We start from the raw sequence: 47,139 nt of genomic DNA on the forward strand, positions 1-47,139 counted from the left end.
ACTTCCAACTACTGCGCGACTATCCCAGGCGCGAGCAGATCATGCAGTACGACGAAAGTGACCTGGCCTTCATTTCGCGGCTGCTGGCCGACGTTGGCATCTGGTATCGCTTCGTTCGCGATGAGCGATTGAATTTTGATGTCGTGGAGTTTCACGATCACCAGCGTTACTACCAGTTCGACGTCGAGTTGCCCTATCGTCCGCCCTCCGGGCTGAGCAGCGATCAGGACTGCGTGTGGAAACTGCAAACCCACCATCAGGTTGTAGAGCAACACGTCAACGTTCGCGCCTATCAATACCGGGATGCCAATGCCTGGCTCGACGGCGACATCGACCAGACCCGTGGTGCCACCACCACTTATGGCGAGGCTTACCACTACGCCGAACCCTACAGCGTGCTCGGGAACCGGCTGGACACTGACGAGGACCTGCCCACCGAAAGCGGCTACAGCTACGCGCGCCTGCGCCATGAACGCTACCTCAATAACCAGACCCGGCTCAGCGGGCTCAGCACCAGCGCAACGCTGGCGCCAGGCCAGGTCCTGACCATTACCGACGGCGCGCCCCAGGCGTTTATGCCGAGGGTGGTGATCATCGAGCTGAATGCCCGGGCTGCCCGTGATCGCAGCCTCGAGGTCAGCTTTGGCGCCATCCCCTATTCGGAGACCGTGTGTTTCCGACCACCGTTGCTACCCAAGCCAAGCATCGCCGGTACCGTCCCGGCCCGTGTGTCCAACCCGGGGGTGAACGACCCTTACGCGCACATCGATCTGGAGGGGCGCTACAAGGTCAATTTCCTGTTTGATCGCGACACTTGGAAGCGCGGCGAGGAAAGCCTGTGGCTGCGTCTGGCCCGGCCTTACGCGGGGGATACTCACGGCTTGCACCTGCCACTGATTGCGGGCACCGAAGTGGCTGTGGCGTTCGAACAGGGTGACCCGGACCGCCCCTACATCGCCCACGCCCTGCACGACAGCGAACACCCTGATCACGTCACCTTGCGCAACTACAAGCGCAATGTGCTGCGCTCGCCGGCCAACAACAAATTGCGCATGGATGACACCCGGGGTGAGGAGCACATCAAGCTCAGCACTGAATACAGCGGCAAGAGCCAGCTAAACCTCGGTCATATCGTCGATGCCGGAAAGAAAAAGCGCGGCGAGGGGTTTGAACTGCGCACTGACGGCTGGGGCGCGGTGCGGGCCGCGAAGGGCCTGCTGATCAGCGCGGATCAACAGAGCAAAGCCTCTGGCGCGGTCTTGGTGATGGACCCGGCCACGCAGCTGATTCAGGGTGCTGCGCAGCAAATTGCCGACTGGCAGGCAATCGCCCAGGCCCACCGAAGCCCTCAACCGTCCCTCAACGGTTTGCAGCAGTTGCAGGCCGACGCAAAAGACCTGGCAGCCCCCGTCATCCTGCTCAGCGCTCCCCAGGGAATTGGTGCGGTTACGCCGTCCAGCCTGCTGCTCAAAAGCGGCGACGCGCTGTACCTGCAAAGCCACGACGACATCCATCTAGCCGCCGCCGAGCAACTCTCGGCCCACGCCAACAGAGGCATTTCCCTGCTCGCTCAGCAGCAAGGCATGCGCCTGGTCTCGGGCAAGGGGCCGCTGGAAATCGAGTCCCACGCCGATTTGCTCAACTTGATCGCACAGCAGGACATCAGCGTGCAGTCGGTGCAGGGGCAAGTGCACCTGACCGCCAGGAACGGCATCACCCTGGGGTGTGGCGGCGGTTACCTGCGCATCCACCCGAGTGGCGCAATCGACATCCACAGCCCCGGCAAGTTGCTCCTCAAGGGGCAGCATGTGTGGGAGGGGCCTGCGGGCCAGAGCTTTGCGTTGCGGGAGTTGCCGCAGTCGGTGTGTGAGGCGTGCCTTAAGAGAGCCCGCGCAAAGGCCATCACCCTTTTGATGCGTGAAGGTTAATCAGGAGAGAGTGAAATGGCAGCACCTATCCCATGGCAAGACCAGATCGAGCACGTATGTGCCACCGCTGGTGTGCACTACGTAGATCTGTTGTTTGATCAGGCCGCCTGGCACACCGACCTAATCGGGGCGCTGGAGCAAATAAAGCCAGCGATCCCTTGGTTTTCACTGTTCACGGGAACCCCCGAGGAACACATGCTGGACCAGGCCCCCCTATTGATGCGCCTGGACTTGACCCATTGGCGGCACAAAGCCTGGCTGGAGGAACTGCTGACTCACGGCGCAGCCGACGCACGCGTGTTGGTGGTGATCTCGCCACTGGCCTTTGAAACCCTGAGTCACGCGCTGCGATCACTTTCGCAAATCCGCTGGGGTGGTAAGGCTGGCCTGTTGCGTTACTACGACCCGCGCAGCTTTCCCTCATTGATGTCTTCGATTTTTACCGACGAACAACGCGCCGAGTTTCGGCAACTGGCTTTTTTTTGGGGCTGGTTTGATCGAGATGAGCAAGTGCAGTGGCTCAAGGGAAATGCGTTGGATGGAAAGAGCACCGTTGACGTTTCGTCTTATCTGGAATTGAGCGATGAACAGTTCGAGTTGATGGGGTGTATCAGCGATGCGCAGGAATTAATGAACAGCGGAGAGTTTCATCAAGCACTTGGAGGCCGGGAGCAGCGTTTTTCTTCGTTCTACTCATTAGCCTTGGAGGCCAGTCGGGAAAATTATTTTGGCGATTTTAGTGAGTATGTAAGGAGCAGGTTATGAGATTGAAGAGTTGCTTGCTTTGTTTTGGTTTTGTGGGGTGCGGCCTGGCGACTTTAATGTTGTTGGGGTGTGTGTTTGCCGAAAATAAAATGGTGGCCGGGAATATAGCGGCAATTAATCATGTTGAAGGGACTGCGATTAATTGGTTTTCGGTGAATGGCTATAGAGCGCACGGCGGAGGGGGGAGTTCGTGTTGCATTATTATGCCGGTTAAGTGGCGGCCGGGGTTGGAAGTGGATATTGAATGGGAGGTTGATCCGAATAGCGATGCTACTACGCCTCCGTTAGGAACGGATGAGTTCAAAGCCTTTATGGTCAAGCATAAATCCAATTACCGACGTTACAGCGTAGCCGTTGATGTTCCGGAGTGGCCAGAAAGAAAATTATGTAGTCTGAATGTTCATTTCTTGACTTGTAAGCGAGTGGAGGTGACGACCTCGTGTTCGACATATGGTCAGCCTGATTATCCTGTTAAAGAGCCTAGACATGCAAAGGAGCCGGCTGTATGTGCGAAGTGACGCGTTTCATGACTGATTCTTTTGAGAGGGCGAGGTTGTTTTTCTCGTTGCGGGGATCAGTAGTGTGTTTTATTAGAAAGGCTAGATTGGTGGTGAAATGCCTGTGTGGGTTGTTGGGACTTACATTGTTGGGGTGTACGCTCGCTGAAAATAAAATGGTGGCCGGGAATATAGCGGCGATTAATCATGTTGAAGGGACTGCGATTAATTGGTTTTCGGTGAATGGCTATAGAGCGCACGGCGGAGGGGGGAGTTCGTGTTGCATTATTATGCCGGTTAGGTGGCGGCCGGGGTTGGAGGTGGATGTTGAGTGGGAGGTTGATCCTAATTCATCCGCAGAGATGCCATCTGTTACGTCGAATAAATTTTACGAGGTCTACGCGAAGCACGCTGAGAACTATAGGGTTTATAAAACTGTAGTTGCCATTCCGGAGTGGCCGAAAAAAAAATCTTGCAGTCTGAATGTTCATTTCTTGACTTGTAAGCGAGTGGAGGTGACGACCTCGTGCTCGACATATGGTCAGCCTGATTATCCTGTCAAAGAGCCTAGGCATGCAAAGGAGCCAGCCGTATGTCCAAAATAAAAAAACAACTTGAAGACAAAGCTTTTGGGTCGCCTGTTTTTCCTCTTGGCGGGCGCTTACCTAAAGATATCTCAGTGGTGGGTGCTAACTATCGTAGGCAAACTGCTGAGGAGAACTTCTTTTGTCGACAGCATGATTCTGCTGGCAGGAGTCAGCGCTTTGTATGTTGTCATAGCATACACGTAAGCCTGTTTTTCGATGGAACCAATAACAACGACAATAACGACACCAAGAAGAACCATCCCAGTAATATTGCCAAGCTCTATCATGCGTCGATTCAGGATGATGAAGCTAAAGGGAGCGGCTATTACTCTTACTACATGCCCGGTGTTGGCACTCCATTTCCGGAAGTAGGCGAGTTGGATTACAGCGAGGAGGGGTTGAAGTACGCCACCGGTGGAGAGGATCGCATCAACTGGGCACTCGTCTCCATCGGCGATGCGCTGTATTGGGCATTGACCAGGAATCGATTGTCGTTGGATGACTGTGCGAAAGCGGTCACCAAAATGAGCACGTGGCCTACGCCCTTGATGAGTACCCTTGGCCCAAGCAATCGCCGCTCTGTAATGACCAGCCTGCTTGCCCCTTTGAAAGCACGCGTGCCGGTAGCACAGCCCAAGGTTCTGGGAATCAAACTCTTCGTATACGGCTTCTCCCGAGGCGCCGCAGAGGCCCGCACTTTTGTCACTTGGCTAAGCCAGTTATTCGACACGCCAGAAGGCGCCGAACGCCCCGAACAAAGCCTGATTGGCCTGCCCATCAGCGTCGAATTTCTCGGCCTGCTGGATACCGTGGCTTCGGTCGGTATCGCTCATGCTGCGCCGTTTTTTGCAGGGCACATGGATTGGGCTGATAACACTCAATTATTGCCCGACGCCCAACGCTTTCCGGATATGGTCAAGTGCTGTCGACACTTTGTCGCAGGCTTTGAACAGCGCTCGTGTTTCCCGCTGGATTCGATACGTAATGAGGACGGCAAGTACCCAGCCAACACCATCGAAGTGGTCTACCCCGGTGTTCATTCCGATGTGGGGGGCGGTTACCCAAAAAATGATCAGGGCAAGGCACGCGGTGGCACCGATGAACTAGTTTCACAGATCGTCCTGCACGACCTATATGCCGAAGCCTTTGCTGCGGGCGCACCGTTGCAGGTTCCGGAGCAGGCATTGCCTGAAAGCTTGCAGCGCAACGAGTCTTGGCGGAAGTTGGGGCCGGACACAAAAGAAGAGTTCGATATCAGCCCCCTCGTGATCGAACGCTTCAACGCCTGGCGCCAAACCCTCCCAGGCATCCCTTCCGACCCACCCACCGCCACTCCCCCCTGGTCCTACCAACCCATCCAGCTCACCACCACTGTCGAAGAGACCCTGGCGGACCAACTGGGCTGGATCACCGGCTGGCGCATCGGCCGTTTTGCCAACGACAGCTACAAACACCAACCCTTTTTCACTCAAGCCCACGAGACCACGGCCTACGATGAGGGCCAACAACGCGAACACTATGAAACGTTGAAAAGCGGTCTAAAAAAAGACCGCCAACAAGCCCCCGAGGCCGCCAAAAATTATCCCGGCCCACCCATCTACGAACCGAAGATCGACCAGACCCAACTCAGCCAGGCCGCCGCTGAATTTAAGGCCGACTACACCGGCAGCAAGCGCGAACAAACCAGCTTGAAGGGTTACGTACTGGACGTGCTGTTGCGCGACGCGATCTACCTGCTCAACGAAGATGACGAAGCCAAGGACCACGCCGCACTCAAGGCCGCGGGCGAGCAACGTTGCAAACAGCTGTTCCGGGATGACCGAGGTACACCCAGTACGCAAACCAATATGGCCCTGCTGGTCGCGCTGTTCGACGACCAAGTCCACGACTCCCGCGCCTGGTTTATGCATGACGCATTGAAAACCCGTGAGCTGTGGGCCGGTTACTTTTTCTACCGCATGACCTATTTCGGCAATGAAAACAGCCGCGAGCTTTCCCCGGTGGTGGTGGCGGGGCGGATGCTGGGTGTGGCGATGGTGGTTGGGGCCACGGTGTATGGCATCAAGCGCAAAAACGCCCTGGGTGGCCTCGCCGCCGGCATCGGCGGCGCAACCATCGGTTATCAGGTCATCGACAAGGCCACGGGCTTGGTGGTGCCGTTCTTGCCGGGGGCTGAGCAAATCCTCAAGCCAACCGCGCATATCGGCCTGGTGGCCGCTGACCTGAAAACTCAAATCGCCCAGGAGGATCTGGCCGAGCGCCTGGAACGCACCACTGCCATGTTGCGCGCGGCGGGCAGCTTGTTTGAAATCGACGGGGAGGTGGCCTGATGTTGCCTTTATTGCGTGTCGGTGATCGTTTGTGTGCCATCGGTAAGCCGCTGGTGCTTGATGTGTGCAGTCGTCATCGAAAATTGCGGCTTATGTTCGGGCGCATGTTTATACGAATGGGAGGCGGCTTAGTAAGTTTGGTGCTGTTGGGGTGTGTATCTGCCGAGAATAAAATGGTGGCCGGGAATATAGCAGCGATTAATCATGTTGAAGGGACTGCGATTAATTGGTTTTCGGTGAATGGCTATAGAGCGCATGGCGGAGGGGGGAGTTCGTGTTGCATTATTATGCCGGTTAGGTGGCGGCCGGGGTTGAAGGTGGATGTTGAATGGGAAGTCGACCTGGATCCTTATGCTTATTCAAAGTGGCCGCCGTTGGGGAGCGATGACTATATGGCTGAGCAAGTTAAGCATAAAGCCAAATATCAGCATCACCGTGCTACGGTTGACGTTCCGGAATGGCCTGAAAAAAAATCCTGCGACCTAAAGGTGCATTTCTTAACTTGCAGTCGCGTTGCGGTTACTACTGCTTGTGCGATATATGGCCGACCAGATTATCCGATCAGAGAGCCTAGGCGCGCGAAGGAGCCAGCTGTATGCTTAAAATAAAAAGCCAACTTAAAGAAAAAGCTTTCGGGCCGCCTGTTTTTCCTCTGGGCGGGCGCTTGCCTACAGAGGTCTCGGTGCTGGGTGCTAACTATCGTAGGCAAGCTGCTGAAGAAAATCTATTTTGTAGGCAGCGTGATTTTTCTGGGAAGAGTCAGCGCTTTGTATGTTGCCACAGTATGCATATAAGCCTGTTTTTCGATGGGACCAATAACAACGACAATAATGACACCAAGAAGAACCATCCCAGTAATATCGCCAAGCTCTATCATGCGTCGATTCAGGATGATGAAGCTAAAGGGAGTGGCTATTACTCTTGCTACATACCCGGTGTTGGCACCCCATTTCCGGAAGTGGGCGAGTTGGATTACAGCGAGGACGGGTTGAAGTACGCCACCGGAGGCGAGGATCGCATCAACTGGGCTTTGGTATCTGTCGCCGACGCCATGTATTCGGCGTTGGCCGGTGTTCCTTTGTCGCAGGATGATCGTGCTAAAGCTGTCACCAAAATGAGCACGTGGCCTGCGCCCTTGATGAGTACCCTGGGCCCAAGCAATCGCCGCTCCGTAATGACCAACCTGCTTGCCCCTTTGAAAGCCCGCGTGCCGGTAGCGCAGCCCAAAGTCCTTGGAATCAAACTCTTCGTATACGGTTTCTCCCGAGGCGCCGCAGAGGCCCGCACTTTTGTCACTTGGCTAAGCCAGCTATTCGACACCCCAGAAGGTGCCGAACTGCCCGAACAAAGCCTGATTGGTTTGCCCATCAGTGTCGAATTTCTCGGCCTGCTGGATACTGTAGCTTCGGTCGGTATCGCTCATGCTGCGCCGTTTTTTGCAGGGCACATGGATTGGGCTGATAACACTCAATTATTGCCCGACGCCCAACGCTTCCCGGATCTGGTCAAGTGCTGTCGACACTTTGTCGCAGGCTTCGAACAGCGCTCGTGTTTCCCGCTGGATTCGATACGCATTGAGGATGGCAAGTACCCAGCCAACACCATCGAAGTGGTCTACCCCGGTGTTCATTCCGATGTGGGGGGCGGCTACCCAAAAAATGATCAGGGCAAGGCACGCGGTGGCACCGATGAACTAGTTTCACAGATCGTCCTGCACGACCTATATGCCGAAGCCTTCGCTGCGGGCGCACCGTTGCAAGTGCCAGAAGCGGCTCTGTCTCAAACGCTAGCCGATCAGAAGTCCTGGCGCGTCATGTCTGAAGCGACCAGTACTGAATTTGGTATAAGCCCCCTCGTTATCGAACGCTTCAACGCCTGGCGCCAAACCCTCCCAGGCATCCCTTCCGACCCACCCACCGCCGCTCCCCCTTGGTCCTACCAACCCATCCAGCTCACCACCACTGTCGAAGAGACCCTGGCCGACCAGTTGGGCTGGATCACCGGCTGGCGCATCGGCCGTTTTGCCAACGACAGCTACAAACACCAACCCTTTTTCACTCAAGCCCACGAGACCACGGCCTACGATGAGGGCCAACAACGCGAACACTATGAAACGTTGAAAAGTGGTCTAAAAAAAGACCGCCAACAAGCCCCCGAGGCCGCCAAAAACTATCCCGGCCCACCCATCTACGAACCGAAGATCGACCAGACCCAACTCAGCCAGGCCGCCGCTGAATTCAAGGCGGACTACACCGGCAGCAAACGCGAACAAACCAGCTTGAAGGGTTACGTGCTGGACGTGGTGCTGCGCGACGCGATCTACCTGCTCAACGAAGATGACGAAGCCAAGGACCACGCCGCACTCAAGGCTGCGGGCGAGCGACGTTGCAAACAGCTGTTCCGGGATGACCGAGGTACACCCAGTACGCAAACCAATATGGCCCTGCTGGTCGCGCTGTTCGACGACCAAGTCCACGACTCCCGCGCCTGGTTTATGCATGACGCATTGAAAACCCGTGAGCTGTGGGCCGGTTACTTGTTCTATCGCATGACCTATTTCGGCAATGAAAACAGCCGCGAGCTTTCCCCAGTGGTGGTGGCGGGGCGGATGCTGGGTGTGGCGATGGTGGTTGGGGCCACGGTGTATGGCATCAAGCGAAAAAACGCCCTGGGTGGCCTCGCCGCCGGCATCGGCGGCGCGACCATCGGTTATCAGGTCATCGACAAGGCCACGGGCTTGGTGGTGCCGTTCTTGCCAGGGGCCGAGCAAATCCTCAAGCCAACCGCGCATATCGGCCTGGTGGCCGCCGAGCTGAAAACTCAAATCGCCCAGGAGGATCTGGCCGAGCGCCTGGAACGCACCACTGCCATGTTACGCGCGGCGGGCAGCTTGTTTGAAATCGACGGGGAGGTGGCCTGATGTTGCCTTTAGTGCGTGTCGGTGATCCTTTGCAGCCCTTTGGTGGCGAGGTTTTGCAAGGCCATTTCCTGGCCTTCGGCAAACCGGTGGCCTGCATGGGCGACCCAGTCCGCTGTAAAAAGCATGGCTTGAACAAAATCAGTGAAGGCACTGCGGGTTCCACCATGGACGGCAAACCTGTGGCGTTGCACGGGCACCGGTGTGAGTGTGGCTGCCGTTTGGTGAGCACCCTTGCGACCTCATCGATGGGGGTGTCGCCATGACTCGGCCACCGCTGTATCCGCAGGTCATCGCGCCGCGAGCACCCCATTGGCGACGCTGGTGGCTGGCGTTGCTGATGCTCTGTAGCGTGCAGGTTGCGGCCCTGCTGGCGTTATGGCCCAAAGGGCAGCCTCAGCTTGAACTGTGGTTATGGAGTGCAGTGCTGCCATTGAGTTGGGCGATGGTATTGGCGCTGCGTGTATTGGTTTGGCAGATCGCTCAGTTCCAGACGGATGTGTACCGAGGCATCCGTGATGAAGACCTGCAGCGCTGGTGGCGGCGGCGTGGTTTGGGTTTGCCGGTGCAACAGGTGCTGTTGCTCGGGCCGGCGGGCGACGAGCAGGCGCAGTACCACGGGCTGATGGCCGCCACGCCAGTCCCGAAACCGTCGCTGATACCGGGGGCGACACAGCCTGCACTACGATGTCGATTGTCACTGAGCAATGTCACCGAACGTGGCCCTGCCTTGGCCCGCCACCTTGCCCGGTTGACCCTTGCACTTCCTGAGTTATCTGCGCGCTGGCCAACGCTGCGCGGCGTTGCCTGGGCGGGTGATGCGGGCAGCGACACTGCGTTCACGCAACAGTTGGTCAAGGCCGGTGTGAGGCTGCCCGATACCCGCGTGCCATTGGGCGATCTGGCTGACCTCGACGCGCTGATTGAAGGCTTTTACCCGCTCTGCCAGGAAGCGGCTGATTGGTTCTTGTGTGCCGGCGTAGTGTCTTTGGAACGCGCCGGAGACGGCGACCTGCCAGGCGATGCAGGCTTTCTGTGGGTAGTGGATCGGCAAGCCAGGCAGCTGTTGCATCGAGGTGAGTATCTATTGAGCGAGACGAATGAGTCGCCCGCTGAACTGTGCGCGCAGGTGCAATGTTATGCCGGTCTTGATGGGGCTCCGCCCAGCTGTTTGGCATTGGATAAGATCAGCCAGGTAGCGTTTGCGCAGGGAGGCTGGTGCGCAGCAGAGCACCAACTGAGCACGCAATGGGGCCTGCTGGGGAACCTGGCGCCTTTCATCGGTATGTCGCTGGCGCTGTTGCAGGCGAAGGTGGCAGCTCAGCCCTGCGGCTGGTTGAGTCAGGACGCCGAGGAGCGACTGGCCATTGGAGTGGTGGTACCCCATGGCAATCATTGAAGGTGGACGTAAAGCCTCTTTGGTCGGCGTGGGGTTGGGTTATCTGGTGGTCGTGTGGTTACTGGTCACGCTCGGCTGCTTGTTCTATGCATTGTGCAGCAACTATTTCGCTTGGCCAGCGCTGTCGCTCAAGGCTCTGGTGCTACGGGGCCTGTTCATTGGGTTCGCGCTTTGCTGGTTTTGCCCGCTGATTTTATTGGCTTGGGACCGTGTTGCGCTTGGCTGGGCAACGGGGTTGGTGGCGACGGTGGCTGAACCCAGGGGGGCTTTTCCGAGCCCCGTCGAACCTGAAGAAACCCCCTGGCTGGAGGCGTTACGCAAGTCTCTTCGCACGCAGCACGGGTACTTCTGGCGCAGCAAAGTCCGCGTGTTTTTAGTGTTTGGCGAACCGGATCAGATCAGCGCTATCGCCCCTGGCTTGACGCCACAGAACTGGCTGGAAGGGCAAGGCACGGTGTTGTTATGGGGCGGCAGTGTCGATTCCGGGCTGGACGAGGCAGCCCTTGCACCGTGGCGCGAGTTGAGCCGCTGGTCTGCGCTGGATGCTGTGGTCTGGGCGCTGAGCAGTGAGCAAAGCCTCGATGATGCCGCGATGGGTGAGGGTGTTCGGCATTTTTGCGAACTGTCCCGTGAGCTGCGCTGGCAGATCCCACTGCACCTGTGGCAAGTCTGCGCCAGCCAATGGCCGCAGGCCCAGCGCACGGTCGAGCCGGTTGGCAGTGTGTTGCCGACGAAGCTGACCGTCGTCGCCCTGCAAGCGTGCTTGCAAGGCTTGATCGAGCCCCTGCGTCACGCAGGTCTGGCACAGATGCATGATCAGACTCCCCATGATTTCCTGCTCCGGCTGTCTCGCGATTTGCAGGCCGAAGGTATTACCCGTTGGCGCCAGGCGCTTGCGCCGTTGCTAGGCCAGTCCGCCCGTGGAGTACCTCTGCGTGGTGTGTGGTTCAGCCTGCCGGTGCAGCGTGAGCAGGCGGGCCATTATTGGCCGACGGACCCCGCCTGGAACGGCGTACTGGAGGACAAGCCCGTACGGCGTCGAGTGGGCTGGAGCGCCGTTCGCGTGGGTTACGCCGTGACGATGCTGCTGATGCTGGCCTGGGGAATTGGCTTGTTGCTGTCCTTTCCCAGTAACCGCGCGCAGGTTGCGCAGGCACACGTTTCGCTCGCTGCGCTGCAGCAATCGGCGCAAGGCGACCAGCAATTTCAGGCCCTCAACGAGCTGACCCGCGCACTCGCCCGGCTGGACTACCGCGCCGAACACGGCACGCCGTGGTATCAAGGCTTCGGCTTGAACCAAAACCAAGCCTTGCTTGAAGCCCTTTGGCCGCGTTATGTCGAAGCCAATAACCGATTGATGCGCGACCCGGCGGTCGCGAATTTGCAAAGCCAACTCGACACGCTGATCAGCCTGGCACCGGACAGCCCGGACCGCGCCCGTCACGCCCAGGTTGCCTACGATCAACTCAAGGCTTACCTGATGATGGCCCGCCCGGAAAAAACCGACTCTGTCTTCCTGGCCAAGACCTTGGCCGAGGCTGAGCCGCTGCGTACCGGTGTGTCCCTCGGCATTTGGCAGAGCCTGTCGCCGACGCTCTGGCAGTTCTACAGCGTACAGTTGGCTGCACATCCCGAGTGGCGCATCGCGGCTGACTGGAAGCGGGTCGCTCAGGCCCGGCAGGTCTTGCTCGGCCAGTTGGGGCGCCGCAATGCCGAGGCCAGCCTGTACCAACAGGTACTCGATGGCGCCGCCAACCATTCGCCGGACTTGAGCCTGCACCAGATGGTCGCCGATACCGATGCACTGGCACTGTTTTCCACCGACGCCAGTGTAGCGGGGGTGTTTACCCGTCAAGCCTGGGAGGGCCATGTGCGCCAGGCCATCGACGATATTGCCAGCGCCCGACGCGAGGAAATCGACTGGGTGCTCAGCGACAAGCCCATCGATGTTGACCCCCATCTGACGCCAGAAAAGCTGCGCGAGCGTCTTACCGAGCGCTACTTCCAGGACTATGCCGAAGCGTGGCTGGACTTCCTCAACAGCCTGCGCTGGCAGCAATCCGAACGGATGGCCGATGTCATCGACCAATTGACGTTGATGAGCGATGTGCGCCAGTCGCCATTGATTGCACTGATGAACACCGTGGCCTACCACGCGCATGCAGGTCAGCGCGGCCGGGCACTGGGGGACTCGCTGATCCAGTCGGCACAAAAGTTGATCGGCCAGGACGAGACGCCAGTGATTGACAGATTGACGTATGAGCCGAGCGGCCCGATGGATGCCACTTTCGGCCCGCTGCTTACACTGATGAGCATCGACGGCAGCGGCAATAAGCTCACCCTGCACGCCTTTCTCACCCAAGTCACCCGCGCTCGCCTGAAACTGCAGCAAGTCAGCCATGCCCCGGACCCACAGGCCTTGACCCAGGTCCTGGCACAAACAGTCTTCCAGGGTAAAAACGTCGATCTGACCGATACCCAGTCCTACGGCAGGCTGATCGCTGCCAGCCTTGGTGCGCAGTGGGCCGGGTTCGGTGAGGCGCTGTTCGTGCGTCCAATGGACCAGGCCTGGCAGCGGGTGCTGCAACCTTCAGCGGTGAGTCTTAATCGCCAGTGGCAACGCGCCATCGTGACACCCTGGCACAGCGCGTTTGCCAGCCGCTACCCGTTTGCCGCCACAGGCAGTGACGCCTCGTTGCCGATGTTGGGGCAAATGATCCGTGCCGATTCGGGGCGGATCGAGCAGTTTTTGCAGCATCAACTAAGCGGCGTGTTGCGCAAGGAGGGCAATCGCTGGGTGGTCGATCCGTTGCATAGCCAGGGCCTGCGTTTCAACCCGCAGTTTCTGTCAGCCATCAACCAGCTCAGCAATTTGGCGGACGTGCTCTACACCGACGGTGGCATGGGGCTGAGCTTCGAGCTCCAGGGCAGAGCGGTCAGAGACGTGGTGCAAACCACCTTTGTTCTCAACGGTGAAAAACACCACTACTTCAACCAAAAAGAACGTTGGCAGCGCTTCAGCTGGCCAGGCCGTAGCGATTACCCCGGGGTGAGCCTGAGCTGGACCAGTGTACATGCCGGCGAACGCCTGTTTGGTGATTACCAGGGCACCTGGGGTCTGATTCGTCTGTTGGAAAAAGCCCGCGTCACGCCATTGGACGATGGCGACAGCCTCTATCGCATGGTGCTCAAGGCGCCTGATGGTATCGACCTGACTTGGCGTCTGCGCACTGAACTGGATGCCGGGCCGTTGGCGTTGCTCAAGTTGCGCGGCTTCACGCTGCCTTCACAGATATTTATGGCTGACGAGTCATATGCACAAAACGCTAGTGTGGAATGAAATCCCCTGTGGGAGCTGGCTTGCCCGCTCCCACATTTGGATCTGTGTTCACATTGGATCAGTGGTGTTTGAGGTTCAGGCGCCGGGCAGCGCGAGCTGCGGGTTCACAAAATCAAACGCCGCCAACTGAAACCCTTGCTCATCCACCTGCAACGCCCACCCTTGCTTGTCCCAATCCCCCAGCACAATGCGCTTGGCCGCTTGCTCGCCAATCTGCAACTTGTGAATGGCGGGGCGGTGGGTGTGGCCGTGGACCAGGGTGCGTACGCCAAACTGCTGCATCACCCGCGGCACTTCCTCGGGGGTCACATCGACAATGTCGTTGGCCTTCATGCGCGTCTGCGCACGGCTCTCGCTGCGCAGCTTGCGCGCCAGTTTGTGGCGGGTGCGCAGGGGCAGGTGGCGCAGGATGAACAGCACGAGGGGGTTGCGCAGGATGCGGCGCAGCTTCATATAGCCGACGTCGCGGGTGCAGAGGCTGTCGCCGTGCATCAATAGCACGGGCTCGCCAAACAACTGCACGACACTCGGGTCCTTGAGCAAGGTTGCGCCTGCTGCTTTGCAGAACGCCTTGCCGATGAGGAAATCGCGGTTGCCATGCATGATGAAAATCGGGGTGCCGCTGTCGCTGAGTTCGCGCAGGGCTGCGCCAATCGAACGTTGGAAGGGGGTCATGCCATCGTCGCCAATCCAGGCTTCAAAGAAGTCCCCCAGAATGTACAACGCCTGGGCGCCACGGGCGCGGCCGTGGAGCAGATCCAGAAACGCCCGGGTAATGTCCGGGCGCTCCTCTTCCAGATGCAAGTCTGAAATAAGCAGGATCACCCTTAGATGATCTCGGCTTTCTCGACGATAACGTCTTCTACCGGAACGTCCTGGTGACCGGCTTTACCGGTGGTCTGCACGCCTTTGATCTTGTCCACGACGTCCTGGCCTTCGGTGACTTTACCGAATACCGCGTAACCCCAACCCTGTACGTTCTTGCCGCTGTGGTTGAGGAAGGCGTTGTCGGCCACGTTGATGAAGAACTGCGCGGAGGCCGAATGCGGCTCCATGGTACGGGCCATGGCGACGGTGTACTTGTCGTTGGAAAGGCCGTTGTCCGCTTCGTTCTGGATGCTTGGGCGCTTGTCTTTCTTTTCTTTCATGCCAGGCTCGAAACCGCCGCCCTGGACCATGAAGTTACCGATCACACGGTGGAACACGGTGTTTTCGTAGTGGCCAGCGTTCACGTACTCGATGAAGTTGGCGACGGTGATCGGCGCTTTCTCGGCGTTCAGCTCGATGACGATGTCACCGTGGTTGGTGGTCAGTTTGACTTGAGTCATGGTCGTTTCTCTTTCAAGGAATTCGTAGGTGTGGACGCCTGAGCGCCTTACCGATTTGGCAAAACTTCGGCCAAGGGGCGCAGTTTAGCGTGAGCTGTAGGAATTTCGAGGTGGTTTTTTACCGCCCATGCAATTAATGCAGCAGTTTTTGACCACGCTCTGTCAGTGTCTTGACGGCTTCGGCTATTATGAGCGCTTTGTTTTATCTGGCCTTACCCGGCCACGAACCTGTCTGTTCAAGGATCCTATGAGCAAGCCCACTGTCGACCCTACCTCGAATTCCAAGGCCGGACCTGCCGTCCCGGTCAATTTCCTGCGCCCGATCATCCAGGCGGACCTGGATTCGGGCAAGCACACGCAGATCGTCACCCGCTTTCCGCCAGAGCCCAACGGCTACCTGCACATCGGTCACGCCAAGTCGATCTGTGTGAACTTCGGCCTGGCCCAGGAGTTCGGTGGCGTCACGCACCTGCGTTTCGACGACACCAACCCGGCCAAGGAAGACCAGGAATACATCGACGCCATCGAAAGCGACGTGAAGTGGCTGGGCTTCGAATGGTCCGGTGAAGTGCGCTATGCCTCGCAATACTTCGACCAGTTGCACGACTGGGCCGTCGAGCTGATCAAGGCCGGCAAGGCCTACGTGGACGACCTGAGCCCGGAGCAAGCCAAGGAATACCGTGGCAGCCTGACCGAACCGGGCAAGAACAGCCCGTTCCGCGACCGTTCGGTGGAAGAGAATCTCGACTGGTTCGCCCGCATGCGCGCCGGTGAGTTCGCCGACGGCGCCCGCGTGTTGCGCGCCAAGATCGACATGGCCTCGCCGAACATGAACCTGCGCGACCCGATCATGTACCGCATCCGCCATGCCCATCACCACCAGACCGGTGACAAGTGGTGCATCTACCCGAACTACGACTTTACCCACGGTCAGTCGGACGCCATCGAAGGCATCACCCACTCCATCTGCACCCTGGAGTTCGAAAGCCATCGCCCGCTGTACGAGTGGTTCCTGGAGCACCTGCCGGTGCCGGCGCACCCACGTCAGTACGAGTTCAGCCGCCTGAACCTGAACTACACCATCACCAGCAAGCGCAAGCTCAAGCAGCTGGTGGACGAGAAGCACGTGCATGGCTGGGACGACCCGCGCATGTCCACCCTGTCGGGCTTCCGTCGCCGTGGCTACACCCCGGCGTCGATCCGCAACTTCTGCGACATGGTCGGCACCAACCGTTCCGACGGCGTGGTGGACTTCGGCATGCTCGAATTCAGCATCCGCAACGACCTCGATCACAGCGCCCCGCGCGCCATGTGCGTGCTGCGTCCGTTGAAAGTCGTGATCACCAACTACCCGGAAGACAAGGTCGATCACCTCGAACTGCCGCGTCATCCGCAGAAAGAAGAACTCGGCGTGCGCAAGCTGCCGTTCAGCCGTGAAATCTACATCGACCGCGATGACTTCATGGAAGAGCCGCCAAAAGGCTACAAGCGCCTGGAACCGGCGGGCGAAGTGCGCCTGCGTGGCAGCTACGTGATCCGTGCGGATGAGGCGATCAAGGACGCCGATGGCAACATCGTCGAACTGCGTTGCTCCTACGACCCGGAAACCCTGGGCAAGAACCCGGAAGGCCGCAAGGTCAAAGGCGTGATCCACTGGGTACCGGCCGCCGCCAGCATCGAATGCGAAGTGCGCCTGTACGACCGCCTGTTCCGTTCGCCGAACCCTGAGAAGGCTGAAGACAGCGCCAGTTTCCTCGACAACATCAACCCTGACTCCCTGCAAGTACTTACGGGTTGTCGTGCCGAGCCGTCGTTGGGCGAAGCACAGCCGGAAGACCGTTTCCAGTTCGAGCGCGAAGGTTACTTCTGCGCGGATATCAAGGACTCGAAGCCAGGTAAGCCGGTATTCAACCGTACCGTGACCTTGCGCGATTCGTGGGGCCAGTGATTTAAGGGATTTGTCGTGCTAACGATCTACAACACACTCAGCAAGACCAAAGAAGTCTTCAAGCCGCTCGATGGCAACAAGGTGCGCATGTACGTGTGCGGCATGACCGTGTACGACTACTGCCACATCGGCCACGGCCGCAGCATGGTGGCCTTCGACCTGGTGACCCGCTGGTTGCGTTTCAGCGGCTATGACTTGACGTATGTGCGCAACATCACCGACATCGACGACAAGATCATCAACCGCGCCAACGAAAACGGCGAGTCGTTCGACGCGCTGACCGAGCGCATGATCGCCGCCATGCACGAGGACGAGGCGCGCCTCAACATCCTCAAGCCGGACATGGAACCGCGCGCCACGGACCACATCCCGGGCATGCACGCGATGATCCAGACCCTGATCGACAAGGGTTACGCCTACGCCCCGGGCAATGGCGACGTGTACTACCGCGTCGCCAAGTTCATGGGCTATGGCAAGCTGTCGCGCAAGAAAATCGAAGACCTGCGCATCGGCGCACGTATCGAAGTGGACGAAGCCAAGCAAGACCCACTGGACTTCGTGCTGTGGAAAGGCACCAAGCCCGGCGAGCCGAGCTGGGAGTCGCCATGGGGCGCCGGGCGTCCGGGCTGGCACATCGAATGCTCGGTGATGTCCACCTGCTGCCTGGGCGAGACCTTCGACATTCATGGCGGCGGCAGCGACCTCGAGTTCCCGCACCACGAAAACGAAATCGCCCAAAGCGAAGCCGCCACCGGCAAGACCTACGCCAATGCCTGGATGCACTGCGGCATGATCCGCATCAATGGCGAGAAGATGTCCAAGTCCTTGAACAACTTCTTCACCATTCGCGACGTGCTGGAAAAGTACCATCCTGAGGTTGTGCGTTACCTGCTGGTGTCGAGCCACTACCGCAGCGCCATCAACTACTCGGAAGACAACCTCAAGGACGCCAAGGGCGCCCTGGAGCGGTTCTACCACGCGTTGAAAGGCTTGCCAGTGGTTGCCCCGGCCGGTGGTGAAGCGTTCGTCGAGCGTTTCACCCAAGTGATGAACGACGACTTCGGCACCCCCGAAGCCTGCGCCGTGCTGTTCGAGATGGTGCGCGAGATCAACCGCCTGCGCGAGAGCGATCTCGACGCAGCGGCTGGCCTGGCGGCCCGCTTGAAAGAACTGGCCAGCGTGCTGGGCGTGTTGCAGATGGAAGCCGATGACTTCCTGCAAGCCGGCGCCGAAGGGCGAGTGGATGCGGCTGAAGTGGATGCGCTGATCCAGGCGCGCCTGACGGCACGGGCGAACAAGGACTGGGCGGAATCCGACCGCATCCGCGACCAACTCACCACCATGGGCGTGGTGTTGGAAGATGGCAAGGGTGGGACGACGTGGCGGTTGGCTGATCAGGCTTGATTGGTAAACGCTGAATAAAAAAACGCCCCGACTGGTTCGGGGCGTTTTTTTGGGTGTCTGGGATTAACTGGCAACAAGCAATGTGCGCCCGTCATCGTCGACAATGACCTCGACGGCCAATGTGCCGTACATGTTTTCGGTACTGAGTGTCAGCACACCATCGTTGAGATCAAACCCGGGGGCCGCCGGGTTTAATGGAATGATCATCTGGTCTTTTGTTTGTATGTTTCCCTGAAGCGCCGACAGGTTCTTGATGACGAAATTTCCGTTCTCCAGTAAATAGGCTCCGACCCAGGAGCCCCATAGCGCGTAGGGAACAGCTGCGGATACAAAGTTTCCGGTAGTGACCAGTACAGTGTTCTTGCGTGCTTCGGCTATTTCTTCTTCTTTACTTGGATCTATCGCCATCTCCCACCAATTGGACAGCAGTAGCAATACATGGTTTTTGTCGAGAAAACCTTGGATTACAGGCTCCAGTTGAACGGCGATAACACGGTTCAATTCGGCAATCAGCGCTGTGTTTTCACGCACAATTTCGGCTTCAGGCACCGGTGGGAGGGCTGGCGGATCAATCGTCGAGGACAAGATGTCCATGGGCGATTGGCCAGCTGCAACGTCCGCTCTCCAGTGGTTGTCGCCGACATCAAGAGCGGCCCCTGCAGCCTCTCCGATCCAGTAGGATCCGTTGACATTCTGGAGAAGCCATTGTTGCATCGCGGGTGAAACCGGGTAGCTCAACTCAGCGGCTTTTGCTCGCCGCGCCTCGTTGTCAGCGGGATTGTCGATCAGTGCCGCAGCGTGAATCTGCGCCTGGAAAAACTGGGCGCTGCCTTCAATGACATCGTAATACTTTAGATTTTTCGCTGTTTCCGGGAATTGACTGACATAGAGCCCATGCCAATAGGCGGCTTCAGCCAGATAGGCTTGAGAGGGGGGCGATGCGCAGCGTTGGAGCGCATGGTAGAGCATCGTGCGGTACAGCCATGGATTCGTCGGGACGGGATACTCTTTCGCCAGGAATGTCCTTTGGGGAGGCGTCCAGCGCTGTTCTGAAAACTGGATAAGGTGGAAAATCTCGTGCACTACAAATAGGTAGATTTCTTGCGCATCTGACAGTAACGGGGGGAACCGATCGGGTGGCAGTGGCAGATATAAAGGGACGTCAAAAGCGATAGCCTGCCTGCCTTTCCACCAGACAAAACGCAATGCCCCCCGGCCGCCATCGGCATGAGGATGGGGCGGGGCTGCATCGACGTCTGCACGCGTTACCGGGACAAAATCGGTCACGCTTATTTCATATGCCTGCTGACCTGAAACCAGCAGTAGATAGCGGTCAGACATGTGGGTGTCTACCCAGATTTGGTTACTCACCGGCCAGGCTTTTCGTATCAGGCTGTGAAGTTGCTCGGCAAGCTGATCCAGCTCAATTCTTTGAATATTGGCCATCGCGCAAATCTCGTGGATTAGTGTTTTCGTGCCTGGCTTTCCTTGGCACGGCTTCATCTCATCTAGGTGCCTGAGCAATGTGCGCAAGTGGTTTTTAGGCGTCTGTAGGATATTTCCAGGTATTCATGGGGCTTGAATACGTGAGCAGAATGATGTGCTAGACATCGCGCCGTACATAATCCACCCATTTGCAATAGCCTCCGGCTTTGCCGGTGGAGCGGTTGTGGTCGCCTATGCCCTCATCAGGCAGTCACTGCCTTCGCAATGGCATAGCGGCTCTGCACAAAGCCATTGTCCGACACATCCGTGCCGAGATGGCGAAGTTCATGCTCGCTGCCCACCTGGCTGAACAACGAAATCCCTTCGCCCAGCAACACCGGAATGCGCGTGATGACCAGCTCGTCGATCAGGCCCGCTTGAAGAAACGCCTGGATCGTCTGCCCGCCGTCGATATACAGATGCTGCATGCCGCGCTCGGCCAGTTGTGTGACCAGTGCGCTGACATCCGCCGCCAGTACTTCCACTTTGCCCTGCAAATGCGCGGGGATCTCCAATGGTTGGTGAGACAGCGCAATGACAGGCTTGCCCTCATACGGCCACTCGGGAAAGGACAGGACTTTCTCCAGGGTCTTGCGCCCCATGACCAAAGCATCGACGCTGGCGATGAAGCTTTCATACGTCACGCCGTTCAGCACCGGGGTTTCGTATTGCGGGCGGTGTAGCCACTCGATATCGCCGTCGGGCCGTGCGATGAAACCGTCAACACTGGCTGCGATAAACACGGAACACTTGATGGTCATGGTCGGGTGGAACTCCTTTTCCTATTGGTTTGACGTGCGCCGAATCCTGGCTTTAGATGCTCTCCACGAGCAAACCCACGACTCAAATGGCAGCGATTAAAATGGATTGTATCTTCTGCAGCATTGTCCGCAAAACCGCCCCGGCCCATATCCTGTGGGAAGACGACCAGCATATGGCCTTCCTTTCGATTTTCCCCAACACCCCGGGTTTCAGCGTGGTAATCCCCAAGCAGCATTACGGCAGTTATGCGTTTGCGCAGTCGGATGAAGTGTTGGCTGATCTTATCGTGGCGACCAAGAAGACTGCGCTGCTGATCGACCGGGCGTTTCCCGATGTGGCGCGTACGGGGATGATGCTGGAGGGGTATGGCGTGGATCATCTGCATGCGAAGTTGTTTCCCATGCATGGCACGGGCTCGGACAGTGCGTTCAAGCCGCTGAGTTCGAAGGTGGACAAGTTTTTCGACGCGTATGAAGGTTATATCTCGTCCCATGATCATGGGCGGGCGGATGATGCCGAACTTTCTGAGCTAGCGGCGCGAATCCGGTCTTTCGTCTAGCACAAAGCCAAATGTGGGAGCGGGCTTGCTCGCGAATGCGGTGTGTCAGTCAAAGATATATTCACTGATCCACCGCCTTCGCGAGCAAGCCCGCTCCCACATGTTTAACCGAGTTTTCCTGAGGGATCAGCGGCGGCTGCTGACTTCGGCCGGCACATCATCACCGGCCATGCGCTTGCGGAACAGCGCCGTACGCGCCAACAACAACGTCGTTACCGGCACCGTGATCGACAACAGAATCGGGATCAACCACCCGTGCAACACCGGCCCGGACTTGAGCACCGAAAAATACACAATCGACGCCAACGCCACACACCAAGCCCCCAGCGTCGAGGCCAGCGCCGGTGGGTGCATGCGCTGGAAGAAGTCCTTCATGCGCAGCAAGCCAATCGCGCCAATCAAGGCAAACACGCTGCTCAGCACCAGCAGCACCGCGACGATCACTTCCACCCATAACGGCATCATTCAATCACCTCGCCACGCAGCAGGAATTTGGCCAGGGCAAACGAGCCCACAAAGCCGAACAGCGCGATCAGCAGCGCCGCTTCAAAGTAGGTGTCACTGGCATACCGGATGCCCAGCACCAACATCATCAGCATCGCCAGCATGTACAGGTAGTCCAGCGCCAGTACCCGGTCCTGGGCCGAGGGGCCTTTGAACAGGCGCACCAGGGTCAGCACCATGGCCAGGGAGAACAGGAACAGGCTGAACAGGATCGCATTGGAGAGCAGGGCGCTCATTCGAAGATCTCCATCAGGGGCCGCTCGTAGGTGGTCTTGAAGTGCTCGATAAACTGCGCTTCATCGTCCAGGTCGAACACGTGCAGCAGCAGGATGCTGCGGTCCAGTGCCAGTTCCGACCAGATGGTGCCGGGCACCACGGTGGTGATCATCGACAGCGCGGCGAGGCCGTTGGCGTCACGCAGGTCCAGGGGGATCTTGATAAAGCGCGAGCGCGGTGGACGTGAGCCACAGGTCAGCACGCCCCAGGCCACTTGCAGGTTGGACACGATCACATCGCGGCCCACCACAAAGAACAGGCGGATGATCACCCCGGGGCGGCGGATGCGGATCGGCAGCGGCCGCAGCGGCGCCATCAGCAGCGGCGCGAGAAAGCCTAGCAGCGCGCCCAGCAGCAGGTTGCCGGGGCTCACGGACAGGTTCAGCACCAGCCACAACAGCCACAGCGCCAGGGACAGCCACGGGGCAGGGAACAGACGCTTCATGGCTGCACCTCCAGCGCGGCGGCCTTGGCTTCCGGGCTCGGCACTGGCCGCGTGGCCATCACCGCCATCACGTAGTGCTCCGGGTTGTTCAGGCTCACGGCGGTGGCTTCGGTGTAGCGCATCAGCGGCTCGGCCTTGAAGGTCAGCAGGATGCTCAGGCCAAGCAGGAAGAAGATCGGCACGCACTCGTAGCGGCGCAACAGCGGCGACGGGCGTTCTTCCGGGGTCCAGAAGCGTTGAATGCCCAAGCGTGCAAAGGCGATCAAGGAGACCAGGCCCGACAGGATCAGCAGCGTGACCAGGCCCCAGGCCGCCGGACGGATCGGCTCATCGATGCTGACGCCAAGCCCCAGCGGATTGATCAGCGCGCTCAACAAGCTCAGCTTGCCGATAAACCCGGACAGCGGCGGCATGCCGATAATCAGCAGCGCGCAGGCAATAAAGCTCAGGCCGAGGAAGGCCATGGTCCACGGGATCACCTGGCCAACCACGGCTTTCTGCTCGTCGTCGAGGTTGACGCCGGGCTGCGGGTGCAGCGATTCCATGGCACGTGGCAGCGCATCGATCTCTTCGTCCAGCGGCAGGTCGTTGGCCGAACGTGAGCGTTCGATCAACTCGGCCAGCAGGAACAGCGCGCTCAACGCCAGCGTCGAGCTGACCAGATAAAACAACGCGCCCGCCGTCAGGCTCGGCTGGGCAAAACCGATGGCCGACAGCAAGATCCCCGCCGACACCAAAATGCTCAAGCTCGCCATGCGTTCCAGGCGCTGCGCCGCCACCATCGCCAGCGCGGCGCAGATGATGGTCGCCATGCCGCCGTACACCAGCCAGTCGCCGCCAAACAACGCCGACGCACCGGCCTGGCCGGAGAACAGCAACGTCCACAGGCGCAGCACCGTGTACACGCCGACCTTGGTCATGATCGCAAACATCGCCGCCACCGGCGCACTCGCCGAGGAGTAGGCGGGGGCCAGCCAGAAGTTCAGCGGCCACATGCCGGCCTTGGCCAGGAACGCCGTGGCGAGGATCGCCGCGCCCGCGTGCAGCAGGCCACGGTCGGCCTCTGGCACCAGCGGGATTTTCAGCGCCAGGTCCGCGAAGTTCAGCGTGCCGGTGACGCCGTAGATCATCGCCGCGCCAATCAGGAACAGCGACGACGCCAGCAGGTTGATCGCGATGTAATGCAGCCCCGCAGACACCCGCGCGCGGCCCGAGCCGTGCAGCATCAAACCGTAGGACGCGGCCAGCAGCACCTCGAAGAACACGAACAGGTTGAACAGGTCGGCGGTGAGGAAGGCGCCATACAGGCCCATCATCTGCACCTGGAACAGCGCGTGGAAACTGGTGCCCGCACGGTCCCAACGGGCCATGGCGAACACCAGCGCGCTCACGCCGATAATGCCGGTGAGCACCAGCATCAGCGCCGACAGTTGGTCCACCACCAGCACAATGCCGAACGGCACCTGCCAGTTGCCCGGCAGGTACACGCCAATCGAGCCGGGGCCGCCTTTTTGCGTCCAGTACAGCAGCAGGATCGCAATGCCCAGGCCGAGCACGCTGGAGAACAGGTTGATCTTGGCTTTGAGGGGCCGGCGTTTTTCGCCGAGCATCAGCATCAGCGCGGCGGTCAGCAGCGGCAGCAGGATCGGTGCGATGATCAGTTGGTTCACCCAATTCATTCCTTGGGCTCCCGGCCGTCAACGTGGTCGGTGCCGGTCAGGCCCCGGGAGGCGAGCAGCACCACCAGGAACAACGCGGTCATGGCAAAGCTGATCACGATGGCCGTGAGCACCAGGGCCTGGGGCAGGGGGTCGGTGTAGTTGAGCAGGTCTTGCGGCACGCCGTCCTTGATGATTGGCTCCTTGCCGATAAACAGGCTGCCCATGCTGAAAATGAACAGGTTGACCCCATACGACAACAGGCACAGGCCCATCACCACCTGGAATGTCCGCGGTCGCAGGATCAGCCACACGCCGGAGGCTGCTAGCACTCCGATGGCAATTGCGATGACTTCTTCCATCAGGCCGCTCCTTCCGTTGCGGCAACCACTTTGGCCTGGTTGCTCGGTTTATGGGCACGCACCGATTGGTGGCCGAGGGCAGTGAGCATCAGCAGCGTCGAACCGACCACCATGGCGTACACGCCAACGTCGAAGAACAGCGCGCTGGCCACATGGATATCGCCCAGCACCGGCAGGCTGAAATGCCAGGTGTGGGTGGTCAGGAACGGGTAGCCGACAAACAGCGCACCCAGCCCGGTGAGGGTTGCCGAGAGCAGGCCGAAGCCCATCCAGCGCATCGGCCGCAGGCTCATCTGCGCCTCGACCCACTGCGTACCTGCGACCATGTATTGCAGGATAAAGGCGACAGACATCACCAGCCCGGCGACAAACCCGCCGCCCGGTTGGTTGTGGCCGCGCATGAACAGGTAGAACGACACCACCAGCGCAATCGGCAGCAGCAGGCGCACCAGCACGGCGGGCACCATCATGAAGCCCAATGCGGTATCGCTGGCCTGGCGCGGGTTGACCAGGTCGGTGGCCACGTCCGGCGCCAGTTGGCGCTGCTGCGCGGGCAGTTGCATGCTCTCTTTCGAGGGGCGGAAACGCCGCAGCAGGGCGTATACCGTCAGCGCCACGGCGCCGAGCACGGTGATTTCGCCGAGGGTGTCGAAGCCACGGAAGTCCACCAGCATCACGTTCACCACATTGCTGCCGCCGCCTTCGGGCAGGGCGCGGCTGAGGTAGAACGAGGAGATGTCGTTGGGCGTCTGGCGCGTCAGCATCGCGTAGGACAGCAACGCCATGCCGCCGCCGACAACGGTGGACAGCAGGAAGTCGCGCAGGCGGCGAATGCGTGCCTTGCGCAAGGAACTTGGCAGTGGCGAGACTTCTTCGATCCGCCGTGGCAACCAGCGCAGGCCCAGCAGGATCAGTACGGTGGTGACCACTTCTACAACCAACTGGGTCAACGCCAGGTCCGGCGCCGAGAACCATACGAAGGTGATGCAGGTCATCAGGCCGCACACGCTGACCATGGTCAGGGCCGCCAGTCGGTGGTACTTGGCCTGCCAGGCGGCGCCGAGGGCGCAGGCAATCGCCAGCAGCCACAGGGTCACAAAGACGATGGAGCCCGGGATCTTCGGCCGGTCGCCCCAGCTGAGGCTGCTGTGCAGCATCGGGATCAAGCCGGCGATGACCGCCGCCAGCACCAGCAGGAACAGCTGGGTTTGCAGGCGTTTGGTGCTGATGAGCTTCTCGATCTTGCGCGTGCCACGCATCAACACCACCAGGCAGCGCTCGAAGCCGCGCTTGCCGTTGAAGTAGCTGATCACGGGCGGGTACTTGAAGCGCCCGCGCTTGAGTTGCTTGCGCAGCAGCAGATAGAGGATCACGCCACCGGTCATGGCCACCAGGCTCATGATCATCGGCGCGTTCCAGCCGTGCCAGATCGCCAGGCTGTATTCCGGTAACACGCCGCCCACTACCGGCAAGGCGGCAGCGGCGAGGATCGAACCGACCATCTGCGCAGGGAAGATCCCCACCAGCAGGCAGGTGAACACCAGCAACTCCACCGGTGCGCGCATCCAGCGCGGTGGCTCGTGGGGCGTGTGCGGCAGGTTGGTGGCGGTGGGGCCGAAGAACACATCCACCGTGAAGCGCAGCGCATAGGCCACGCTGAACGTACCGGCGATGGTGGCGATGACCGGCAAGGTGATTTCCACCCATTTGGTCGCCGAGATAAACACGGTTTCGGCGAAGAACATCTCTTTGGACAGGAAACCGTTCAGCAGCGGCACTCCGGCCATGGACGCACTGGCGACCATCGCCAGGGTCGCGGTAAACGGGATCAGGCGCACCAGGCCACTGAGTTTGCGAATGTCGCGGGTGCCGCTTTCGTGGTCGATGATGCCCGCCGCCATGAACAGCGACGCCTTGAACGTGGCGTGGTTGAGGATATGAAACACCGCCGCGACCGCGGCCAGCGGGCTGTTGAGGCCCAGCAGCAAGGTGATCAGCCCGAGGTGGCTGATGGTGGAATAGGCCAGCAGGCCCTTGAGGTCGTTCTGGAACATGGCGCAGTAAGCGCCGAGGAGGAGGGTGATCGCGCCGGCACCGCCGACGATATAGAACCATTCTTCGCTGCCGGACAGCGACGGCCACAGGCGGGCCAGCAGGAACACGCCGGCCTTCACCATCGTTGCCGAATGCAGGTACGCCGAGACCGGCGTCGGTGCCGCCATGGCGTGGGGCAGCCAGAAGTGGAACGGGAACTGCGCGCTTTTGCTCAGGGCGCCGATCAGGATCAGGGCGAGCATGATCGGGTACAGCGCGTGGGCGCGGATCTGCTCGCCCGCCGCCAGCACGCGGTCGAGGTCGTAGCTGCCGACGATATGCCCCAGCAGCATCACGCCCGCCAGCAGGCACAAGCCGCCCGCGCCGGTGACCATCAACGCCATGTACGCGCCGCGTCGCGCATCGGCGCGGTGGTGCCAGTAGCCGATCAGCAGGAACGAGAACAGGCTGGTCAGTTCCCAGAAGAACACGATCTGGATCAGGTTGCCGGAGATCACCAGGCCGAGCATCGCGCCCATGAACGCCAGGAAAAACGCAAAGAAGCGTGGCACCGGATCATCCGGCGACATGTAGTAACGCGCATACAAAGACACCAGCGTGCCGATGCCCAGCACCAGCATCGAGAACAGCCAGGCAAACCCGTCCATGCGCAACACGAAGTTCAAGCCCAGGCTGGGCAACCACATGAATTCTTCGCGGATCACGCCACCGTGGGCGATCTGGGGGTAGAGCAGGGCGACTTGAATGGTGCCGACCAGGGCCACAAGGCCGGCCAACAGGGATTCGGTGTTACGTGCGTTATGCGGCAGCAAAGCCGCCAGACAGCTGCCGATAAAAGGCAGAAGCAGTAGAACTATCAGGGACATAGGCTTCTAATCTGCGGGAGTTTGGGATGCATCATACGTGCCGCTTTCTCGATCACCAAACGGCAAGATGTGGCAGGATCCTACAAGGTAAGCCGAAAACGCCCATTTAGCATTGTTTACAGACACTACCTTCAAGCCCGCTCCCACACTTGACCGAGTCGGGACTTACCCCTGTCGTTCCTGCTCGAGCTCATCTTCCAACGCCAACGCCTTCTGCCCCTTGGTCTTCATCTCACTGACAATCACCGCCGCCACAATCAACGCCGCCCCCAGCATCGCAATCGGCGGGAAACGCTCCCCGGCAATCCGCCCCACCACCCCAGCCCACACCGGCTCGCCGGCATAGATCAACGTCGCCCGCGTCGGCGAAACGCTTTGCTGCGCCCAGTTCATCGCGACCTGGATCACCGCGCTAGTCAAGCCCAAGCCCACCGCGCTGAACAGCAACAGCCAAGAGAACCCCGGCAATGCTTCGCCCATCGGCACCACCATCATGAACGACAGCACCGACGCCGTAGCCAGCTGCACCACGGTGACCCGGCGCACATCCACTTGCCCGGCATAGGCGCCGATCAAGATGATTTCGGCCGCTATGGCGATCGCACCAATCAGGGTGGCAATTTCACCTGGACTGAAGTTCAAGGACGCCCCCGCCGGCCCCGTCAGCAACATCAACCCGGCAAACGCGAGCATGATGCCAATGCTCGGCATCAATCCCGGACGGCGCCCCAGCACCAGCCATTGCAGCAGCGGCACGAAGGGCACATACAGCGCCGTGATAAACGCCGACTGGCTGCTCAAGATCGTCTGCAAGCCAATGGTCTGCAAACCGTAGCCAAACATGATCGCCACACCGATAAACACCCCGGCCTTGAACTCGAACAGCGTCAGGTCGCGCAGGGTACGCAGGGAAAAGAAGCCGACCACAATCGCCGCCGCGGCAAAACGCAGGCCCACGAAAAACATCGGCCCGCTGACGGTCATGGCGTGCTGCACCAGCAAAAAGGTGCCGCCCCAGATCATGGTGATCACCACCAGGATGCATTCGGCTTTGCTGAAACGGTTGAAACGCGAGGGGGATTTGGCGGCAGTCATGGCGGCTCGGTCTTGCAAGGGAAAGGCACGGACCGCACAATGCGCCGCACGCTGGGCAGTATACTGCGCACACCCACCCATTGAGCAATATAGTGCACAAAGAAAATCCGCAACGGGCCTCGGTCCTGCAGCACGTCAGCCAGAACGTCCGTCGCCTGCGCCATGCCGCCGACCTGAGCCAGACCGCGCTCTCGGAAAAGTCCGGGGTCAGCCGGCGCATGCTGGTGGCCATCGAAGCGGGGGAGAAGAATGTCAGTCTGTCCACCCTCGACCGTGTGGCCGAAGCCTTGGACGTGGCGTTCAGCGACCTGATCCAGGCGCCGGATGTACGTGACCATAGCCGCATCAACGAGCTGGCCTGGGCCGGTGAGATCGACGGCAGCAAGGCGGTATTGCTGGCCAAGGCCACGGCACGGCGGGAAGTGGAGCTGTGGGAGTGGCGCCTGGAGCCCGGCGACCGTTATTGCCCGGACCCAGACTTGGAAGGTTGGAGCGAGCAGCTATTTGTCTTTGAAGGTTGTCTGACCCTGGTGTTGGCGGATGAAAACAAGACCATCTGCGCTGGCGAATTTTTCATGTTTGCCAGCCATCAGCCTCACGTCTATCGCAATGACAGTGATGTGGCCGTACGCTTTATACGTAATGTGGTGATCTAACTGTTCGCCACGCAACCGTGGATGCACACTTTGCTGGTTTAACACGCTGTCCATCAATCGATTTAATCGGCAACCCGCTGATTTTGTTGACGATTAAATTCAGGCGCGGGCCCTGCAATCACTCCTGTATCCCCTCGGCGCCTGGAGTCGGCCCATGTCTGCCCACCCTTTACACCCTGCCCATATCATCCGCTCGGACGCGGAGGCTAGCGACGTCGCCACGCGCCAGGCAGCCCGGTTTGCCGTCAAGGCTAGTGAGTGCGGCCGTGAGCGTCGCCTGCCCGTTGGCGAACTCGACGAATTTTCGGCGAGCAGCTTGTGGGGCATCACCATTCCTGCCACACGCCTATCGCAATGATGGGGATGTCGCCGTAAAGTTTGTATGGAATGTCGTTATTTAGTTTGTCAACTGCCAAAGTTGATGGCGTGCGTTGGAGATGTGTGAACAAGCGGTTGTTGCGTCAATGCATTGGTTTTCGCAATGAATAACACACACACTTTATATGAGGCTCTCTTGGTGGGTGTCACTGTTGAGGCAGCGTGCTGCAGAATGGAAAAGGCAAGGTCGGGGAACAGCGCTCCAACACGTAGTTGATGAGTTCCCATTTTTGCTTCTGCTGGGATTGTGCAGTTGATCCTTTAATTCAGGGGGCGCACGGGTATGACACCTTGAGGAGCGGAAAAGCTTTCAAATGTCAACTGTCAAGTCTGGCAGGTTTCACGATGGGCATTAAGTAGTACATTGCTTTTCGACACCCTGAAGGTGTTGATATTGAGGGATGTCGAGTTAACTAATTTAATGGAGGTGCACAGAATGAGCGTATTTATTTTTGCCCCAGGCGTAAATCAACCTGGCGCGGTGTTGCCTGATGCTTCGATTATTCCCGTGAATAATGATGGCACGATCAATGAGTCCGATATTGTGGCCAAGGCTGCTTATATACACATATCCCCTTATGTCGGTATCGAACTGGGGGATAGAGTTACGTGTCTTCAAGAAATTTTAGGTGGTACGTGGATTGATTTTCTGGACGTAATAGACCCACAAGACACCCTCAAAGTACTCGTTAGGCCAGTAAATAGGAATGGAGGCTCATATACAAAGATTTCTTATTCTGTGCAGCGCGTTGATGGAGGTGATGTAGGTCATTCTGGGCAAAGGCACTATGATGTAGTTTAGAGGCGCCTGTTGATATCCTCGTTAAAGGGGTGGTTTAGTTGGCGTGTCTTTTTATATAGCGAGGGCGTCATTGGCGTTGTTCGTGAAGTTGTTTCTTTGTTTGGTTTTCATAAGTTGTGCCGTGATGCATGCAGTTTTGACTTGATGTTCATATTTCTCGTTATCAGCCTGCCCACAACGGTGGGCGTTTTTTTTGTTGAGTGGTTTTATACATACTGTTCGCTGGGCAACAGCAAATATGCAGTGTGTTGGTTTAGGTTGCGCGTTTTTGTCGTTATTTTTTAGTATTTGCTTGATTCGAAAGGATATTTTTTTTCGGCACGACTCCTGCAATCACTCTGTTATCCCATCGGAGCCTGGAGTCGGCCCATGTCTGCCCACCCTTTACACCCTGCCCATATCATCCGCTCGGACGCGGAAGCCATCGAGGTTGCCACGCGCCTGGCCGCACGTTTTGCCGTCGAAGCCAGTGAGCGCGACCGCGAGCGGCGCCTGCCTATTGCCGAGCTCGACGAATTTTCCGCGAGCGGCCTGTGGGGCATCACCATTCCCAAGGCTTACGGCGGCGCCGAGGTGTCCTATGTGACCGTGGCCGAGGTGATCAAGTTGATTTCCGCCGCCGACCCGTCCCTGGGGCAGATTCCGCAGAACCACCTGGGCGTCGTAGACATCCTGTTGCAAACCGCGACCGAAGAGCAAAAACGTCACTACTTCGGCAAGGTCCTGGCCGGCTACCGCTTCGGCAATGCCTTCTCCGAAGCCAAGAGCAAAAACGCCGGTACCTTCGACACGCAGATCCGCTTCCACGGCGACACTGCACAAATCAACGGCGAGAAGTTCTACTGCACCGGCGCGTTGTTCGCCCATATCGTGCCCACCGTCGGCAACAACGAAAAGGACCAGGCGTTCATCGCCTTTATCGAGCGCGATGCCCAAGGCCTGAGCGTGATCGACAGCTGGGACGGTTTCGGCCAGCGCACCACCGCCAGCGGCGGCGTGACCCTCGATGGCGTCAGCGTGCCGCGCAGTGCCGTGATCCCGGCCCATTTGGCGTTCGATCAACCCACCGCCAACGGCCCGATTTCGCAGATTATCCAGGCGGCCGTCGATACCGGCATCGCCCTCGGCGCCCTGGAACAAGCGAAGATCTACGCCCGCCAAGCGCGCCCGTGGATCGACAGCCAGCAGGAGCACGGCTGGCAAGACCCGTTCACCATCGCCGCCATCGGTGACCTGCAATGGCGCGTGCACGGCACCGAAGCCATCCTCGCCAAAGCGGGTGCAGCCGTGGACCGCGCCCTCGCCGAACCGAGCGAAGACACGGTGGCCCACGCCTCACTGGTCGTCGCCCAGGCCAAAGTGCTGTCCGCCGAAACCGCCTTGCTCGCCAGCAGCAAACTGTTCGAACTGGCCGGCACCCGCTCGGTGACCGGCAAGCACAACCTCGACCGCTTCTGGCGCAATGCGCGTACCCACACCCTGCACGACCCGGCCCGCTGGAAGTACCACCTGATCGGCAACTTCGTGCTCAACGGCGTGAAGCCCGCGCGCCACGCCTGGAACTGAGGAGCCTACCCATGACCGCATTGAACCTTGCACGCCAACTGCTGGACAGTACCCGCCGCCATGTCGAAACCAGCACCGACCCCTACGTGATCAGCCGCTTCGGCGACTTGCAGATCCGCGTCGATGTGGCCGCTGCCTTGCTGGAACGCGCCGCAACCCATCCCAGCCCGGTGGCCGCCACCGAAGCGCAGATCGCCGCCGCCGAAGCCTTGATCGCCGCGAGCAACGCCGAGTTTGAACTGACCGGCCAACGCACCGCGCTGCCCTCGACCCTGGATGACCCGCTGCGCGCCAAGTACCAGATCGTCGGCAACTACCACCTCAACGGAGTGCTGTGATGGCCCGTGAAATTCGCTTGAATGCCTTCGACATGAACTGCGTCGGCCACCAATCCCCCGGCCTGTGGGCACACCCGCGTGACCGTTCGTGGCAATACAAGGACCTCGAATACTGGACCGACCTGGCCAGGATCCTCGAACGCGGCAAGTTCGACGGCCTGTTTATCGCCGACGTGCTGGGCATCTACGACGTGTACAACGGCAATGGCGACGCGGCGATTCGCCAGGCCACCCAAGTGCCGGTCAACGACCCGCTGTCGCTGATCGCGCCGATGGCCTTGGTCACCGAACACCTCGGGTTTGGCCTGACGGCCTCGCTGTCGTTTGAACACCCTTATCCGTTTGCCCGCCGCCTATCGACCCTGGATCACCTGACCAAGGGCCGTATCGGCTGGAATATCGTCACCTCCTATCTGGAGAGCGGCGCGAAAAACCTCGGCCAGAAAGCCCAGACCGAACACGACGCGCGCTACGACTATGCCGAGGAATACCTGGAGGTTTGCTACAAACTCTGGGAAGGCAGTTGGGAAGAGGGCGCCGTGCTGCGTGATCGTGAGCGGCGGATTTTCAGCGACCCGAGCAAAATCCACGAGATCCGCCACGTCGGCAAACACTTCCAGGTGCCCGGCATTCATCTGTGCGAGCCGTCACCTCAGCGCACGCCAGTGCTGTACCAGGCGGGGGCATCCAGCCGTGGCAAGCAGTTCGCCGCCGAGCAGGCCGAGTGCGTGTTTGTCGCCGCGCCGTCCAAGGTGCTGCTGAAAAAGACCGTTGCCGATATCCGCCGGCGTGCGGCCGAGGCCGGCCGCGATCCGAAGAAGATCCTGATCTTCAACTTGCAGACGGTGATCGTCGGCGAGACCGATGCGAAGGCCAAGGCCAAGTTCGACGAATACAAATCCTACGTCAGCTACGAAGGTGCGATGGCGCTGATCTCCGGCTGGACCGGTATTGATTTCAGCCAGTTCAAGCCGGATGAACCGCTCAAGCATGTGCACACCAACGCGATTCAGTCGGCGGTGGAAGCGTTCTCCACGGCGGATCCGAACAAGGTGTGGACGCCCAATGAACTGGCCGACTGGGTTGGCATTGGTGGCTTTGGCCCGTTGTTTGTCGGCGGCCCTGAGACCGTGGCGGACTTGTTGCAGGAGTGGGTCGAAGAGACCGATGTGGACGGCTTCAACCTGGCGTACGCATTGACCCACGAGACCTTTATCGACGCGGTGGAGTTGCTGGTGCCGGAGTTGCAGAAGCGCGGTGTGTACAAGACCGAGTATGCCCAGGGTACGTTGCGCGAAAAGCTGTTTGGCGACGGTGCACGCTTAGGCGCCAACCACCCCGGCGCCAGCTACCGCGACCTCAAGGCCACCACCCTCTAACAGACACACCTCGATCCCTGTGGGAGCTGGCTTGCCTGCGATAGCGGTGGGTCAGCTACAAATGCATCGACTGACAGTCTGCAATCGCAGGCAAGCCAGCTCCCACATTTGATCTTCATTGCTTGATCTATATCGGCCAGCGGACCACCGCACGCTTAACCACCCAATAGGAGCATTACCCCTATGAGCGTGCACGAACTAAAACGCCCGCTGGCCCCGGAATGGCCTGCCGAACGGCTCGACAACCTGCCCAAGGCCCTCGAGCAACTGCACCACTGGGCGCAGATCACACCACTGCACACCGCCCTGCGCCACAAGCGCCAGGGCCAGTGGTATGCGTGGCGCTGGATCGACGCCTTGCGTGACGTCGAACGCCTGGCCGATGGCTTGCGTCAGCAGGGCTTCAACGAGCAGTCGCGCTTGGCCTTGAGCGGTGCGTTTGAACCGAATCTGTTGCTGCTGGCCCTGGCCGCCCAAACCGTCGGCGGGCAGGTGCTGACCCTGGCCGATGACCTGGAGCCGGAAGCGGTGCAGCAGCAACTGTGGCGTATCCGCCCCAGCCATTCTTATGTGCAAGGTCGGCAGAAAAGGCACTGGGCGTCCGCCAACGTGGTGGACTTTGTGCAACTGCTCGGCTCGACGGATCCGGCGCAACACCTCGCCCGCTGGTGGCAACCCGCCGGCGAAACCGCCTTGTGGAGCGAAGAGGGCACCCACTGGCAGGGTGGCCTGGCGGTGCTGCTGGAGCAGTGGCTCAACACCGGTCACGGCCTGGCCTTCCCGGAAAGCCTGGCCTCGGCGCAGCGCGATCGCCGTGAGGTCGCGCCCACTGGCTTGCTGTTGTCTGCCGAACGCCTGCAACACCTGGCGGATGAAATCGAAAGCCGTCTCGCCCCCCACGGCACCTGGCGCCGACGCCTGTGCGACTGGGCCATCGCCCACCCGCAAAGCGGCCTGCGACGCCTGCTGAAAAACCGCGTGCGCAAACTGCTCGGCTTCCAACGCCTGGCGTATATCTGGCAACCCCTCAAGGCCACCTCATCACCGGTGTGGCTGGCCGAATTCAAACGGGACATCGCATGAGCCAAGCCATTCTCCAGGTGCGGGATATCTCGCTGTCGTTCAAGGGGGTCAAGGCCATCAATGCCTTGTCCTTCGACGTGGCGCGCGGCGAGATCTGCGCGCTGATCGGGCCCAACGGTGCAGGCAAGAGTTCGTTGCTCAATGTGCTCAACGGCGTGTACCGCTTTGATGCCGGCGAGATCGTCTTCGAAGACCAGCACTTTCACCGTATCGACCCGCTGGGCGCAGCGCGCCGGGGCATCGGCCGCACGTTCCAGAATAACGCGCTGTTCAAGAAGATGAGCGTGCTCGACAACATCCTCACTGGCCTGTCGCGGCATCAGCGCAGCAGTTTTATCGAACACGCCCTCGGCTTGCCCCGTGCGCGCCGCGAAGCCGAAGCGTTCCGCGTGCGTGCCCAGGGCATTCTCGAATTCCTGGAGCTGCAAGCGCACCGCGATGTGCTGGTGGGCAACCTGTCCTACGGCCTGCAAAAACGCGTGGAGTTGGGCCGCGCCTTGATCGCCGGGCCCAGCCTGTTGCTGCTGGATGAGCCCATGGCCGGGATGAATGCCGAGGAAAAACAGGAAATGGCGCGCTTCGTCGCCGACGTCAACCGTGACCTGGGCACCACCGTGGTGTTGATCGAACACGACATCGGCGTGGTGATGGGCCTGTCCCACCATGTGGTGGTGCTCGACTACGGGCGTAAGGTCGGCGACGGCACGCCTGCTGAGGTGCAAGCCAATCCCGAAGTGATCGCGGCCTATCTGGGAGCGGCGCACTGATGACCTTCTTCTTCGAAACCCTTCTCGGCGGCCTGCTCGCCGGCACCATGTATTCGCTAGTCGCCATCGGCTTTGTGCTGATCTACAAGGCCAGTGGCGTGTTCAATTTTGCCCAGGGCGCGATGCTGCTGTTTGCCGCGCTGACCTTTGTCAGCCTGCATGACCAAGGCGTGCCGTTTGCCCTGGCGTTGTTGCTGACGGTGATCGTGATGATCGTCGGCGCGCTGCTGATCGAACGCCTGGTGCTGCGGCCCTTGGTGAACCGTTCGCGGATCACCTTGTTCATGGCCACGCTGGGCCTGTCGTTCATTATCGAAGGCCTCGCCCAAGGCTTGATGGGCTCGCAGGTGCGTGCGCTGGATTTGGGCATCGACGACGTGCCGCTGTTTGTCGGCCCGCTGATGCTCAGCCAGTTCGACCTGATCGCCGCCGCCGCCGCAGTGGTGCTGGTAACGGTGCTGGCGCTGCTGTTCAACAAGACTCGCATCGGTGTGTCGCTGCGGGCGGTGGCGGATGACACCACGGCGGCGCTGTCCATCGGCATCAACCTCAACCGCATCTGGCAGATCGTCTGGGCGGTGGCCGGGATTGTGGGGCTGGTCGCCGGGCTGCTGTGGGGCGCGCGCCAGGGTGTGCAGTTCTCGCTGTCGCTGGTGGTGCTCAAGGCCTTGCCGGTGTTGATTATCGGCGGCTTTACCTCGATTGGCGGGGCGATTGTCGGCGGGCTGATTGTCGGCGCGGCCGAGAACCTCGCCGAGGTGTATATCGGCCCGCTGATCGGCGGCGGCATCACGCCGTGGTTCGCCTACGTATTGGCCTTGGCCTTCCTGTATATCCGTCCCGCCGGCCTGTTCGGCGAGCGCGCCATCGAGCGAGTCTGAAACCATGTCGATTCCTGTTGCGCAAGAAACCGCGCCCTTGTTGCTGATTCAGCGGCGTATCCCGTGGGGCCTGCTGGGCCTGTTGGCGCTGGCATTTGTCGTAGTGCCGCTGTGGGGCAATGACTATTGGCTGAACGCGATTTTGATCCCGTTCCTGGTGCTGTCCCTGGCCGGGCTGGGTTTGAACCTGTTGACCGGCTACACCGGGCAAACCTCGGTGGGCGCCGCCGGGTTCATGGCCGTCGGCGCGTTTGCCACCTACGGGTTTTTGCTGCGTTTGCCGGAGCTGGGTTTGCCGGTGGCACTGCTCGGTGGCGGGATTATCAGCGCGCTGGTCGGGCTGCTGTTCGGCTTGCCCAGTTCGCGGATCAAAGGCTTTTACCTGATGGTCACCACGCTGGCCGCGCAGTTTTTCCTGGAGTGGCTGTTCGTCAAATTCCCCTGGTTCTACAACTACGGCTCGTCCGGGACCATCTCCGCGCCGAAGCTGGCGCTGTTCGGCCATGACCTCAACACCCCGCTGGGCCGCTACCTGCTGACGCTGGTCACGGTGCTGCTGCTGACCTGGACCGCGATCAACCTGGTGCGCAGCCAGGTGGGGCGCAACTGGATGGCGATCCGCGACATGGACACCGCCGCCGCCGTGGTCGGCATTCCGGTGGTGCGCTACAAGCGCCTGGCGTTTGCGGTCAGCTCGTTCTACCTGGGGATAGCCGGCGCGTTGTGGGCCTTTGCCTACCTGGGCACGGCCAGCGCCAGCAGCTTTGATATCAATCGCTCATTCCAGATCCTGTTCATCATCATTATCGGTGGCATGGGCAGCATCGCCGGCAACTTCGTCGGTGCGGCGTTTATCAGTTTGCTGCCGATTTTCCTCAGCCATGCCGGGCAGGCGCTGTTTGGCGGCTCGGTGGATGCGGGGCAGTTGCAGAACCTGCAGAAAATCATCTTTGGCGTGTTGATCATCGTGTTCCTGATCAAGGAACCCGAAGGCTTGATCCGCCTGTTGCACAACCTGCGTGACCGTGTGCGGCAGTGGCCGCTGCGTTTCTAACTTCCCAAGAGAATCTTCCATGCGTGCATCCTTGAAACGTTCCCTGGTCGGCGCTGCGTTTGCGCTGGCCACCCTGGCCGGCGCCGTGCCCCAGGCAATCGCCTCGCCGGACCAGCAATTCATTCCCCTGGCCACCTATCGCGTCGGCGCCTATGCCTCCAGCGGCGTGCAGGTGTGGGCTGGGATGATCGACTACCTGCGTTATATCAACGAGGTGGAAGGCGGCATCAACGGCGTCAAATTGGTCTGGCAGGAATGCGAGACCGAATGGACGGCGGAGAAGGGCATCGAGTGCTACGAGCGCTTCAAGAACGGCCTGGACGGCGCGCCGGTCGCGGTGTACCAGCCCAACGGCGCACCGGCGGCGTATGCCCTGAGCGAGCGCGCGGAAGTGGACAAGATCCCGTTGATCACCCTCGGTTACGGGCGCACCGAAGCCACCGACGGCACGGTGTTCCCGTACAACTTCCCGGTGATGCTGACCTTCTACAGCGAGGCTTCGACCCTGGTGAACTACATCGCCCAGCGAGAGGGCGGTTTCGACAAGCTCAAGGGCAAGAAGATCGCCACGGTCTACCACGACTCGGCCTACGGTCGCGAAACCCTCGGCCCGCTGAAGTTGCTGGCGGAAAAATACGGCTTTGAAAATATCCAGATCCCGGTGGCCGATCCGGGCAACGAGCAATCTGCACAGTGGCGCCAGGTGCGCCAGGCCAACCCGGACTGGGTGTTCCTGCGCACCTGGGGCGTATCGACGCCTGTTGCGGTGAAGACCGCCGCGCGCTTTGGCTTCCCGGTGGACCACATCATCGGCGACATCTGGGCCAGCTCCAGCGAAGACGTATTGCCCGCCGGTGCTGCCGCCAAAGGCTACCTGGCGCTGACGCCATACCCGGCCGGCGCCGACTTCGAGATCCACAAACGCCTCAAGCAATACATCCTCGACAAGGGCCACAGCGACCTCAAGGACCTGAAAAACTTCGGCAGCGTCTACTACAACTCCGGCCTGGTAAACGCCGCCGTGGCGGTGGAAGCGATCCGCACCGGCCAGGCCAAGTTCGGCAAGCGCCCGCTCAACGGTGAAGAAGGCCGCTGGGGCCTGGAGCACCTGAACATCGACGACGCGCGCCTCAAGGACATGGGCTACCTGGGCCTGATGCAAAACCTCAAGCTGTCGTGCCGTGACCACGAAGGCGGCGGCTCGGCGCGCGTACAGCAATGGGATGGCGCCAACTGGACCTTGGTCAGCGAGTGGATCGCCGCCGACCGTGCGCTGTTGCGCCCGTTGATCGACGAAAAGTCCGCGGCCTTCGCCAAGGAAAAAGGCCTGACGCCGCGCACCTGCACCGGGGACGAATAGACCATGAGCCAGCCCGCCGCTGAATCCGCCAGCCCGTCGCTGCTGACGGTCAACGACATCGAAGTGATCTACGACGGCGCGATCCTGGCGGTGGCCGGGGTTTCGCTACAGGTGCCCAAGGGCGCCATCGTCGCCTTGCTCGGCGCCAATGGCGCCGGCAAGAGCACCACGCTCAAGGCGATCTCCGGGCTGGTGCGCGCTGAGCGCGCCGAGGTCAGCCGTGGCCGCATCGAGTATGCCGGGCGCGACCTGGCCGGGGTAGACCCCAGCCAGCGCGTGCGCCAAGGCATGGTCCACGTGCTGGAAGGCCGCCATGTGTTTGGCCAGCTGACGGTGGAAGACAACCTGCGCAGCGGCGGCTTTGTACGGCGCCTGAGCCGCAAGGCCATGGAACACGACCTGGAACGCATCTACAGCTGGTTCCCCCGGCTCAAGACCAAGCGCCACACCCGCGCCGGGCTGACGTCGGGCGGCGAGCAGCAGATGGTCGCCATCGGACGGGCGCTGATGACCCGTCCTACTTTGGTACTGCTCGATGAACCGTCGATGGGTTTGGCGCCTATGATCGTGCAGGAGATCTTTGCGATCATCGCCCAGCTCAATCGCGAACAGCAGGTGAGCTTCCTGATCGCCGAGCAGAACATCAATGTCGCGCTGACCTATGCGTCCCACGGCTACGTGCTGGATACTGGCCGCGTGGCCTTGAGTGGCAGCGCCGCCGAGCTGTTGGCGCGGGGCGATTTGCATGACATTTATCTGGGTAAACAGTAAAGGCGAACACGCATGACTGAATCCATCCGCAACGCTGATGTGCTGATCATCGGTGGCGGGCTAAGCGGCACGATGCTCGCGGTGCAGCTGCTGCGGTTGCCGGGCACGCGGCAGATCCTGGTGATCGAGCCGCGCGCCGAGCTGGGCCGTGGCGAGGCCTATAGCGCCGTTGAGCTGGGTCACACGTTGAACGGCAACGCCGCACGCATGAGCGTCGACCCGGACAATGCCGACGACCTGACCCAATGGCTCACCGCCTATATCGGCGCCGGTGGTTGGCCGGAGTCGGACCAGCAGCACGTGCCGATCAGCGAACTGTTCCCGCCCCGCGGGATTTTCGGCCTGTATGCGCAGCAGCGACTGGCCGAGGCCAAGGCGTTGTCGGCGTCCACTGTCGAGCATGTGCGCGGCGAAGTAGTGGACCTGCAAGTGGAGGACGGTTCAGCGTTGCTGACCCTCGATAACGGCCAGCAACTGCGCGGCGCCTTTGCGGTATTGGCCACCGGCATGTTCCCGGCGGCGCGTACACCGCAGACTGAATCCAGTGGCTTGAACGCAGCGGCGGTCGATCCCTGGGACGTGCAGACCATGACGCAGATTGACCCGCAGGCCACGGTGCTGATCATCGGCTCCGGGCTGACCATGGTCGATGCCGTGGTCTCGCTGGAACAGGCCGGTCATCGTGGGCCTATCGAGATTTTTTCACGCCATGGCCTGCTGCCCCATGTACGCCGGCAGCCGCCGGGCTGGGTGGATTTTCTCGCCGAGGACCACAGCCTGCGCAGTCCTCGGCAACTGCTGCGCGAAGTGCGCCGCCAATGCCGGATGGCGCAGGCGCAGGGCATCGATTGGCAGGCGCCGCTGGACACCGTGCGCGCGCATATCGGTCGGTTGTGGAGCCAGGCCAGCGAACGGGAGAAGCGTCAGTTTGTAAGGCATGTGCGGCCCTGGTGGGAGAGCCATCACCATCGCTCGCCGCCGTTGAGTGCGCAGTTGGTGGCGCGGTTGCATGAAGCCGGGCGGTTGCGCATTCGGGCGGCTTCGTTCAAGGGCTTGGAGCCGTCGGCCGAAGGCGTGAGCATTCGTTTGCGCCCTCGCGGCGAACAGGCGATCACGCTCGTGTCGGGGGCTGCGCTGATCAACTCCAGCGGCATCGAATACGACTGGCGCCGCGTGGCCCGGCCATTGCCGCAGCAACTGCTCAAGCGCGGGTTGATCCAGCCCGGGCCGTTGGCACTGGGGATTGCCGCTGATGCCAGTGGGGCGGTGGTGGATGCGCAGGGGCGGGTGAGCGAGCGGTTGTTTGCCATGGGGCCGCCGTTGCGGGGGCTTTGGTGGGAGAGTACGGCGGTAACGGATGTGGCACTGCAAGCCAAAGCGCTGGCCTTGAAGCTGACAGAGATCTAAATGTGGGAGCTGGCTTGCCTGCGATAGCGGTGGGTCAGCTGAGGATGCATTGACTGACAGACCGCTATCGCAGGCAAGCCAGCTCCCACAATTGAATAGCGTTTCAGCTGCCGACCTTCACGAAGCCGGGCTTGAGGCCGAACACCTCGACCCCCTGAGGTGTCGCTTGCCCGGTCGTGACCTTGACCCGTTCCACCGGTTTGTCCATCGCCTCGCGATACTCCACCTCACCAGCGCTGATCGCTTGCGCCGGCACCACCATTGCCTGCGCATTGTTGTAGGTCACGATAGTCAACCGCGCACTCATCCCCAGCCGCACCCGCTGCAACTGTTGCGGCGTGAGTTGGGGGATCGACAGCGTCACCGGAAACTGTGCACTGCCCTGGCCGTCGCTGGTCATCGCCAAGCCGCTGACCACACTCACCGAACCGTTGAGCCGTTCGCCGTCAAAGCCGTCCCCCAGCACTTCCACCGCCTGGCCTTGATGCAGTCGGTTGATGTCCAGCTCCGAGACCTTGGTGACGATTTTCAGCCGCTCGATATTGGCCAGGCCAAACAGCACTTGGCCCTGGCTGACCTTGCTGCCGGCCTGCACCGGGGCGTTGCTGTTTGCACCGGCTTGCGGGGTGTTGGCACCGGGGGCCGGTACGACGATGCCGGAGAACGGTGCCTTGACCTCGCGGCCTTCCAGCAGTTGGCGCAAGGCCTCGTACTTGACCGTGGCGTTGGTCAGTTCCATCTCGGCGATCTGCCGGTATTCGCCCTGGCCTTGGCCGATGGCCTGTTGCAGTTCGCTGCGCGCCGAGGCGAGGTCCAGTTGCTGCTGTTGGGTCTGTTGCTTGAGGTCGTCCAGTTCGTTGCGCGGGATGATGCCGCGCTGGAACAGGTGTTCGCTTTCGGTGAGCTTGCGCTGGGTGTTGCCGGCGCTCATCTCGGCGGTGCGCAGGCTGCGGCGGGCGCGGCTGACGATGGGGCCGTTGGCCCAGTCCTGCATCTCTTGCACGGTGCGTCGCGCCTTGAGCTGGGCGGACAGGGCGTCGCGCAGTTGCACTTCAAGGGTGGCCGGGTCCATGCGCAACAGCACCTGGCCGGCCTCGACCCGCTGGCCTTGCTCCACCAGGTTGGCCTGCACATTGCCGTCGAACGGCGCGGTGAGGGTGATCGTGGTGTCGGGCTCGATCTTGCCCACCAGACCGATCTGGTGCACCAGCGCGTCGGGTTGCACCGCCAGCCACTGTTCGCTGGAAGCTGGGCTTTGCGCCGGGCTGCGCAAGGCGAACCCGGCGACGGCCACCAGCAGGATCAACAGTGCGCCGATCAGGCGTTTGCGATTAGTAGTCATTGAGGGCGATTTCCCAGCTTTCCAGCGTCATGCCCAGGGTCAAGTCGAGTTGGGTCTGGGCGTTCAGATAAGCGATCAGCGCGTTGAGCTGGGCGTTTTCGGCGTTGCGCAAATCGCTCTCGAAACTCAGCACCTGGAAGTTGGTGGAGCGCCCGGCGCTGAGTTTTTCCCGTTCGATGTCGATCTTGCGCCGCGACAGTTCGACCGCGCGCTGGGAGATTTCATATTGGCGCCAGCGCGTGCCGAGGTCGCGCACCACATCGTTGACGTTGCGTTCCAGTTCCTGGCGCGCGTCGGTGATGCGGATCTCCTGGTCCTGCACATTCACCCGCGCGCGCACTTCGGCCTGGCGCGTGCTGATGTCGCCGATGGGGATCTGCACCTGCACGCCGGCGTAGCTGTTCCAGGTGCGGTTGTTGCCGCTGCCGTTGTCATTGTTGTAGGCGTCGCGCAGTTGGTTCGCGCCGGCCACCAGGTCCACTTGCCAGCGCCCGGAATCCTTGGCGATCACCAGGTTGAGGTCGGCCTGCTGGCTGCCGAGCAGGGCGGCGAGGTATTCCGGTTGCTGGTTCTGCGCCAGGTTGAAGGCTTGGCGTTTGTCGATCTGCATGGGCTTGGCCTCCAGGGCTTCGGTGGCGCGAATCGGCGTGGACAGGTCCAGGGCCAGCAGGCGCAGCAGGGCCAGGCGGCTGCTGTCGAGCTGGTTCTGAGCTTCTTCCACCCCCAGTTGTTGGGTGGCGATATCGGCTTCGGTCTGCACGATTTCAAACTCGGCCATGCGCCCGGCGGCGATCAGCGCCTTGTTCACCTCCAGCAAGGTGCCGGAGCGTTTCAGGGCGTCCTGCACGATGCTCAGTTGTTCCTGGGCGCGCAGCAGTTCGCGGTAGGTGGCGATGATCTGGCTGATGGTTTGCGCCACGGTGGCCTTGAGGTTGAGGCGGTTGGCCTGCTCCGCCAGGCGCGACAGGCGCAGCGGCGCGGTGGTGGCGTCCCAGCCGGCGCCGCGCATCAGCGGCTGGATGATCGCCAGGTCAAGGCCGTCACTGCGGTAGCGGCCGGCGCGGTCGGCGGTGTTCAGTTGTTGGGTCCAGCCCATGCTCAGGCGCGTGCCGTATTCGCCGAGCAGGCTGGTGGCCGGCGCGAGGTTGGCGTTGCGCGCGTTGTCGGCGCTGCCACGGGTGCTGCGGTAGTAGCTGTTGAGGGTGAGCTTGGGGTTGAAGGTGTCTTCGGCAACGCGCAGGTCGAACTTCTGCGCCACCCGTTGCAGGTACGCGCTGCGGATCGCCGGGTTATTGCGCAGGCCCAGGTATACCGCGTCGCCGAGGGTCACGCTGGTGATTTGGGCGTTGAGCGAGACACTGCGGCTGCTACTCGGCGCCGAAGGGTTGATCACCACGTCGGCGGCCGCGCACGGCAGGCTCAGCAGCGCCAGGAACAGCAGGCCTTTATTCATCGCGCAAGGCCTCCACCGGCTGCAACCGGGACGCCGAGACCGCCGGGTAGATACCGAAGAACAGCCCCACCAGCAGCGTGCTGCCGACCCCGAGGGGCAGGGCGGCGACGGCGAGGGTGAACGCCCAGCCCGACAGCCAGGCATACAGCCAGGCGGCGGTGATGCCGAGCACCGCGCCGCAGGCGGCACCGACGGCGGTGAGGGTCACGGCTTCGAGCAGGAACAGGTTGCGGATATCCCGCTGGCGCGCACCGAGGGCCATGCGGATGCCGATCTCACGGCGCCGCTCCGAGACGTTCATCAACATCACGTTCATCACGCCGACGCCGCCGCCCACCAGGGAAATCGCGCCGAGGGCCAGCAGCAGGTAGGCGAATGTGCGGCTTTGCCGGGTCATGCCATCGATCATTTGCTGGGGTACCTGGATGTCCACGCTGTGGTCGGTGAGTTGGCGTTGCAGGACGGCGCTGGCGGCGTTGGCCATGGCCTCCATGTCCTGGCCGGGAGCGGCGCGGATCACCACGTTGCCGATCTGCGGGTTGGCGTAGATGCGCTGCATGCCTGCGGCGGGGATAAACAACGATTCGTCGCCCTGCACCGGCATCAACAGCGCGCGGGGCTGGCTGTGCAGGATGCCGACGATGAGGAACAGGTAGTCGTTGATGCGCAGCCGTTCCCCCAGTTTCAGCGGGTCGCCGGGCGTGCTCAGGGTTTGGGCGAGTTGGCCGCCGATCACAGCGAAGGTTTCGTTGGCGTCGAAGTCCGACAGGAAGCGACCTTCGCGCAGGCTCAGGCGCATGGCGTCCTGGATGTCCGGCGTGCTGCCGACAAGGTTGGCGTTGGCGGTACGGCCATGGAACACCACGGGCCCGCTGAACAGGCTGAGCGCGCCGATATGGGCGATGCCCGGCACGGCCTGACGCACGGCGTCGAGGTCCAGGTGCGTGCGCATGGGACGGCTGCTGCCGACCTTGGCCGGAAACTGCGCGACCAGGGTGTCGGTGCCCATGTCCTTGAAGATCAGCGCGGCGTCCACCGCCGCGTTGTGGCCGATGTTGATCAGCGCCACCACCGAGGAGCTGCCGATGACGATGCCCAGCAGCGCCAGCACCGAGCGTTTGCCCAGGGTGCGCAGGCTGACGAACGCTTCATGCAGCAGTTGGCTCAGGCTCTGCTCGACCCGCAGGCTCATGGGCGCGGGGCCTCTTGCACCACGCCGTTGCGCACGAGGATCTTGCGGTCCAGGCGCGCGGCGATCTGCGCGTCGTGGGTGACGATGATCAGGGTCACATGCTGGTCGCGGTTGAGGGCCAGGAGCAGGTCCATGATGTCCTGGGCGGTGCGGCTGTCGAGGTTGCCGGTGGGTTCGTCGGCAAGGATCACCGAGGGGTTGCCCACCAGCGCACGGGCGATGGCCACGCGTTGGCGCTGGCCGCCGGAGAGGTCGGCGGGGCGGTGGTGAGCGCGTTCGGCCAGGCCGACTTGTTCGAGCATGCGCAGGGCTTGCTCCACCGATTCGTGGCGCGAGATGCCGCGATAACTGAGGGGCAGGGCCACGTTGTCCAGCGCACTGAGGCGCGGCAGCAGGTTAAAGCTCTGGAACACAAAGCCGATCTGCTGGTTGCGGATCGCCGCCAGTTCATCGGGGCTGGCGCTGAAGATATCGTGCCCGGCGAAGTGGTACTGGCCGCAGTTGGGCAAGTCCAGCAGGCCAAGGATATTGAGCAGGGTGCTTTTGCCGGAACCGGAGGCGCCGAGGATGCCGCAGCTGTCACCCCGGGCGATGGCCAGGCTGACGTCATTGAGAATGGACAGCTGTTGCCCGGCCAGCTGATAGCGCTTGCCGATGCCTTGCAGGGAGATCAAGCCTGGGTGCGCGGGGGTATCTGTCATCATGACTACGCCTTCAGTCTCGCCGCTGCCGCCATGCCCCCTGGTAAAGCCTTGTAACAAGTTCGGGAGCTGCCTGGTGCGCGTCACGGACTGGTTTTAGTTCTTGTTTTTAAAATATTGTTTGAATAGTAACTGCGTTCAACCTGCTCCGCCAGCCGTCGATGTAGAGCGTTTTTATCCTTTGAAACGATTCATCTGAAGGGCATTCCGGGCCAGGATAAACCCTCTGACTCGCCGTCATACGCCTATCCATAAGGGCTTGGCATGATATGGCGGTGTGTCACTACTTGCTTTCGGCCAGCCGCCCCGGTATAAAAAATCAAATTATTTTTTAAAACAATATTTCCGCCGTGGAACTCTTATGGTCGCGAAGAAACTCAGCGCTCCAAACGTTACCAAAACTCGATTGCTGGATGCGACTGAGGCCCTCTTCATCAAGTACGGATACGACGCGGTTTTGTTGCGGCAGATTACCGAGCGTGCCCAGGTCAACCTGGCGGCGGTGAACTACCACTTCGGGGACAAGGATTCCCTGATGAAAACCCTGCTGATGCAGCGCCTGGAACCGCTCAACGAGCAGCGCCTGGAACTGTTGGCGCGGTGTGAAGCTGAATCCGACGGCCCCCTCGATTGCGACACCTTGCTTGGCGTGCTGTTCGCCCCGGCCATGGGCCTGGAGCGCAGCGACCCGGCGAGCGCCAATGGGGAAGGGCGCTCCTTCATCCGCTTTCTTGGCCGCGTCTACAGCGACACCTCGCCGTTTATCCAGGAATACCTCAAGGTGCATTACCAGCCGGTGTTCCAGCGCTTCTTCGAAGCCTTCGCCCTGGCCCTGCCGGACTTGCCGCGCAACGAGCTGGGCGTGCGCCTGCAATTTGCCCTCAAGGCGATTTCCGGGGTGATGGCCGGCACCGAACTGCGCCTGCTGATGAACTCCATGAGCCTGGGCCGCCCGGCGACGGATGCCGAGGTGATGGCCAAGTTGATCACCCTGGTGTCGGCGGCGATTCGCGTGCCGCAGCAGAGCCCTGAGGCGGAAACCGCGTTGGCGCGGGTGCTGGATACCCAGCGCGCGATTCGTGAACAAGCGGCGGCGCCGGTCGCCAAGGCTTCGCGTTAGAGCAAATCCAAGGCAAAAAAAAGCCCGCTGGGGCGGCGGGCTTGATATGCAACATTTGTAACGGATGAGGCTTCACACTACGGCTGTAGATGTGAATAAAACGTGAAAAATATGTAAGAAAAAGTGTGAATGTTCAGGCGGGTCAGCTGCCTTTCGTCGGCACTGTCAATTCTCACAGCTAGACGCCCCCCCCCCCACGCGAGTATCTGATTTCCTTGCCAGCGCGCGCCGCAGTTCTGACGCGTTCCCATCTGCGAGGAGCGTATTGTTATGTCCCGTCGACCCCAAGAACCGAATAACCACGAACACCACCACGACCACTGCGAACCCAATCCCGACGGCGAATACTTGCCCAAGACAGTATCCGGCCCGCCCAAGC

Annotated in this window: 41 protein-coding genes and 1 pseudogene (1 of these 42 cut by a window edge); 27 read left to right on the forward strand and 15 right to left on the reverse strand. The window is 60.6% G+C overall.

Annotated elements, in window-relative coordinates:
* From vgrG to J1G37_RS16765, 10 genes are all read left to right on the forward strand, one after another.
* Positions 1-1,928: the 3' portion of a type VI secretion system Vgr family protein gene (gene vgrG / locus J1G37_RS16720; RefSeq protein ID WP_207043494.1), read on the forward strand. 466 nt of this gene lie to the left of the window's left edge; only the last 1,928 of its 2,394 coding nucleotides appear in the window; its start codon lies off the left edge, out of view; the stop codon is at positions 1,926-1,928.
* Positions 1,929-1,943: 15 nt separating this feature from the next.
* Positions 1,944-2,693 (forward strand): DUF4123 domain-containing protein, encoded by a 750-nt coding sequence (locus J1G37_RS16725; RefSeq protein ID WP_207043497.1) that lies wholly within the window; start codon positions 1,944-1,946, stop codon positions 2,691-2,693.
* On the forward strand, positions 2,690-3,211 hold the full coding sequence (locus tag J1G37_RS16730) for a DUF3304 domain-containing protein (RefSeq protein WP_207043499.1): 522 nt from the start codon (positions 2,690-2,692) through the stop codon (positions 3,209-3,211). The genes J1G37_RS16725 and J1G37_RS16730 overlap by 4 nt, the downstream gene beginning before the upstream one ends.
* 71 nt (positions 3,212-3,282) lie before the next feature.
* Positions 3,283-3,795 carry a DUF3304 domain-containing protein gene (locus tag J1G37_RS16735; RefSeq protein ID WP_347402351.1) on the forward strand — a complete coding sequence of 171 codons (513 nt, stop codon included), beginning with the start codon at positions 3,283-3,285 and terminating at the stop codon, positions 3,793-3,795.
* A complete protein-coding gene (locus tag J1G37_RS16740; RefSeq protein WP_207043503.1) occupies positions 3,783-6,107 on the forward strand; it encodes a DUF2235 domain-containing protein in 2,325 nt (774 codons plus the stop codon). Before J1G37_RS16735 ends, J1G37_RS16740 begins: the two co-directional genes overlap by 13 nt.
* A gap of 92 nt (positions 6,108-6,199) precedes the next feature.
* Positions 6,200-6,715, forward strand: a complete 516-nt coding sequence (locus tag J1G37_RS16745; protein WP_207043566.1) for a DUF3304 domain-containing protein — start codon at positions 6,200-6,202, stop codon at positions 6,713-6,715.
* Positions 6,703-9,027: a DUF2235 domain-containing protein gene (locus J1G37_RS16750; RefSeq protein WP_207043505.1), complete on the forward strand. Its 2,325-nt coding sequence runs from the start codon at positions 6,703-6,705 to the stop codon at positions 9,025-9,027. The genes J1G37_RS16745 and J1G37_RS16750 overlap by 13 nt, the downstream gene beginning before the upstream one ends.
* Positions 9,027-9,290, forward strand: a complete 264-nt coding sequence (locus J1G37_RS16755; RefSeq protein WP_207043507.1) for a PAAR domain-containing protein — start codon at positions 9,027-9,029, stop codon at positions 9,288-9,290. Before J1G37_RS16750 ends, J1G37_RS16755 begins: the two co-directional genes overlap by 1 nt.
* A gap of 140 nt (positions 9,291-9,430) precedes the next feature.
* Positions 9,431-10,423, forward strand: a complete 993-nt coding sequence (locus J1G37_RS16760; protein ID WP_207043568.1) for a hypothetical protein — start codon at positions 9,431-9,433, stop codon at positions 10,421-10,423.
* Positions 10,410-13,763 (forward strand): ImcF-related family protein, encoded by a 3,354-nt coding sequence (locus J1G37_RS16765; RefSeq protein ID WP_207043509.1) that lies wholly within the window; start codon positions 10,410-10,412, stop codon positions 13,761-13,763. The genes J1G37_RS16760 and J1G37_RS16765 overlap by 14 nt, the downstream gene beginning before the upstream one ends.
* A 75-nt stretch (positions 13,764-13,838) precedes the next feature.
* Here J1G37_RS16765 and lpxH read toward each other — a convergent pair whose 3' ends face one another.
* Positions 13,839-14,588 (reverse strand): UDP-2,3-diacylglucosamine diphosphatase, encoded by a 750-nt coding sequence (gene lpxH, locus J1G37_RS16770; protein ID WP_207043511.1) that lies wholly within the window; start codon positions 14,586-14,588, stop codon positions 13,839-13,841.
* 2 nt (positions 14,589-14,590) lie between these two features.
* The gene (locus J1G37_RS16775) at positions 14,591-15,091 is read right to left on the reverse strand and encodes a peptidylprolyl isomerase (protein WP_017734190.1); all 501 of its coding nucleotides are present in this window, start codon (positions 15,089-15,091) and stop codon (positions 14,591-14,593) included.
* A 247-nt stretch (positions 15,092-15,338) separates the two neighbouring features.
* Here J1G37_RS16775 and J1G37_RS16780 point away from each other — a divergent pair, with 247 nt between their 5' ends.
* A complete protein-coding gene (locus J1G37_RS16780; protein ID WP_207043513.1) occupies positions 15,339-17,039 on the forward strand; it encodes a glutamine--tRNA ligase/YqeY domain fusion protein in 1,701 nt (566 codons plus the stop codon).
* A gap of 15 nt (positions 17,040-17,054) precedes the next feature.
* Positions 17,055-18,443 (forward strand): cysteine--tRNA ligase, encoded by a 1,389-nt coding sequence (gene cysS / locus J1G37_RS16785; protein WP_207043515.1) that lies wholly within the window; start codon positions 17,055-17,057, stop codon positions 18,441-18,443.
* A gap of 63 nt (positions 18,444-18,506) precedes the next feature.
* Here the strand turns inward: cysS and J1G37_RS16790 are convergent, their stop codons facing one another.
* A complete protein-coding gene (locus J1G37_RS16790; protein WP_207043517.1) occupies positions 18,507-19,889 on the reverse strand; it encodes a hypothetical protein in 1,383 nt (460 codons plus the stop codon).
* A gap of 242 nt (positions 19,890-20,131) precedes the next feature.
* Positions 20,132-20,689 (reverse strand): dihydrofolate reductase family protein, encoded by a 558-nt coding sequence (locus tag J1G37_RS16795; RefSeq protein WP_207043519.1) that lies wholly within the window; start codon positions 20,687-20,689, stop codon positions 20,132-20,134.
* 101 nt (positions 20,690-20,790) lie between these two features.
* On the opposite strand from J1G37_RS16795, the gene J1G37_RS16800 reads away from it, so the two are divergent.
* The gene (locus J1G37_RS16800; RefSeq protein WP_207043570.1) at positions 20,791-21,249 is read left to right on the forward strand and encodes an HIT family protein; all 459 of its coding nucleotides are present in this window, start codon (positions 20,791-20,793) and stop codon (positions 21,247-21,249) included.
* Between the two features lie 126 nt (positions 21,250-21,375).
* Here the strand turns inward: J1G37_RS16800 and J1G37_RS16805 are convergent, their stop codons facing one another.
* The 7 genes from J1G37_RS16805 to J1G37_RS16835 form a co-directional block, all read right to left on the reverse strand.
* Complete coding sequence (locus J1G37_RS16805; RefSeq protein ID WP_026136444.1) at positions 21,376-21,714, reverse strand: Na+/H+ antiporter subunit G; 339 nt, start codon at positions 21,712-21,714, stop codon at positions 21,376-21,378.
* Positions 21,711-21,989, reverse strand: a complete 279-nt coding sequence (locus J1G37_RS16810) for a K+/H+ antiporter subunit F (protein WP_105522735.1) — start codon at positions 21,987-21,989, stop codon at positions 21,711-21,713. Before J1G37_RS16810 ends, J1G37_RS16805 begins: the two co-directional genes overlap by 4 nt.
* Complete coding sequence (locus J1G37_RS16815) at positions 21,986-22,474, reverse strand: Na+/H+ antiporter subunit E (protein WP_017734184.1); 489 nt, start codon at positions 22,472-22,474, stop codon at positions 21,986-21,988. The genes J1G37_RS16810 and J1G37_RS16815 overlap by 4 nt, the downstream gene beginning before the upstream one ends.
* Positions 22,471-24,153, reverse strand: a complete 1,683-nt coding sequence (locus J1G37_RS16820; RefSeq protein ID WP_017734183.1) for a monovalent cation/H+ antiporter subunit D — start codon at positions 24,151-24,153, stop codon at positions 22,471-22,473. Before J1G37_RS16820 ends, J1G37_RS16815 begins: the two co-directional genes overlap by 4 nt.
* A complete protein-coding gene (locus J1G37_RS16825) occupies positions 24,150-24,494 on the reverse strand; it encodes a Na+/H+ antiporter subunit C (RefSeq protein ID WP_003192163.1) in 345 nt (114 codons plus the stop codon). The genes J1G37_RS16820 and J1G37_RS16825 overlap by 4 nt, the downstream gene beginning before the upstream one ends.
* Complete coding sequence (locus J1G37_RS16830) at positions 24,494-27,415, reverse strand: monovalent cation/H+ antiporter subunit A (protein WP_207043521.1); 2,922 nt, start codon at positions 27,413-27,415, stop codon at positions 24,494-24,496. Before J1G37_RS16830 ends, J1G37_RS16825 begins: the two co-directional genes overlap by 1 nt.
* A 165-nt stretch (positions 27,416-27,580) precedes the next feature.
* Entirely contained in the window at positions 27,581-28,510 is a 930-nt protein-coding gene (locus J1G37_RS16835; protein ID WP_207043523.1) for a DMT family transporter, read from the reverse strand.
* A 92-nt stretch (positions 28,511-28,602) separates the two neighbouring features.
* Between J1G37_RS16835 and J1G37_RS16840 the strand changes: the two genes are divergently transcribed.
* The 13 genes and pseudogenes from J1G37_RS16840 to J1G37_RS16900 all read left to right on the forward strand — a co-directional run bounded on the left by J1G37_RS16840 (position 28,603) and on the right by J1G37_RS16900 (position 40,952).
* The gene (locus J1G37_RS16840) at positions 28,603-29,166 is read left to right on the forward strand and encodes an XRE family transcriptional regulator (protein WP_207043525.1); all 564 of its coding nucleotides are present in this window, start codon (positions 28,603-28,605) and stop codon (positions 29,164-29,166) included.
* 154 nt (positions 29,167-29,320) lie between these two features.
* Positions 29,321-29,503: pseudogene (locus J1G37_RS16845) on the forward strand (SfnB family sulfur acquisition oxidoreductase); the annotation flags it as partial.
* 477 nt (positions 29,504-29,980) lie between these two features.
* Entirely contained in the window at positions 29,981-30,346 is a 366-nt protein-coding gene (locus J1G37_RS16850) for a hypothetical protein (protein ID WP_207043527.1), read from the forward strand.
* 369 nt (positions 30,347-30,715) lie between these two features.
* A complete protein-coding gene (locus tag J1G37_RS16855; protein ID WP_207043536.1) occupies positions 30,716-31,912 on the forward strand; it encodes an SfnB family sulfur acquisition oxidoreductase in 1,197 nt (398 codons plus the stop codon).
* Positions 31,913-31,923: 11 nt separating this feature from the next.
* Positions 31,924-32,250 (forward strand): acyl-CoA dehydrogenase, encoded by a 327-nt coding sequence (locus J1G37_RS16860; RefSeq protein WP_207043538.1) that lies wholly within the window; start codon positions 31,924-31,926, stop codon positions 32,248-32,250.
* Complete coding sequence (locus J1G37_RS16865) at positions 32,250-33,629, forward strand: LLM class flavin-dependent oxidoreductase (protein ID WP_207043539.1); 1,380 nt, start codon at positions 32,250-32,252, stop codon at positions 33,627-33,629. The genes J1G37_RS16860 and J1G37_RS16865 overlap by 1 nt, the downstream gene beginning before the upstream one ends.
* Positions 33,630-33,812: 183 nt before the next feature.
* Positions 33,813-34,712 carry an AMP-binding protein gene (locus tag J1G37_RS16870; RefSeq protein ID WP_207043541.1) on the forward strand — a complete coding sequence of 300 codons (900 nt, stop codon included), beginning with the start codon at positions 33,813-33,815 and terminating at the stop codon, positions 34,710-34,712.
* Positions 34,709-35,479 carry an ABC transporter ATP-binding protein gene (locus tag J1G37_RS16875; protein WP_207043543.1) on the forward strand — a complete coding sequence of 257 codons (771 nt, stop codon included), beginning with the start codon at positions 34,709-34,711 and terminating at the stop codon, positions 35,477-35,479. Before J1G37_RS16870 ends, J1G37_RS16875 begins: the two co-directional genes overlap by 4 nt.
* Entirely contained in the window at positions 35,479-36,360 is an 882-nt protein-coding gene (locus J1G37_RS16880) for a branched-chain amino acid ABC transporter permease (RefSeq protein WP_207043545.1), read from the forward strand. Before J1G37_RS16875 ends, J1G37_RS16880 begins: the two co-directional genes overlap by 1 nt.
* A gap of 4 nt (positions 36,361-36,364) precedes the next feature.
* Positions 36,365-37,414, forward strand: a complete 1,050-nt coding sequence (locus tag J1G37_RS16885) for a branched-chain amino acid ABC transporter permease (RefSeq protein WP_048728676.1) — start codon at positions 36,365-36,367, stop codon at positions 37,412-37,414.
* 19 nt (positions 37,415-37,433) lie between these two features.
* The gene (locus tag J1G37_RS16890) at positions 37,434-38,774 is read left to right on the forward strand and encodes an ABC transporter substrate-binding protein (RefSeq protein ID WP_207043547.1); all 1,341 of its coding nucleotides are present in this window, start codon (positions 37,434-37,436) and stop codon (positions 38,772-38,774) included.
* A gap of 3 nt (positions 38,775-38,777) precedes the next feature.
* Positions 38,778-39,545, forward strand: a complete 768-nt coding sequence (locus tag J1G37_RS16895) for an ABC transporter ATP-binding protein (protein ID WP_207043549.1) — start codon at positions 38,778-38,780, stop codon at positions 39,543-39,545.
* A 12-nt stretch (positions 39,546-39,557) separates the two neighbouring features.
* Positions 39,558-40,952 (forward strand): FAD/NAD(P)-binding protein, encoded by a 1,395-nt coding sequence (locus J1G37_RS16900; RefSeq protein ID WP_207043551.1) that lies wholly within the window; start codon positions 39,558-39,560, stop codon positions 40,950-40,952.
* Positions 40,953-41,055: 103 nt separating this feature from the next.
* On the opposite strand, the gene J1G37_RS16905 is transcribed toward J1G37_RS16900, so the two are convergent.
* From J1G37_RS16905 to J1G37_RS16920, 4 genes are read right to left on the reverse strand one after another with little or no spacing between them, the layout of a single operon-like run.
* Positions 41,056-42,294 carry an HlyD family efflux transporter periplasmic adaptor subunit gene (locus tag J1G37_RS16905; protein WP_207043553.1) on the reverse strand — a complete coding sequence of 413 codons (1,239 nt, stop codon included), beginning with the start codon at positions 42,292-42,294 and terminating at the stop codon, positions 41,056-41,058.
* Positions 42,284-43,747 (reverse strand): TolC family protein, encoded by a 1,464-nt coding sequence (locus J1G37_RS16910; RefSeq protein WP_207043555.1) that lies wholly within the window; start codon positions 43,745-43,747, stop codon positions 42,284-42,286. Before J1G37_RS16910 ends, J1G37_RS16905 begins: the two co-directional genes overlap by 11 nt.
* Complete coding sequence (locus tag J1G37_RS16915) at positions 43,740-44,939, reverse strand: ABC transporter permease (RefSeq protein ID WP_207043557.1); 1,200 nt, start codon at positions 44,937-44,939, stop codon at positions 43,740-43,742. The genes J1G37_RS16910 and J1G37_RS16915 overlap by 8 nt, the downstream gene beginning before the upstream one ends.
* Positions 44,936-45,643, reverse strand: a complete 708-nt coding sequence (locus J1G37_RS16920) for an ABC transporter ATP-binding protein (RefSeq protein ID WP_207043559.1) — start codon at positions 45,641-45,643, stop codon at positions 44,936-44,938. The genes J1G37_RS16915 and J1G37_RS16920 overlap by 4 nt, the downstream gene beginning before the upstream one ends.
* 358 nt (positions 45,644-46,001) lie before the next feature.
* On the opposite strand from J1G37_RS16920, the gene J1G37_RS16925 reads away from it, so the two are divergent.
* Complete coding sequence (locus J1G37_RS16925) at positions 46,002-46,760, forward strand: TetR/AcrR family transcriptional regulator (RefSeq protein WP_207043561.1); 759 nt, start codon at positions 46,002-46,004, stop codon at positions 46,758-46,760.
* Positions 46,761-47,139 lie beyond the last annotated feature (379 nt).

The organism is Pseudomonas sp. Marseille-Q1929, from assembly GCF_017316265.1.
Taxonomy (GTDB): Bacteria; Pseudomonadota; Gammaproteobacteria; order Pseudomonadales; family Pseudomonadaceae; genus Aquipseudomonas.

What these genes read in the sequence shown, in the direction of transcription:
- J1G37_RS16725 (WP_207043497.1), top strand. Translation starts at nt 1,944, where the DNA reads ATGGCAGCACCTATCCCATGGCAAGACCAGATCGAGCACGTATGTGCC.
- J1G37_RS16730 (WP_207043499.1), top strand. Translation starts at nt 2,690, where the DNA reads ATGAGATTGAAGAGTTGCTTGCTTTGTTTTGGTTTTGTGGGGTGCGGC.
- J1G37_RS16740 (WP_207043503.1), top strand. Translation starts at nt 3,783, where the DNA reads ATGTCCAAAATAAAAAAACAACTTGAAGACAAAGCTTTTGGGTCGCCT.
- J1G37_RS16745 (WP_207043566.1), top strand. Translation starts at nt 6,200, where the DNA reads ATGTTCGGGCGCATGTTTATACGAATGGGAGGCGGCTTAGTAAGTTTG.
- J1G37_RS16750 (WP_207043505.1), top strand. Translation starts at nt 6,703, where the DNA reads ATGCTTAAAATAAAAAGCCAACTTAAAGAAAAAGCTTTCGGGCCGCCT.
- J1G37_RS16755 (WP_207043507.1), top strand. Translation starts at nt 9,027, where the DNA reads ATGTTGCCTTTAGTGCGTGTCGGTGATCCTTTGCAGCCCTTTGGTGGC.
- J1G37_RS16765 (WP_207043509.1), top strand. Translation starts at nt 10,410, where the DNA reads ATGGCAATCATTGAAGGTGGACGTAAAGCCTCTTTGGTCGGCGTGGGG.
- J1G37_RS16775 (WP_017734190.1), bottom strand. Translation starts at nt 15,091, where the DNA reads ATGACTCAAGTCAAACTGACCACCAACCACGGTGACATCGTCATCGAG.
- J1G37_RS16780 (WP_207043513.1), top strand. Translation starts at nt 15,339, where the DNA reads ATGAGCAAGCCCACTGTCGACCCTACCTCGAATTCCAAGGCCGGACCT.
- J1G37_RS16790 (WP_207043517.1), bottom strand. Translation starts at nt 19,889, where the DNA reads ATGGCCAATATTCAAAGAATTGAGCTGGATCAGCTTGCCGAGCAACTT.
- J1G37_RS16795 (WP_207043519.1), bottom strand. Translation starts at nt 20,689, where the DNA reads ATGACCATCAAGTGTTCCGTGTTTATCGCAGCCAGTGTTGACGGTTTC.
- J1G37_RS16800 (WP_207043570.1), top strand. Translation starts at nt 20,791, where the DNA reads ATGGATTGTATCTTCTGCAGCATTGTCCGCAAAACCGCCCCGGCCCAT.
- J1G37_RS16805 (WP_026136444.1), bottom strand. Translation starts at nt 21,714, where the DNA reads ATGATGCCGTTATGGGTGGAAGTGATCGTCGCGGTGCTGCTGGTGCTG.
- J1G37_RS16810 (WP_105522735.1), bottom strand. Translation starts at nt 21,989, where the DNA reads ATGAGCGCCCTGCTCTCCAATGCGATCCTGTTCAGCCTGTTCCTGTTC.
- J1G37_RS16815 (WP_017734184.1), bottom strand. Translation starts at nt 22,474, where the DNA reads ATGAAGCGTCTGTTCCCTGCCCCGTGGCTGTCCCTGGCGCTGTGGCTG.
- J1G37_RS16820 (WP_017734183.1), bottom strand. Translation starts at nt 24,153, where the DNA reads ATGAATTGGGTGAACCAACTGATCATCGCACCGATCCTGCTGCCGCTG.
- J1G37_RS16825 (WP_003192163.1), bottom strand. Translation starts at nt 24,494, where the DNA reads ATGGAAGAAGTCATCGCAATTGCCATCGGAGTGCTAGCAGCCTCCGGC.
- J1G37_RS16830 (WP_207043521.1), bottom strand. Translation starts at nt 27,415, where the DNA reads ATGTCCCTGATAGTTCTACTGCTTCTGCCTTTTATCGGCAGCTGTCTG.
- J1G37_RS16835 (WP_207043523.1), bottom strand. Translation starts at nt 28,510, where the DNA reads ATGACTGCCGCCAAATCCCCCTCGCGTTTCAACCGTTTCAGCAAAGCC.
- J1G37_RS16850 (WP_207043527.1), top strand. Translation starts at nt 29,981, where the DNA reads ATGAGCGTATTTATTTTTGCCCCAGGCGTAAATCAACCTGGCGCGGTG.
- J1G37_RS16855 (WP_207043536.1), top strand. Translation starts at nt 30,716, where the DNA reads ATGTCTGCCCACCCTTTACACCCTGCCCATATCATCCGCTCGGACGCG.
- J1G37_RS16860 (WP_207043538.1), top strand. Translation starts at nt 31,924, where the DNA reads ATGACCGCATTGAACCTTGCACGCCAACTGCTGGACAGTACCCGCCGC.
- J1G37_RS16865 (WP_207043539.1), top strand. Translation starts at nt 32,250, where the DNA reads ATGGCCCGTGAAATTCGCTTGAATGCCTTCGACATGAACTGCGTCGGC.
- J1G37_RS16870 (WP_207043541.1), top strand. Translation starts at nt 33,813, where the DNA reads ATGAGCGTGCACGAACTAAAACGCCCGCTGGCCCCGGAATGGCCTGCC.
- J1G37_RS16875 (WP_207043543.1), top strand. Translation starts at nt 34,709, where the DNA reads ATGAGCCAAGCCATTCTCCAGGTGCGGGATATCTCGCTGTCGTTCAAG.
- J1G37_RS16880 (WP_207043545.1), top strand. Translation starts at nt 35,479, where the DNA reads ATGACCTTCTTCTTCGAAACCCTTCTCGGCGGCCTGCTCGCCGGCACC.
- J1G37_RS16885 (WP_048728676.1), top strand. Translation starts at nt 36,365, where the DNA reads ATGTCGATTCCTGTTGCGCAAGAAACCGCGCCCTTGTTGCTGATTCAG.
- J1G37_RS16890 (WP_207043547.1), top strand. Translation starts at nt 37,434, where the DNA reads ATGCGTGCATCCTTGAAACGTTCCCTGGTCGGCGCTGCGTTTGCGCTG.
- J1G37_RS16895 (WP_207043549.1), top strand. Translation starts at nt 38,778, where the DNA reads ATGAGCCAGCCCGCCGCTGAATCCGCCAGCCCGTCGCTGCTGACGGTC.
- J1G37_RS16900 (WP_207043551.1), top strand. Translation starts at nt 39,558, where the DNA reads ATGACTGAATCCATCCGCAACGCTGATGTGCTGATCATCGGTGGCGGG.
- J1G37_RS16905 (WP_207043553.1), bottom strand. Translation starts at nt 42,294, where the DNA reads ATGACTACTAATCGCAAACGCCTGATCGGCGCACTGTTGATCCTGCTG.
- J1G37_RS16910 (WP_207043555.1), bottom strand. Translation starts at nt 43,747, where the DNA reads ATGAATAAAGGCCTGCTGTTCCTGGCGCTGCTGAGCCTGCCGTGCGCG.
- J1G37_RS16915 (WP_207043557.1), bottom strand. Translation starts at nt 44,939, where the DNA reads ATGAGCCTGCGGGTCGAGCAGAGCCTGAGCCAACTGCTGCATGAAGCG.
- J1G37_RS16920 (WP_207043559.1), bottom strand. Translation starts at nt 45,643, where the DNA reads ATGATGACAGATACCCCCGCGCACCCAGGCTTGATCTCCCTGCAAGGC.
- J1G37_RS16925 (WP_207043561.1), top strand. Translation starts at nt 46,002, where the DNA reads ATGGTCGCGAAGAAACTCAGCGCTCCAAACGTTACCAAAACTCGATTG.